Source organism: Streptomyces sp. MS06 (assembly GCF_047200655.1).
Lineage (GTDB): Bacteria > Actinomycetota > Actinomycetes > Streptomycetales > Streptomycetaceae > Streptomyces.
Window position 1 is genome coordinate 1 of the sequence record NZ_JBJZOJ010000011.1, and the last position, 57,671, is coordinate 57,671.

A 57,671-nucleotide genomic window follows, 5' to 3' on the forward strand; every position below is an offset into this window, starting at 1 on the left:
AGCGGGAAGGACCGCCGCTAGAGCTTGCGAAGTCCACTGAGCACCCTTTCGAGCAGTGTCACGTCTGGCTGGCCGCCGGCGCTCTCGTCGCCGCCGGGCTGATGGATGGCGACCAGTCCCGCCTCCGCCAAGTCGGCGACGAGGATCCTGGCCACGCCGAGAGGGATCGTGAGCAGCGCCGAGATCTCGGCCACCGACTTGATCTCCCGGCAGAGGTTGCAGATCCGCTGATGCTCGGGCAGTTGCCCCTGCATCTGGTGCGGAGCCGCGGTGGTGTGCACCAGCGCCTCGATGGCGAGCTGGTACCGGGGCCTGGTGCGTCCGCCCGTCATGGCGTACGGACGCACCAGAGGGTTGTTCGATGCTCCCGCGGGCGCCGGCTCGGGGGAGTGGCGCTGCGGCTGCACCGGCTGGATGCGCGGTGCCGCGGGCTGGTCGTACGGCGAAGGGCCGGGGCCCTGCGGGGCGTACGGCTGCCGGTGGCGGGGGGCGGAGGGGAAGTGGTACGGGTTCGACCGGTGGTCACCCGAACCCTGGGCAGGACCGTAGTCCCAACTGCCCGATGACGGGCCACCTGGGGGTGTTGTCACTTCTTTTCTCCTCCTCCGACTGTGCCCTGACATCCAGCAGTGTGGAAGCCGCGTCCCGAAACCTTACGACCCCGGGACACCGGAGCGCATCGGCCGTCTCTCAGTTGAGAAGGCTCCCTTGGAGCTCCGCACGAAGATCCGGTGTCAGGACCGAGCCGGCGCGGTCCACCAGAAGCGCCATCTCGTAGCCGATGAGACCGATGTCCGCCTCCGGATGTGCGAGAACGGCGAGGGACGAACCGTCGGAGATGGACATGATGAAGAGGAATCCCCTCTCCATCTCCACAACCGTCTGGTTCACGCTGCCGCCCTCGAAGATCCGCGAGGCGCCCGCGGTCAGCGAGGTCAGTCCGGAGGCGACGGCCGCCAACTGGTCGGCGCGATCACGCGGGAAGCCTTCGGACATCGCCAGAAGGAGTCCGTCGGCGGAGACCACCACCGTGTGGGACACCCCCGGGGTGTTGTCCACGAAGTTGGTGATCAACCAGTTCAGGTTCTGTGCCGCCTGGCTCATCGGGCTCACACTAACGCTCCTGGTTGTAGGTGCTGTCAGGACCGAAGCCCTGGACGTTCGATTCACTGCCTGCGTTGCGGCCTCGTTGGACGCCGCGCCGCAGGTTGCTCAGCCTGCCCCGGACGTCCTCCGGGGCGCGGGAGACCTGTGGGCCTCCCTGGGGGGTGGTTTCGGCGGCACCCTGGACCAGGTTGGCCTTGGGTACCCGCCGAGGCAGACCGGAGGCGGTGACCCCGCCTGCCTTGGGCTTGCGGAGCTGCGAGGCCTGCTGCCAGCGCTCGTCGTTCGCCGAGTGCCAGCTGCCGTCCCCGCCGCTGGGCGACGGGGAGGAGGCCGGCGACTCCCGGTCCACGGGCCGAGCGCCGTTGGCTCCGCTCGCGGTGGATCCGCGGCGGGGAAGCCCGGCGTCGGTCATCTCGTGGACGGCGGGGTCGGCCGGTCCCGGACGGTCGAAGCCTACGCGGTCCGACTCGCTTGCGTCACCGGCCTGCGCAGATTCCGCTTCCCGGGCTTGTGGAGCGTACTGGTCCGGGTAGCCGTTCTGGTAGCCGTCCTGCTGCGGCCAGTCGTCCTGGTGGGGGCGGCGCTCCAGGCCGGGGTAGCTCTCGGCGGAGGCGGAGTGCCCCGGAGCGGGCCCGTCCGCCGCCGGCTCCGGATAGGAAGCCTCCGGGTAGCCGTTGCCGTTCGGGTAGCCGCCGTTCTGCGACGGACCGCCGTCCTGCGGCAGGTACGGCTCCCCGTACGACGGCTGCGGTGCGCCCTCGTACGCGGAACGCAGCCGGTCGTCGTAGGCCTCCTGCTGCTGGTCGCCGTAGCCGGTCTGCTGGTCGCCGTACCCGGTCTGCCGGTCGTCGTAGCCGGTCTGCTGGTCGCCGTAGCCGGTCTGCCCGCCGTCGGGGTCGGCCTGCTGCTCGAAGGCCCCGGCCGGCGGATCCTGCGGGGCGCCACCACCGTCGGCGAACCCGGCGTACTCGTCGTACCCGCCGCCGAAGTCGTCGGTGTACGCGGGCTGCTCGGGCGCCGGGGGACCGTCCTGCGGGTCGTGGGCCTGGGCTTCCAGGGCCGCCCGGCGCTCTCCGCGCATCAGGGAGCGGCCGACCGGGTCCAGCTCGCGGATGTCGTCGGGGACGTCGGCGTAGCGGCTGTCGTCGAAGCCGAGTTCGGCCGCCGTGCGCAGCGGCTGCTGCCCGCCGAAGTCCTCGCCGGCGATGTCCTGCTCCGGGATGATCTGCGAGACGGTGAACTCGTCGCGCTGCAGCGCCGGCTCGCCACCGCCACCGTGGGTGATCGCGTCGGGCAGCATGACCAGCGAGGTGGTGCCGGCCTGCTCGCCGGAGGGGCGCAGCTGCACCCGGATGCCGTGCCGGTCGGACAGCCGGCCGACCACGAAGAGGCCCATGCGCTGGGAGATCGCGGCGTCGACGGTCGGCGGGTTGGCCAGCTTGTGGTTGATGTCGGCGAAGTCCTCGGCGATCAGGCCGATGCCCTTGTCGTGGATCTCGACCATGACGCGGCCGTCGGGCAGCCGGGTGGCGGTGACGCGGACCTTGGTCTGCGGGGAGGAGAACGTGGTGGCGTTCTCCAGCAGCTCGGCCAGCAGGTGCACCAGGTCGGTCACGGCGCGGCCGTGGATGTCGCACTCGGGGACGCCGGACAGCTCGATGCGTTCGTACTGCTCCACCTCGGAGGAGGCGGCGCGCAGCACGTCGACCAGCGGCACGGGCTGGTCCCAGCGGCGGCCGGGCTCCTCGCCGGCCAGGACGAGCAGGTTCTCGCCGTTGCGGCGCATACGGGTGGCCAGGTGGTCCAGCTTGAAGAGGTTCTCCAGCTGGTCCGGGTCCGCCTCGTTGTTCTCCAGGTCGGTGATGAGGGTGAGCTGGCCCTCGATGAGCGACTGGTTGCGGCGCGAGAGGTTGGTGAAGATCGCGTTGATGTTGCCCCGCAGCAGGGCCTGCTCGGCGGCGAGGCGGACCGCTTCGCGGTGCACCTGGTCGAAGGCCCGGGCCACCTCGCCGATCTCGTCGGTGGTGGTGATCGGGATCGGCGTCACCTGGGTGTCGACCCGCCCGGGGTCGGTACGGGAGAGCTGGTCGACGAGCATCGGCAGGCGCTGCTCGGCGATGCCGAAGGCGGCGTTGCGCAGCTGGCGCATCGAGCGGCTCATCTGCTGGGCCACCGCGCCGGCCAGGATGAAGGCCAGCAGCAGTGCGACGACCACCGCGGCACCGGTGACGACGGCGTCCCGCTTGGCGCTGTCGGCGACGTCCTGGGCCTCGGTCACGGCCTGGTCGACGAGGTCGGTCTCCAGCTGGCGGTAGCCCGCCACCTTCGCGGTGGAGGCGGCCAGCCAGGTCTTCGGCGTCACGCCCTTGCCGGCCAGTTCGTCCGTGGTGAAGGCGCCCGAGGCGATGCCCTGGAGCATCTTGTCTGCGGCCGGGATGGCGGTGTAGGCGCCGCCCTGGGTGGAGGAGGTCTGGCCGGCGTCCACGGCCGTGCCGGAGTCCCCGATGGCCTTGCGCTGCTGGGCCATGATCTGGTTGAGGCGGTCGACGTCGGCCTGCGTGCCGGACGAGACGAACTCGTTGACGGAGATGCCCTCGAGGTACCGGTACGTGGCCAGGGAGACCCGCTGCTGCTGGAGCACGGTGGCCTTGTCGCTGGGGCGGATCAGCAGATGCGTGCCGATGGAGCGCTCCAGCGAGGTGGCCGCCTTGGCCAGTGAGACGGCGTAGACGGTGCGGCCGTAGCTGGTGACGTTGCCGGTCCCGAGGCTCAGCTCGTTCGCGAACTCCATCAGGGAGTGCTGGACGGAGACGTAGCCCTCCTCCGTCTTCACCGGGTCCATGGCCGGGGTGTAGGCGGCCTTGCGCAGGGCGTCCAGCTTGGACTCGTTGGAACGGAACAGCTTCAGCCGGCGGTCCAGGTTGCCGGTGTGCGGCATGTCCGCGGCCGCCGCGTCGAACACCTGCTTGGCGTTGTCGGTGTCCTCGCGCAGCTTCTTGACCTGGTCCGTCACGCCCTTGCCCTGGAGCAGGTCGGGGGCGGACAGGTCGCGTTCGTCGAGGAGGGCCTGGCCGTAGTCCTCGGCGGCGCGGACGAGGAGCGCGACGTGCTTGGCGTCCTCGGCCTCCTGCCAGGTGTCGATCGAGCTCTTCACCTGGAAGCCGCCCATGACGAGGCCGACCAGCACGGGTATGAGCAGGATCGCGTTCAGCCGGGTGGGCACCCGCCAGTTGCGCGGGGAGAGACGGCTGCCGGGAGAGGTGACCGGATCGGGGCCGGACGCAGGGGCGGGCGCCGCTCCGCGCGGCGGCGGGGTGAAGTTGCCCCGCGCCGCCGGCTCGGGACGTTTCTGGCTTCGCCTCACTCGACCAACAACCTCTCGGCGGTCGGCACCTACGTCGTGCCGCAGTTTCTCAGAGCCCGGCCGGTCGTGTCGGCCGACGGTGCGTCGACCGGGAATACGTTGCGTACCAGCGGGCAGTTCAGGCATTCCAGCACGTCCACCTGCGGTCTTCCAAACAGTGGGATGCGACGGTCCGACGTGATGTAAGCCCCAGATAAAACGGTCATAAAGAGCGAGCCCCGCCAAAAGGCGGGGCATTCGTACGCGCAGCGGCACTGATCGACCGCGACGCGTTGCCGATCTCCGCGATTCCTCTGCCGAACTGTTATGAACACCGGAGCCGACCGTGTCAAAGGCCACAGCCGGCTCCGGTGCCGATACGGCAACTGCCCTGGTGGACGTACGACTTGGATGCTACTTCAGCCGTGCCATGAGGGCGTGTTCCACCAGGGTGATCAGGGCCGACTTGGCGTCCGCGCGGTGGCGGGCGTCGGTGGTGATGATCGGAGTGTCGGGCCCTATCTGGAGGGCTTCGCGGACCTCGTCGGGGTTGTAGGGCTGCTGTCCGTCGAAGCCGTTGAGGGCGATGACGAAGGGCAGGCCGCTGTTCTCGAAGTAGTCGACGGCGGGGAAGCAGTCGGCCAGGCGGCGGGTGTCGACGAGGACGACGGCGCCGATGGCGCCGCGTACCAGGTCGTCCCACATGAACCAGAAGCGGTCCTGGCCGGGGGTGCCGAAGAGGTAGAGGATGAGGTCCTGGTCGAGGGTGATGCGTCCGAAGTCCATGGCCACCGTGGTGGTGGTCTTGTCCCCGGTGTGGGTGAGGTCGTCGATGCCCGCTGATGCGGATGTCATGACGGCCTCTGTGCGCAGCGGGTTGATCTCCGAGACGGCGCCGACGAACGTCGTCTTGCCCACGCCGAAGCCGCCCGCCACCACGATCTTCGCGGAGGTGGTGGCCCGTCCCGCTTCAGAGCTTGCGAAGTCCACTGAGCACCCTTTCGAGCAGTGTCACGTCCGGAGCACCCGTCGCCTCGTCGCCACCCGGCTGGTGGACCGCGACGAGACCGGCCTCGGCGAGGTCGGCAACGAGGATCCTGGCCACCCCGAGCGGCATGGCCAGCAGTGCGGACACCTCCGCGACCGACTTGACCTCCCGGCACAGATGGCAGATGCGCTGGTGCTCGGGCAGCAGCCCCATGAGCGCCGCCGGATCTGCCGTGGTGCTGATGAGCGCCTCGATGGCGAGCTGGTAGCGCGGCCTGGTCCGGCCGCCGGTCATCGCGTATGGCCTGACCAGCGGCTGGTCGCCCTCTTCCTCGTACGACTCGGCGTACGGATCATGGGCGTTGGGCGGGGTCATGAATCCTCCGGGCGGGACAGCAGGTCGAGCGAGTCGCGGTTGCCGTCTGACGGGGGCCGGTGGGGGGATCGTGGCGGCCGGACGGTGTGGTGGTGAGACGGGTGGATCCTGAGTGGTCAGTGCAGGAGACTTCCCTGGAGTTCGGCGCGCAGATCGGGCGTGAGGACCGCGCCCGCACGGTCGACCAGGAGGGCCATCTCGTAACCGACGAGACCGATGTCGCATTCGGGATGGGCGAGTACGGCGAGGGACGAGCCGTCCGAGATGGACATCAGGAAGAGGAATCCCCGCTCCATCTCGACGACCGTCTGCGCCACATCGCCGCCCTCGAAGATCCGGGAGGCACCCGCGGTCAGCGAGGTGAGTCCCGAGGCGACCGCGGCGAGCTGATCGGCGCGGTCGCGGGGGAAACCCTCTGACATCGCCAGCAGCAGGCCGTCGGCCGACACGACGACCGTGTGGGACACCCCGGGGGTGTTGTCCACGAAGTTCGTGATCAACCAGTTGAGGTTCTGTGCCGCCTGGCTCATCTGGCTCAACTATCGCTCCTGCTGGTGAGTGGGGCTCGGGTGGTTGCCGGTCGCCGGGCCGGTACCGGCCGAGCGACCCTGCGCGATACCCCGACGGAGATTGGTCAGCCGCCCGCGCACGTCGTCAGGCGCACGCGAGACCTGCGGACCGGTTTGGTGCTGCTGCTGCTGAGCCGTACCCGGCACGAGATTCGCCCGGGGCACGCGACGCGGGAGGCCGGAGGTGGTGACGCCGCCCGCGGCGGGCTGGCGGACGCGTTCCGCCTGCCGCACCAGATCGTCGTTGGGCGAGGTGCGCCAGGCCGCGGTCTGCGGGCCCCGCTGCTGCGGCGGCGCCGCGGGCTGCGGCGGCTGCTGCCGGGGGGCCGGCGCGGAGCCGTTGCCCTGCTGACCGGCCGCGCCGGCGGAGCCGCCGCCCCGGAACCAGTTGGTCTCCAGCGTGTCGTACAGCGGGGTGCGGCCGTCCGCCGGGCCGGTCGCCGGAGGCAGGGCCTCCGCCTCGGGCCTCGGCGCGCGCTGCTGCCCGGGCTGGGGGTACCCGTAACCGCTCTGGGGCTGCTGGGACGGCTGCTGCGGGTAGCCGTACCCGTTCTGCGGCTGCTGCGTGGACGGCTGCGGGTAGCCGTACCCGTTCTGGGGCTGCTGGGACGGCTGCTGCGGGTAGCCGTACCCGCCGGTCTGCGGCTGCGGGCGCTCGAACTGGCCGGTGCCCCCGGACCCGTCCGGGCGGCCGGGCAGCGAGTGACGTCCCGTGGGGGACTCCTCGTAGCCCGGTGCCCTGAACTCGCCGGTAGTGCCGGAATCCTGGGCCTGCGGGGCGGCGAACTGGCCGGTGGACGACGGCCCGTCCGGGCCGCCGCTCGGGCCGGCCGGCGCCCCGAAGACGTCCGAGCGCATGAACTGGTCGTCGCCGGGACGGCCGTTCTGCCGGGGTGCCTCGGCGCCCGGGCGGGGGAACTCGCCCGTGCCGCCGGGCACCTGCCGCTCGTCGAACCGCGGGATCTCGGCCGTGGAACCGGGGCCCTGTCCCGCGTCGATGCGGGGCATCCGGGAGGTGGCGGTGACGTCCGGCTCGTCGTGGCCGCGCGGAGCGTCCAGCGAGGCACGCGGCACCGGCGGCTGGGCGGCCTCGCCGCCCCAGCCGGGCGTCCGCTGCGGCTCGGCGCCGGGCAGCTCGGGACGCTGCCCGGCACGCGGCGGGAGCTGCGGCCTGCGGCCGCGGCGGCCCTGCTCGGCGCCGGAGTCGTCCTGCGGGCGCTGACCGGGGGCCGTCCCCCGCCCGGCGCCGAAGGCGTCCTGCTCGGGCGCCGGGGCACCCCCGGACTGGAGGCCCTGCGGCGGCGCGGCCGGCGACTGGCCGAACGGGGCGCCCGCCCCGGCGGTCGGCCGGCCCTGCTGGGGAGCGGCGGGCGACTGCGGACCGGGGGCGCCGCCGGGCGCACCCGGGCGTCCGCCGTCCCGGCCGGGAAGTGCGGCCCGCGGACCCTGACCGGCACCGAGCCGGCCCGCGCCGGACGGTCCGGCGCCGACGGCGCCGTGCTGCTGCCCGGACTGGGCCTGGCGGCGGGCCGCGGCCGCGCCGGCGGCCGCCTGCGCGGCCGCCGGTCCACCGGCGTTGCCTGCGCCCTGGCCGCCCTTGCCCTGCGGCTTCTTGCCGCCCTGGGCGACGTCGACGGGCAGCATGACCAGCGCGGTCGTGCCGCCGGAGTCGGACGGGCGGAGCTGGATGCGGATGCCGTGGCGCTGCGACAGCCGGCCGACCACGAACAGGCCCATGCGCCGGGAGACGGAGACGTCCACGGTGGGCGGCGACGCCAGCCGCTCGTTGATCGCCGCCAGGTCCTCCGGGGAGAGCCCGATGCCGGTGTCGTGGATCTCGATCAGCACCCGGCCGTCGGGCAGCGCGTGACCGGTGACCTTGACCTTGGTCTGGGGGGAGGAGAACGAGGTGGCGTTCTCCAGCAGCTCGGCGAGCAGGTGCACGAGGTCGTTGACCACGCGGCCGGCCACCTCGGTGGACGGGACGGCCGCGAGTTCGATGCGCTCGTACTGCTCCACCTCGGACGCGGCGGCACGCAGCACGTCGACCAGCGGGACCGGGCGGGTCCAGCGGCGGCCGGGCTCCTCGCCGGCGAGGACGAGGAGGTTCTCGCCGTTCCGGCGCATACGGGTCGCGAGGTGGTCGAGCTTGAACAGCGAGGAGAGCTGGTCCGGGTCGGCCTCGCGGGACTCCAGCTCGGAGATCAGCGAGAGCTGGCGCTGGATCAGGCCCTGGGAGCGGCGCGAGAGGTTGGTGAACATCGCGTTGACGTTGCCCCGCAGCAGGGCCTGCTCGGCGGCGAGGCGGACCGCCTCGCGGTGCACGTCGTCGAAGGCCGCGGCCACTCGGCCGATCTCGTCCCGGGAGTGCACGCCGACCGACTCCACGGAGGTGTCGACGTCCTGCGGGTCGGCCTCGGAGAGCTGCTTGACCAGCTCGGGCAGGCGGTCCTGGGCGACCCTGGTCGCGGTGTCCTCCAGCCGGCGCAGCGAGCGGATCATGGAGCGGGCCACCACGAAGGCGCCGACCAGCGAGACACCGAGGACGAGCAGGATGAGCGCACCGGAGATGATCGCCTCGCGCTCCGACTCGGCACGCAGCGTGCGCGCCTTCTGCTCCATCTCCTCCAGCAGGCGGTGCTCGATGTTCTTCATCTGCTGGATCTTGACCGAGCTGTCGTCGACCCAGTCGCGGTAGGAGCGCTTCTCCAGGCCCTTCAGGCCCTCCGACCGGCCCAGCGCGCGACCTGCGTAGAGGTCGGTCGCCTCGATCGTCGGGTTGCCCTCCTCGATGGGCTTCAGCAGTTCCTCGGCGTTGCTGGTGCCGTAGATGCTGCGGAAACTGTTCAGTTCCGACTTCTGGCTCTCCAGCGCCGACTCGGCGTAGGCCCGGTCGTTGGAGGACAGGTTGCCGTAGGTCGTGTTGTTGGCGGGCAGCGCCGAGGCGAGGACGGCGCGCTGCATGGAGGCGTACTCCTTGGCCGCGGAGAACGCCGCCAGCGCGCGGGTGCGCTGGATCATCTCGGGGTTGCTGGTCGCCTGGGCCATGTCCTGCGAGAGGTCCAGCAGGTGGGTGATGAGGCGGTGGTAGGCCTCGACCGTCTGCGTGGCGTTGCCCTGGTCCGCGTCCGCGAACGCCTGCTGCCGGATCTTGCTGAGGGTGTTCAGGTCGCGTGCGATGCCGACGACGCTGTCGCGCACGCCCTGCAGGTTGTTGTCCTCGACCTGCTCGGAGGCGGTGAGGAAGTTCTCCTTGGCGCGGTCGGTGCGGTCCCGGTAGCCCTTGACGGTGTAGTCGGAGGCGCTGCCGTGGTGGGCCAACGGGCCGGCGGACTGGTCGCGCTCCTCCTGGAGCGCGGCGGCCAGTTCGGTGGCCTGCGTGGTCATGTCGGTGAGCAGCTTCATGTTGTCGAGCTGCTTCATGTCCTCCATGGAGCCGCTGATGCGCAGCGCGCCGAGGGTGGTCGCGGCGACCACGGGCAGCGCCAGCAGCGACACCAGGCGCGTGGAGATACGCCAGTTGCGCAGGGCTATTCGGGGGCCGGGGCCGGTGGCACCCTTGGACCTGACGACGGGCGCGGCGGGCCCGGACGGGGGGCCCGAGGCCGACCCGGTCGCACCGGGGCGCTCGCCGCCCTCTCCGACCTGAGCCGGGCCCTGGTTCTGGGCGTGCTGGGGCGAGGAACCGCGGTCGGTCCCGCCGTGCGGCTCCGGCTCGGCCGAAGCGCTGCCATCCCTCTTGAAACGTCCCTGCACTAGCGTCGCAACCTCTGAACCAGGCGCCCCTCCGGGTGAACGGCGGGACACGGTGTCGGCGTTGTGGGGAGCGCCCTGAATGCGCCCCCCGGGTGGTCTTCGTCGACCGGCGCTGTCTCCCCCCTTCCGCCGCCACTCGGCGCTGTGCTGCGCCCGGCGCGCCGGCCAGATCCTGCGGCGGTCCGTGGCATTCCAGCACAGTGCAGGATCTCCAACAAGGTTCGTGGGCCAGGCTGTGACCTCCGTGACACCATGTGAGTGACGAGTTACCAGGCGTGGAAAGTGATTGCCCGTAAAGCGGACATAAAGGAGCGAGGCGTGAACCCGCGTCCGGTGTCCCAGTCGCCATGATCAGGAGCGGAATGGTCGCTTCAGGTGTCCGGTGTCCGTTTCGTCGGACTGGCGGGCGCGGCGGAATCGACCGCTTTGTCCCGCCGGTCGTGAGCAAAGTCACACCGCAGCCATGTGACCTTCACGTCTGCGGAGGGAATTCGCACGCCTAACCTGGCACTTTACAAAAAGCAATAGTCTGGTAACCGCGCGCATCGGGTAGCTTGATCCCCTCCCCAGGCACTCTGGGGAGCGCACCCGCGCCCCGAGACGACAGGGTTCCCGCCACCGTGAAGACGACGACGATGTTCCACCGGATCGCCAACCCGCGCCGCACGACGCTGGCCCACCTGGCGGACGCCGCCGAACTGCAGACGCCGCAGCAGCCGGAGCACTCCTCCGAACTCCCCGCGCAGACCGCCAACCCCCGGCGCACCGTCCTGATGGAGCTGCCGGTCGCGGCCGGCGCGCAGTAGCCCGGCCGCGAGGCCCCGCGCCCCCGAGGGCGCCCGTGTCGAACGGGCGCCCTCCGTGCGTCCGGCGCGCCCCTTCGGCGGTGCGACGCCGCGCGCAAGGCCGGCGGCCCGCCCGCGCTAGCCTGGACCGTCAGACTCCCGCCAGCTCAGCACTCAGTTAAGGGGCGCAAGGATCCCGTGCGCATCGCCAGGTTCTCCATCGACGGGAACGTCGCCTTCGGCGCGGTCGAAGGCGACAAGCCGGACGAACTAGTCCTCAACATCATCAAGGGCATCCCGTTCGCGGACCACGAACTCTCCGGCACCCGCGTGCCGCTGAACCAGGTCCGGCTGCTGCCGCCGGTGCTCCCCAACAAGGTCGTGGCCTTCGGCCGCAACTACGCCGAACACGCCAGGGAGATGGGCGACGAGGTGCCCGAGGCCCCGTTCGCCTTCTTCAAGCCCTCCACCTCGGTCATCGGGCCCGGGGACGAGATCCAGTACCCGGCGTTCTCTGAGGAACTGCACCACGAGGCCGAGCTGGCCGTAGTCATCGGCCGCATGTGCCGCGAGGTCCCCCGCGAGCGCGTGCAGGACGTCGTCCTCGGCTTCACCTGCGCCAACGACGTCACCGCGCGCGACGTCCAGCGACGCGAGAAGCAGTGGGCCAGGGCCAAGGGCTTCGACACCTCCTGCCCGCTCGGCCCCTGGGTGGAGACGGACCTGGACCTGCGCGCGGCCTCGGACCTGACGATCCAGCTCACCGTCAACGGCGAACAGCGCCAGCTGGGCCGCACCAGCGACATGGTCCACTCGATCGAGGACCTGATCGTCAACGTCTCCGAGGCGATGACGCTGCTCCCCGGCGACGTCGTCCTCACCGGCACCCCGGCAGGGGTCGGCCCCCTGCACGTCGGCGACGAGGTCGCCGTCACCATCGAAGGCATCGGCACTCTCACCAACAAGGTTGTCAAGCGTGGCTAGCGCACCCGCCTCCCCCGTACGCGTCCGTTTCTGCCCGTCGCCCACCGGTAACCCCCACGTGGGCCTGGTCCGCACGGCCCTGTTCAACTGGGCGTACGCCCGCCACCACGGCGGCACGTTCGTGTTCCGCATCGAGGACACCGACGCGGCCCGCGACTCCGAGGAGTCCTACCGCCAGCTGCTCGACTCGATGCGCTGGCTCGGCTTCGACTGGGACGAGGGCCCCGAGATCGGCGGCCCGCACGCGCCGTACCGCCAGTCCCAGCGGATGGACCTCTACAAGGACGTTGCCGACAAGCTCCTGGACGCCGGCCGCGCCTACCACTGCTACTGCTCCCAGGAGGAGCTGGACGGCCGCCGCGAGGCCGCCCGGGCGGCCGGCCGGCCCTCGGGCTACGACGGCCACTGCCGCGACCTGGGCACCGAGCAGGTCGAGCGGTACAAGGCGCAGGGCCGCACCCCGATCGTCCGCTTCCGCATGCCCGACAAGACGATCACGTTCAACGACCTGGTCCGCGGCGAGCTGTCGTTCACCCCGGAGAACGTCCCCGACTACGGGATCGTGCGGGCCAACGGCGCTCCCCTCTACACGCTGGTCAACCCGGTCGACGACGCCCTGATGGAGATCACCCACGTCCTGCGCGGCGAGGACCTGCTCTCCTCCACCCCCCGGCAGATCGCCCTGTACGAGGCGCTCATCGAGCTGGGCGTCGCCCACCGCGTCCCCGACTTCGGCCACCTCCCCTATGTCATGGGGGAGGGCAACAAGAAGCTCTCCAAGCGCGATCCGCAGGCGTCGCTGAACCTGTACCGCGAGCGCGGCTTCCTCCCCGAGGGCCTGCTCAACTACCTCTCCCTGCTGGGCTGGTCGCTCTCCGCCGAGCAGGACGTCTTCTCCGCGCGGGAGATGGTCGCGGCCTTCGAGATCGGGGACGTCAACCCCAACCCCGCCCGCTTCGACCTGAAGAAGTGCGAGGCGATCAACGCCGACCACATCCGCCTGCTCGAGGTGAAGGACTTCACCGAGCGCTGCCGCCCCTGGCTGGCCGCCCCGTTCGCCCCCTGGGCATCGGAGGACTTCGACGAGGCCAGGTGGCAGGCGATCGCCCCGCACGCCCAGACCCGCCTGAAGGTCCTTTCGGAGATCACCGACAACGTCGACTTCCTGTTCCTGCCGCAGCCGGTCCACGACGAGGCGAGCTGGGCGAAGGCGATGAAGGAGGGCAGCGACGCGCTCCTGCGCACGGCGAGGGAGAAGCTGGAGTCGGCCGACTGGGACTCCCCGGAGTCCCTGAAGGAGGCCGTGCTGGCGGCGGGCGAGACCCACGGGCTGAAGCTCGGCAAGGCCCAGGCGCCGGTCCGGGTCGCCGTCACCGGCCGCACCGTGGGCCTCCCCCTCTTCGAGTCCCTGCAGGTGCTGGGCAAGGACGCCTCGCTGTCCCGCGTCGACGCGGCCCTGGCGAAGCTGACCGAGGGCTGAGCGGAACCCGGGAGCCCGGAGGGGGCGGCGGCCGACGGGCTGCCGCCCCCTCCGAGCGTCCGCCCCCTCCTTTCCCGCTGTCCGCCGTCCACCGGACACGCGGCCGGGAGCGGGGCTACCGTCGAGCCATGAGCATCCGAGCCGTGGTCTGGGACGTGGACGACACCCTCTTCGACTACACCACCGCGGACCGCGAGGGCATGCGGGCCCATCTGTCGGCCGAGGGCCTGCTGGGGGGCGGCGAGACCGTGCAGGCGGCCCTCGGCCGCTGGCGGGAGGTGACCCACCGGCAGTGGGCCCGCTTCTCGGCGGGGGAGACGAGCTTCGAGGGGCAGCGCAGGGACCGCGTCCGGGTCTTCCTCGGCCGGGAGCTGACCGACGCGGAGGCCGACGACTGGTTCCGCCGCTACCTCCGCCACTACGAGACGGCCTGGTCCCTCTTCCCGGACGTGCTGCCCGCCCTCGACGCGCTCGCCGCGAGCCACCGGCACGCCGTGCTCTCCAACTCCAGCCTGCACGTGCAGGACCCCAAACTGCGCGCCCTCGGGGTCCACGGCCGCTTCGAGACCATCCTCTGCGCCGCCGAGCTCGGCGTCTCCAAGCCCGAGGCCCGCGCCTTCCACGCGGCCTGCGAAGCACTGCGGCTCGCGCCGCACCAGGTGGCGTACGTCGGCGACCACCCGGAGATCGACGGCCGGGGTGCCGCCGAGGCCGGAATGCTCTCGGTGTGGATCGACCGTGACGGGGTCCACACACCCGGTGACGGGCCCGGTGGGCCGCGCCGGATCGCCTCCCTCGCCGAACTCCCCGCGATCGTCGGCGCGGATACCCGTTTTGGAGCCCCGTCCACCTTCGGGTAATGTTCTTCCTGCGCCGCGGGGAGCGGGCCGAAAGGCCGGAGCCCCGGAGCGCGGGAGAGAGCGAGAACCCTGCACGGGTTTGCGTTCCGATGGCCTATGGTGTAATTGGCAGCACGACTGATTCTGGTTCAGTTAGTCTTGGTTCGAGTCCAGGTAGGCCAGCTCGCAGAGCTCATCTGCACCGCGGATCACATCCGCAAGCCCCCGTTGTGTAGCGGCCTAGCACGCTGCCCTCTCAAGGCAGTAGCGCCGGTTCGAATCCGGTCGGGGGTACGGATCCCGGGAGTTCTCCGGAACTGCACGTGATCAGGGCCCCCGTTGTGTAGCGGCCTAGCACGCCGCCCTCTCAAGGCGGTAGCGCCGGTTCGAATCCGGTCGGGGGTACTGAAGGTGAAGGGCGTCCGCAGCGCGCGGAGGCCCGAGCCACCTTGGTCTATGGTGTAATTGGCAGCACGACTGATTCTGGTTCAGTTAGTCTTGGTTCGAGTCCAGGTAGACCAGCTGATCTGCGGAAACGCATGATCGAGGCCCCCGTTGTGTAGCGGCCTAGCACGCCGCCCTCTCAAGGCGGTAGCGCCGGTTCGAATCCGGTCGGGGGTACAGCGAGTGGAGGCCCTCCGGGAAACCGGGGGGCCTTCGTCGTGTGCACACCCCTCCCGCGAAGCCGCGTCCGCCCCGCGCCGTCCCCGGGCCGACTCCCGCGGCCCGCGGCGGACCCGCACCACGGCAGCGGCCCGCGGCGCCACGACGGCAGCGGCCCGCGGCGCCACGGTCGCCCCAGGCCCGGTGGGGAGAGACCGGGAAGGGCCCGCCGCGGCGTTGAGGCCGGCCCTCCCCGGTGACGTACTCCGGTCCCGGGCTCCTCAGCCCGAGCGGCGCAGCGCCTCGGACAGACGACCGGCGGCGTCGATGACCGCCTGGGCGTGCATGCGCCCGGGATGGCGGGTGAGGCGCTCGATGGGTCCCGAGACCGAGACGGCGGCCACCACGCGGTTCGAGGGCCCGCGGACCGGCGCGGAGACGGAGGCGACCCCCGGCTCGCGCTCGCCGATCGACTGCGCCCAGCCCCGGCGCCGCACACCCGACAGGGCGGTCGCCGTGAAGCGGGCGCCCTGCAGGCCGCGGTGCAGGCGCTCCGGCTCCTCCCAGGCCATCAGGATCTGCGCCGAGGAGCCGGCCTTCATCGTGAGTGTCGAGCCCACCGGGACGGTGTCCCGCAGCCCGGAGAGGCGCTCGGCCGCGGCGACGCAGATGCGCATGTCGCCCTGGCGCCGGTAGAGCTGCGCGCTCTCGCCGGTCATGTCGCGGAGGTGGGTGAGCACCGGTCCGGCGGTCGCGAGCAGGCGGTCCTCACCCGCCGCGGCGGCCAGTTCCGCCAGCCGCGGGCCGAGGATGAACCGCCCCTGCATGTCGCGTGCCACCATGCGGTGGTGTTCCAGCGCCACGGCCAGGCGGTGGGCCGTGGGTCGTGCCAGTCCGGTGGCCGAGACCAGGCCCGCGAGGGTGGCCGGACCGGACTCCAGAGCGCTCAGGACGACGGCCGCCTTGTCCAGAACGCCGACGCCGCTACTGTTGTCCATGCAACGATACTCGCGTCTCACTCTGTGAAACGCAAGTTCAATTTTCGGTGGAACCCGCCACTCTGGATGTCACGAAGGCACAGCGGCCCGCGGATCAACGGGCCTGGTGGCGACTGCCCGGACGCAGGTGCGAGGGCAACGCCTCCTCAAGATCTCTAGTTGGGCCGGAGGACGTTCGCCGGCCGGAGGGAAAGCGATGGGTAGGACACTCGCGGAGAAGGTCTGGGACGACCACGTCGTCCGGCGCGCCGAGGGCGAGCCCGACCTCCTCTTCATCGATCTGCACCTGCTGCACGAGGTGACCAGCCCGCAGGCCTTCGACGGCCTCCGCAAGAGCGGCCGGACCGTGCGGCGCCTGGACCTGACGATCGCCACCGAGGACCACAACACCCCGACCCTCGACATCGACAAGCCCATCGCCGACCCGGTCTCCCGGGCCCAGCTCGAGACGCTGCGCAAGAACTGCGCCGAGTTCGGGGTGCGGCTGCACCCCCTCGGCGACGTCGAGCAGGGCGTCGTGCACGTGGTCGGCCCGCAGCTGGGCCTGACCCAGCCCGGTACCACCGTGGTCTGCGGCGACTCGCACACCTCCACGCACGGCGCCTTCGGCGCGCTGGCGTTCGGTATCGGCACCTCGCAGGTCGAACACGTGCTGGCCACCCAGACGCTGCCGATGGCCCGCCCCAGGACCATGGCGATCACGGTCGACGGCGAGCTGCCCGCGGGCGTCACCGCCAAGGACCTGATCCTCGCGATCATCGCCCGGATCGGCACCGGCGGCGGCCAGGGCTACGTCCTGGAGTACCGCGGCGAGGCCATCGAGAAGCTCTCGATGGAGGCCCGCATGACCATCTGCAACATGTCGATCGAGGCCGGTGCCCGCGCCGGCATGATCGCCCCCGACGAGACCACGTTCGCCTACCTCCAGGGCCGCCCGCACGCCCCGCAGGGCGCGGACTGGGACGCCGCGGTCGCGTACTGGAGGACGCTGCGCACCGACGACGACGCCGAGTTCGACGCCGAGGTGGTCATCGACGCCGCAGAGCTGTCCCCGTTCGTCACCTGGGGCACCAACCCCGGCCAGGGTGCCCCGCTTTCGGCGTCCGTCCCCGATCCGGCCTCGTACGAGGACGCTTCGGAGCGCCTGGCCGCCGACAAGGCCCTGGAGTACATGGGACTGGAGGCCGGCCAGCCGCTGCGCTCCATCGACGTGGACACCGTCTTCGTGGGCTCCTGCACCAACGGCCGCATCGAGGACCTGCGCGCCGCCGCCGGGATCCTGCAGGGCCGCAAAGTCGCCGACGGCGTACGGATGCTGGTCGTGCCCGGGTCCGCGCGGGTGGGCCTCCAGGCCGTCTCCGAGGGGCTGGACGTCGTCTTCAAGGAGGCCGGCGCCGAGTGGCGGCACGCCGGCTGCTCGATGTGCCTGGGCATGAACCCCGACCAGCTCGCGCCGGGTGAGCGCTCGGCGTCCACCTCCAACCGCAACTTCGAGGGCCGCCAGGGCAAGGGCGGACGCACCCACCTGGTGTCGCCGCAGGTCGCGGCCGCGACCGCGGTACTGGGCCACCTGGCCTCCCCGGCCGACCTGAACGACGAGAACGCCGCCCGCACGCCCGCTGGAGTCTGATCAGTCATGGAAGCATTCACCACCCACACCGGCCGGGCCGTCCCGCTGCGCCGCAGCAACGTCGACACCGACCAGATCATCCCCGCCCACTGGCTCAAGAAGGTCACCCGGGACGGCTTCGAGGACGGGCTGTTCGAGGCCTGGCGCAAGGACTCCGAGTTCGTGCTCAACCGACCCGAGCGGCAGGGCGCCACGGTGCTGGTCGCCGGCCCCGACTTCGGCACCGGCTCCTCCCGCGAGCACGCCGTGTGGGCCCTGCAGAACTACGGCTTCAAGACCGTGATCTCCTCCCGCTTCGCCGACATCTTCCGCGGCAACTCGCTGAAGAACGGCCTGCTCACGGTGGTTCTGGAGCAGGACGCCGTGGAAGCGCTGTGGGCGCTCACGGAGCAGGACCACGAGGTCGAGATCACCGTCGACCTGCACCGCCGCGAGGTGCGGGCCGAGGGCGTCACCGCCGCCTTCGAACTGGACGAGAACGCCCGCTGGCGGCTGCTGAACGGCTTGGACGACATCTCCATCACGCTTCAGAACGAGGCCGACATCGCGGCGTACGAGGCCGAGCGGCCGTCGCACAAGCCGCGGACCGTCCAGGTCTGAACCAAGTGGCCGCCCGCCTCTGAACGGGGCGAGTTTCGGCCACCGCAGCACACCCCTGTACCCCCGATCGGCCCGATCGGGGGTACAGCCGTGTCTGCACCCGAACGGCCCCCCCCGCACCTCGGACGGGCGCCTCAACTCCCTTGGTTGGGTCGGTTGTTGTCCGGGTACACGGGATGCCGGCGCGCGGCCCGGCCGGACGCGCGGAAGGCGCGAGGAGGCGGCAGTTGCCCCCTGGGCGGGCGACAACTCGCCCCAGATGGCACAATCTGTGCATGGAACACGACGGCCAACTCGAGCTGTATGCGGCAGTCGCGGACCACCTCAAACAAGCGCACGCACGAGTGCGCGCACTGCAAGTCCCGGAGGGCGTACGGATGGCGCTGACCCGGAAGCTGCTGGTCATTACGGCCGCGGCCAAGCACGATCTCGCCGGAGCGGCAAGGCGTCTGGAGGCGTTCACGGCGGACCTCGACGCCGGGCGGCTGCCCGAAGAGGACCGCTGAGCACATCAAGGCAGCCGAGTCCGTTGCGGCGCACGGGTGATAAGCCCGTTTCGTGTTTGATTTGCGGTATATATCTGCCTAACGTGCGAAAAAGCCTGAACAGTTTCGTTCCGGCGATGTCTCCGAAGGGGAAGACGTGAACAAGGCGCAGCTCGTAGAAGCGATTGCCGACAAGTTGGGCGGCCGCCAGCAGGCCGCCGACGCTGTCGACGCGGTCCTGGACGCCATCGTCCGCGCGGTCGTGGGGGGAGAGCGGGTCTCGGTCACCGGTTTCGGTTCGTTCGAGAAGGTCGACCGCCCGGCCCGCTACGCCCGCAACCCCCAGACGGGCGAGCGGGTTCGGGTGAAGAAGACCTCCGTTCCGCGCTTCCGCGCAGGCCAGGGCTTCAAGGACCTGGTCAGCGGCTCGAAGAAGCTTCCGAAGAACGACATCGCGGTCAAGAAGGCCCCCAAGGGCAGCCTGACCGGAGGCGCCTCCGCGACGGTCAAGAAGGCGGCCGCGAAGAAGGCCGCAACCAAGAAGGCCGCGGCCAAGAAGACGGCCGCCGCCAAGAAGGCCGCGGCGAAGAAGGCGACGCCGGCGAAGAAGACCGCCGCCGCCAAGAAGGCCGCGGCGAAGAAGGCGCCCGCCAAGAAGGCCGGCACCGCCGCCGCCAAGAAGACGGCCGCCGCCAAGAAGGCCGGCGCCGCCAAGAAGACGACGGCGAAGAAGGCCCCGGCGAAGAAGGCGACCGCCAAGAAGGCCCCCGCCAAGAAGTCCTCCGCCCGCAAGACCACCGCCAAGAAGGCCGCCGCCCGCAAGTAGCGGTGCACAGGCGACCCACGCGCCGGGCCGGACTCCCCTCGGAGGCCGGCCCGCGGCGCGTCCGCCCCGCACGCACCGGCGCCGACCGGCGGCCGCCCGGTCCTCACGTACTCACAGGGTCTGCAGCGTCACCAGCGTGATCCGCAGCGCGCCACCCGCGCCCTCGGTCTCGATCCGCACCCGCTGCCCCGGCCTGAGCAGCCGCAGCCCGCCCGCGTCGAACGCGGGCGCGTCGAAGGCCACCGCGGTGCCGTCGTCGAGCAGCACCTGCCCGCTGCGGGTCCCGGGGTCGTACGTGTACGCGGTCGCCTGCATGAACGCAGCCTACTGCCCGCCCGCCGCCGGCGCGGCGCCGGGAACCGCCCGGCAGGCCGCCGCCGTCCGGGGGCCCACCCCCAGCGCCAGCGCCGCCCGCAGATCCTCGCCGGTGTCCACGTCCCGGCGCACCGAATCCACCCCCGCCACCCGCACCTCCACCGCCCCCGAGGCGCGATGCCGGGCCCGCGACCGCGGGCCGAAAGCGGGCGACAATTCCCGGCACGGGCCGGCCGCCAGCAACGTCGTGCCGATCCCCGCCGCATCCGGAAGAAAAGCCCGCGGGAATTCTGCCGCCGCGTCCAGAACACGGGTCAGTTCCGGCGGACGCAATGCGGGCAGATCCGCGTTCAGTGCCGCCAGCGCGCACCCGGGCCGGGCCGCGCGCACCGCCGCCGCCCCGTGCGCCAGAGCCGCGTTGAGCCCGTCCGGCGGCTCGTCGGGCACGATCAGCGCGCCCAGCGCCGACAGCTCGCGCCCCGCCCGCGCGTCGTGGGTGACGACCGCCACATCGCGGACCGCGGGGGACGACAGCGCCGCCGACACCGTGTCCAGCGCGAAGGCGAGCACGAGACCGGGGCGCACCCCGTCGGGTACCGCGCCCGCGAGTCTGCTCTTGGCCCGCGCCAAGGGCTTCAGGGGGATCACCAAGGTCCACCGCACCTGCGTACCGCCCCTCTCTCGTCGCGATCATTGTCCCCCGGGCCCGTCGCCGCCCCCGCGCCGGCCGCGGCCGGAAGCCCGGTGGACGGGCGGTGGCGGCGCAGGTGCGGGCGTACGGTGTTCTCGACAGACCGGCGGCCCGGGGCGACACTTGTGCGGCCCCCGGCCCGGGAGGCAGCCCTAGAGGAAGGTGTTCGCGTGCCCCGCCGCAGAATCGGCTTCTGGTACCGCTTCGCCGCGGTGATCTGCAAACCGCCGCTGGTGGCGCTGATCAAGCGCGACTGGCGCGGAATGGAGCACATTCCGGCCGAGGGTGGATTTATCACCGCGGTGAACCACAATTCGCACGTCGACCCCTTCGCCTACGCCCATTTCCAGTACAACACCGGACGGGTCCCGCGTTTCCTGGCGAAGAGCGGGCTTTTCAGGAAGGGCCTCGTGGGCGCCGCGATGCGCGGCACCGGCCAGATCCCCGTATACCGCGAGTCCACGGACGCGCTGAGCGCCTTCCGCGCCGCGATCGACGCCGTCGAACGCGGCGAGTGCGTCGCCTTCTACCCCGAGGGCACCCTGACCCGCGACCCCGACGGCTGGCCCATGACCGGCAAGACCGGCGCGGCCCGCGTCGCCCTGCAGACCAAGTGCCCGGTCATCCCGGTCGCCCAGTGGGGCTGCAACGAACTGCTGCCGCCGTACGCGAAGAAGCCGCGGCTGCTCCCGCGCAAGACCCACCGCGTGCTGGCCGGCCCGCCCGTGGACCTGTCCCGCTTCTACGGCAGGGAGATGACCGCGGAGGTCCTCCGCGAGGCCACCGAGACCATCATGGCCGCCGTCACCCGCCAGCTCGAGGAGATCCGCGGCGAGAAGGCGCCCGACACGCCGTACGATCCGCGCCGCGAGCGTATCGAGCAGCGGCGCCGCACCCGGGCGCAGAAGGGCAGCGGCGGTTCCCGGGAGGAACTCCCCGGACAGCGGGCGGAAGGGCAGAGCAAGTGAGCAACCCGGTCAAGGCGGCCGTGCTCAGTGCGGGTTCGTGGGGCACGGCCTTCGGCATGGTGCTCGCCGACGCCGGCTGCGAGGTCACACTGTGGGCCCGCCGCCCCGAGGTCGTGGAAGCGGTCAACACCACCCGGACCAATCCGGACTACCTGCCGGGCGTGGAGCTGCCGGAACGCGTCCGCGCCACCACCGATCCCGCCGAGGCGACCGCGGACGCCGACTTCACCGTGCTGTCCGTGCCCTCGCAGACACTGCGCGCCAACCTCGCCCGGTGGACGCCGCTGCTGGCCCCCGGCACCGTGCTGGTCTCCCTGATGAAGGGCGTCGAGCTGGGCACCACCATGCGGATGAGCGAGGTCATCGAGGACGTCGCCAAGGTCGGCCCGGAACGCGTCGCCGTCGTCACCGGCCCCAACCTGGCCCGCGAGATCGCCGCCCGCATGCCGGCCGCGGCGGTGGTGGCGTGCACCGACGAAGCGGTCGCGCAGCGCCTGCAGTCGGCATGCCACACCGCGTACTTCCGGCCGTACACCAACACCGACGTCGTCGGCTGCGAACTGGGCGGCGCCGTCAAGAACGTCATCGGCCTCGCCGTCGGCATCGCGGACGGCATGGGCCTCGGCGACAACGCCAAGGGCTCCCTCATCACCCGCGGTCTCGCCGAGACCACCCGGCTCGGCCTGGCGATGGGCGCGGAACCGCTCACCTTCTCCGGACTCGCCGGACTGGGCGACCTGGTGGCGACCTGCTCCTCGCCGCTGTCCCGCAACCACACCTTCGGCACCAACCTCGGCAGGGGCATGACCCTTCAGGAGACGATCGCGGTCACCCGGCAGACCGCCGAGGGCGTCAAGTCCTGCGAGTCGGTACTGGACCTGGCCCGCCGGCACGGCGTAGACATGCCCATCACCGAGACGGTCGTCGGCATCGTCCACGAGGGCAAACCTCCGGTGGTCGCCCTGAAGGAGCTGATGTCGCGCAGCGCGAAGCCGGAACGACGTTGAGCGACGCCCCCCGTTCGGCCCGGGGCGGACGCTGTCTCCCGGCACCACCACCCGGTACTCTCAACGCGATATGAGCACCGAGAACCTCCCCCAGAGCCCTGAGCAGCAGCCCCGCAAACCGCGCGTGGCCGTGGTGTTCGGCGGACGCAGCTCCGAACACGGGATCTCCGTCGTCACCGCGGGCGCCGTCCTCAAGGCCATCGACCGGACGAGGTACGACGTCCTGCCGATCGGTATCAGCAGGGACGGCCGCTGGGCGCTCACCGCCGACGACCCGGAGCGGATGGCGATCAGCGAGCGCCGTACGCCCGACGTCGCGGAACTCGCCGAGTCGCGCGAGGGCGCCGTGGTGCTCCCGGTCGACCCCGCCAGCCGCGAGGTCGTCTACAGCGAGCCGGGCTCGGTCCCCAAGGCCCTGGGCGAGGTCGACGTCGTCTTCCCGGTGCTGCACGGCCCCTACGGCGAGGACGGCACCCTCCAGGGGCTGCTGGAGCTGTCCGGGGTGCCCTACGTGGGCTCGGGCGTCCTGGCCTCGGCCGTCGGCCAGGACAAGGAGTACATGAAGCGGGTCTTCGACTCCTTCGGCCTCAAGGTCGGCCCGTACCTGGTGGTCCGCCCGCGCGAGTGGGAGCGGGAGCGGCCCGCCGCCCGCCGCCGGATCGCGGAGTTCGCCGGGGAGCACGGCTGGCCGCTGTTCGTGAAGCCCGCCCGCGCCGGCTCCTCGATCGGCATCACCAAGGTCGACGACCCCTCCGGACTCGACGAGGCGATCGAGGAGGCCCGCCGCCACGACCCGAAGATCCTCGTGGAGGCGGCGCTGCGGGGACGCGAGATCGAGTGCGGTGTCCTGGAGTTCGAGGACGGCCCGCGCGCCTCCGTACCGGCCGAGATCCCGCCGCCGGACACCCACGCGTACTACGACTTCGAGGCCAAGTACATCGACTCCACCCCGGGGCTGGTGCCCGCCCCGCTGACCGAGGAGGAGACCTCCCGGGTGCGCCGCCTCGCCGTGGACGCCTTCGAGGCGGCGTCCTGCGAGGGCCTGGTCCGCGCGGACTTCTTCCTCACCGAGGACGGCGAGTTCGTCATCAACGAGATCAACACCATGCCGGGCTTCACGCCGATCTCGATGTACCCGCAGATGTGGCAGGCGAGCGGGATCGCCTACGGCGAGCTGGTGGACCGGCTGATCCAGGCGGCCCTGCGCCGGTCCACGGGCCTGCGGTAGCCGCCCGGTCCGCGGAGCGGCCGGGGAGGCCGGCGCCCGGTGCGGGAACCGCCGCCCGGGCGCCGTCGTCTGCTGAGGAGCAGCCTTTCGCGGCGGCCCGGGCCGCGACGCGCAACGGCCGGCGACCGCGGAGGCGGTCACCGGCCGGTACGGACGGTCGGCAAGGGGTGGACGGGGTGTAGGGGGAAACGGCGGGGGACTGCAGGGGGATGACGGGACGGGGGCTACAGATGAACGACCGGACAGGTCAGCGTGCGGGTGATGCCGTCCACCTGCTGGACTTTGGCAACCACCATGCGTCCCAGATCGTCGACCGTGTCGGCCTGGGCGCGCACGATGACATCGTACGGACCCGTCACGTCCTCGGCCTGGACGACTCCAGGGATCTTGCTGATCGTCTCGGCGACGGTCGACGCTTTGCCGACCTCCGTCTGGATCAGGATGTACGCCTGTACCACGGAACCTCCAGGGCGGCCACGAGGATCATGTGGGGAAAAGGAACGCCACGGTATCGCGTCACCGCTCGCCGCGGGGAGACCCGGGGGAACCGCGAGGCGCGCGCCGGGGTGCGGGCACGGCCGAAGTGGGCGGTCGGGGCGACCATATCGAGGACACTGGTCGGGTGCGACCGGGAACGTTCGGGGACAGACCGGGAACGTTCAGGGACAGAAGGGGAGAGAGGGCAATGAAGGGCACTGTTGGTGAGCTCGGGGAGTTCGGGCTCATCAGGGAGCTCACCTCCCGTCTCACCACCACCCCGGCGGTCCGGGTCGGCCCGGGCGACGACGCCGCGGTGGTGGCCGCACCCGACCGCAGGGTGGTGGCCAGCACCGACATCCTGGTGGAGGGCCGCCACTTCAGGCGCGACTGGTCCACGGCGTACGACGTGGGACGCAAGGCGGCCGCGCAGAACCTCGCGGACATCGCGGCCATGGGCGCCGTGCCGACCGCGCTCCTGCTCGGCCTGGTCGTACCGGCCGAACTGCCGGTGACCTGGCCGACCGAGCTGATGGACGGACTGCGCGACGAGTGCCAGGTCGCGGGCGCCTGCGTGGTCGGCGGGGACGTGGTTCGCGGCGACACGATCACGGTGTCGATCACCGCGCTCGGCGACCTGCGCAACCAGGAGCCGGTGACCCGGGCCGGCGCGCAGCCCGGCGACCTGGTCGCGGTGACCGGCTGGCTCGGCTGGTCCGCCGCCGGGTACGCGGTGCTCGCGCGCGGCTTCCGCTCACCGCGCGCCTTCGTCGAGGCCCACCGCCGCCCCGAACCGCCGTACCACGCCGGCCCGGCCGCCGCCGCGCTGGGGGCCACCGCGATGTGCGACGTCAGCGACGGGCTGATCGCCGACCTCGGGCACATCGCCGAGGCCAGCAAGGTGCGCATCGACATCCGCTCCGGCGCCATCGACATCCCGACCCAGATGAACGACATCGGCCAGGCCGTGGGCGTCGACCCGCTGCAGTGGGTGCTGACCGGAGGCGAGGACCACGCGATCGTCGCCACCTTCCCGCCCGACGCCAAGCTGCCCGCCCGCTGGAAGGTCGTCGGCGAGGTGCTCAACCCCTCGGCGCTGCCGCAGGTGACGGTCGACGGGGCGCCGTGGACCAGGAAGGGCGGCTGGGACCACTTCACGGACATCGAGTCGTGAACCGCCCCCGGGTGCTCACCGTCGCCGGCTCCGACTCCGGGGGCGGCGCCGGGATCCAGGCCGACCTCAAGACCATGCTCGCCCACGGCGTGCACGGCATGAGCGTGATCACCGCGGTCACCGCGCAGAACTCGCTCGGCGTCCAGGGCGCCTGGGAGCTCCCGGCGGCGGCGGTGCGGGCGCAGTACCGCAGCGTCGTCGACGACATCGGCGTCCAGGCCGTCAAGACCGGCATGCTGTCCTCCGCCGAACTGGTGGAGACGGTCGCCGAACTGGTCGCCGGCACCGCCGCGCCCGCGGTGATCGACCCGGTGGGCGTCTCCAAGCACGGGGATCCGCTGCTCGCCGCCGCCGCGCTGGACTCCGTACGCACGCGGCTGCTGCCGGTCGCGACGGTCGCCACCCCCAACCTCGACGAGGTGGCGCAACTGACCGGGGTGCGCGTGGAGTCGGAGCCGCAGCTGCGTGACGCCGCGGCCGCGGTCCTCACCTACGGGCCGCGCTGGGTGCTGATCAAGGGCGGTCACCTCGCGGGCGACGCGGTGGACCTGCTCACCGACGGCACCGAGGAGCACTGGCTGCGCGCCCCGCGCCGCGACAACCGCCACACCCACGGCACCGGCTGCACCCTCGCGTCCGCCGTCGCCTGCGGTCTGGCGAGCGGCCGGTCGGTGCCGGAGGCGGTGCGGGCTGCCAAGGAGTACGTCACCGGCGCCATCGAGGCGGGGTTCGCGCTGGGCGCCGGGATCGGGCCCGTGGACCACGGATGGAACCTCGGCCGCGGCACCTCGCGGGGCTGACCCGCGGCCGTGCGGCGCTGACTCCCGCGGCCGCGCAGGGCTGACCCGCGGCCGCTCGCTGCCCCGTCGCCGGCGGCCGACGGCCGCCGCGTACCGTGCACCCTGCCCGTCGCCGGAGCGCGGTGCCGTCCGCACCGCGCCCGGACCCGGCCCGGGACCGGGCACAGCGAAAAGCCGGCCCACCCCGAGGTGGACCGGCTTCGTGCAGCGAACCAGACAGTGGCCGCGCGCTCGACTGCGGTAGCGTCAGCGCGAGACCTTGCCCGCCTTGATGCACGAGGTGCAAGCGTTGACGCGCTTCGGCGTCCCGCCGACCACGGTACGCACACGCTGGATGTTCGGGTTCCAGCGGCGGGGCGTACGGCGGTGCGAGTGCGAGATGTTGTTGCCGAAGCCCGGCCCCTTGCCGCAGACGTCGCAGTTGGCAGCCACGGGTCACTCCAAAGACTTCAGATGCGCTTACGGTCGATCCCGGCATGCCGGGAAACAGATCTTGGATGCGAGACCGCTTCGAGATCCGAGTGGCGTTGCCAGGTGTGGAAGCCCGATCGGATCGGGCAACCGGAGCAGCATACAACGGCTGCGCCCGGATACCGAAACTACCATGGCAGCTCAGGGGGCTGCCCCAGGCCCGCCACCGGCGGGGCCCGCTGCACGGTCTACGCTGCGTCCCACGTCCGGCGACCCCGGAGCCCGCCCGCCGGGCCCGGGCCGCGCCGCGCGGTGCCCCCGCCGGAGCAGCGGCGCGTACTCCCCGGTGCGGGGCGTCCGCGAGACGGCCCGGCACGGAGCGCGAGCGCCCCGCGCGACCCGGTCGGGCGTGCGGGGGACAGACGACAACGCGGCGGACGCGCGTGCCGGCCCGCGTCCGCGGCACGATCGGCCGGACAGGTCAGAGGAGGCGCAGGTGCCGCAGGTGCCGCAGACGTTCTTCGACGCACTCGCGGTGCGCACCTGGTGCGGCCTCGCGCTGGACGCGCTCGGCCGGGCACGCGAGGAGATCGACGCGATCAACGTGTACCCGGTCGCCGACGGGGACACCGGGACGAACCTCTACCTCACCCTGGAGTCGGCGTCGGCCGCGGTGGAAGCCGTGTTCACGGGCCACGAGGCGCGGTTCGCCACCGGACCCGAGGCGGGTGCCGGCACCGGCCCCGGCGACGACGCACCCCCCGCACTGGCCGACGCCCTGCACGCCATGGCGCACGGAGCGCTCATCGGCGCCCGCGGAAACTCCGGGACGATCCTCGCCCAACTGCTGCGCGGCATGGCCCGGGTGCTCGCCGGCGACGGCGGCCCGCCGCACACCGACGGGCCCGGGCTGCGACTCGCCCTGCGGAGTGCGGCAGACTCCGCCCGCCGGGCCGTCGCCCATCCCGTCGAGGGCACGGTGCTGACCGTCGCCTCGGCCGCCGCCGACGCCGCCGACCGGGCCGAGGGCGACTGCGGGGCGGTCGCGCGGGCCGCCTACGAGGGGGCGCGCACCGCGCTGGCCGCCACCACCGGACAACTGGCCGCGCTGGCTCGCGCGGGCGTCGTGGACGCGGGCGGGCGCGGACTGCTCGCGGTGCTCGCGGCACTGGTGGAGACGTTCACGGGCCAGACCCCGCCGCCCGTCCCGGTGGCGGCGCCCGCCGTGCCGCAGACCGGCCCCGGCGCGGAAGCGGACCGTCCGGACCGGTGGACGCCGGGCGCGCCCGCGGGCGACGCGTCCCCCGACTGCCCCGACGACGCGGCCACCGCGGACGCCGGCCCGGCGTTCGAGGTGATCTACCTCCTGGAGTCCGACGACGAGGCCGTCGTCCGCCTGCGCGGCCGGCTCGACGCCCTCGGTGAGTCGCTCGTCGTCGTCGGCGGCGACGGCCTGTGGAACGTCCACGTCCACGTGGACGACGCGGGCGCCGCCGTGGAGGCGGGGGTGGAGGCCGGGCGGCCGCACCGGATCCGGATCACCCACTTCGGCGCCGGCGACGCGCACACCGCCCGCGGCGCTCGGCCCGCGCACGAGCGGGCCGAGCGGGCCGTCGTCGCGGTGGTTCCCGGCGAGGGCCTGGCGGAACTGTGCACCGGGGCGGGAGCCACCACCGTGCTCGCCCGCCCCGGGGAGCCGCCCGCGAGCGGGGAACTCGTGGAGGCCGTACGGCGGGCCCACGCCCGCGAGGTCGTGCTGCTGCCCAACGACGCCGAACTGCGCCACGTGGCGGCGGCCGCCGCCGAGCAGGCCCGCGCGGAGGGCGTCCGGGTCGCCCTGATCCCGACGCGTTCGGCCGTCCAGGGCCTCGCCGCGCTCGCCGTGCACCAGCCCGAGCGCCGCTTCGACGAGGACGTCGTCGCCATGACCTCGGCGGCGGGGGCGACCCGGCACGCCGAGGTCACCGTCGCCGAGCGGCAGTCCTGGACGATGGCCGGCATCTGCCAGGCCGGCGACGTCCTCGGGCTCATCGAAGGCGACGTGGCCGTCATCGGCGCGGACGTCACCGCGATCGCCGAGACCGTCCTGGACCGGATGCTGGCGGCGGGCGGCGAACTGGTCACCCTGGTCCTCGGCGACGGCGCCCCCGAGGACATCGCCGAGCACCTCGAAGCACGCGTGCGCGAGACGTACCTGGCCGTCGACACCGTCGCCTACCGGGGAGGCCGGCAGGGCGCCCTGCTGCTCATCGGCGTGGAATGAGCCGGTCGCGCCCGGGCCGGTGCCTGCACCGCGGGTCCGCGCCCGGCGTACGGGTCGGCCCGGCGCACGGGTCGACCCGGAGCCGGCGGCGCGCCCCGCGTCCGCCGGCGGCCGGACCGCGGCAGCGGAGCGCCGGACACCGGCACCCGGCCTGCCCGAACCGGCCCCGCGCACCGGCCCCGTGCGGCCGGTGCCCGTCCCGGGTTTCCCTCGGTGTCCCGGCTGCCCGGGCGACGGGTGACGCGCGTTGTCGGTGGCGTGGTGTGCAATGGATCTCGTGCCCGCACTGGAAGAACCCCTGAAGAAGGTGCTCGGCCCCGCCACCGCGAAGGTGATGGCCGAGCACCTCGGCCTGCACACCGTCGGCGATCTGCTCCACCACTACCCGCGCAGATACGAGGAGCGGGGCCAGCTCACCCGGCTGTCCGACCTCCCCATGGAGGAGCACGTCACGGTCGTCGCCCAGGTCGCCGACGCCCGGCTGCACTCCTTCGCCTCGGCCAGGGCGCCCCGCGGCAAGGGCCAGCGCCTGGAGGTGACCATCACCGACGGCAGCGGCCGGCTGCAACTGGTCTTCTTCGGCAACGGCGTGCACAAACCCCACAAGGAACTCCTGCCGGGCACCCGGGCGATGTTCGCCGGCAAGGTCTCCGTGTTCAACCGGCGCCTCCAACTGGCCCACCCGGCGTACGAACTGCTGCACGCCGACACGGACGACCCGGTGGAGGACTGGGCCGGGGCGCTGATCCCCCTGTACCCGGCCACCGCCAAGCTCGAGTCCTGGAAGATCGGCAAGGCCGTCCAGACGGTGCTGCCCAGCGCCGGGGAGGCCGTCGACCCGCTTCCCGAACCGCTCCGCGCGGGCCGCGGGCTGGTCTCCCTGCCGGAGGCCCTGCAGAAGATCCACCGCCCGCAGACCAAAGCCGACATCGCCTCCGCGCGCGACCGGCTGAAGTGGGACGAGGCCTTCGTGCTGCAGGTCGCCCTGGCCCGGCGCCGGCATGCCGACGCCCAGCTTCCCGCGGTCCCGCGCAGACCGGGGCCGGACGGCCTGCTCGGCGCCTTCGACGACCGCCTCCCGTTCACCCTCACCGACGGCCAGCAGCGGGTCTCCCGGGAGATCTTCGAGGACCTGGCGACCGAGCACCCGATGCACCGGCTGCTGCAGGGCGAGGTCGGCAGCGGCAAGACGCTCGTCGCGCTGCGCGCCATGCTCGCCGTCGTGGACGCCGGGGGCCAGGCCGCGATGCTGGCCCCCACCGAGGTGCTCGCCCAGCAGCACCACCGGTCGGTCGTGGAGATGATGGGGGAGCTGGCCGAGGGGGGCATGCTCGGGGGCGCCGAGCACGCCACGAAGGTCGTCCTGCTGACCGGGTCCATGGGCGCGGCCGCCCGGCGCCGGGTACTGCTGGACCTCGCCACCGGCGAGGCCGGCATCGTGATCGGGACGCACGCGCTGATCGAGGACAAGGTGCAGTTCCACGACCTCGGGCTGGTCGTGGTCGACGAGCAGCACCGCTTCGGCGTCGAGCAGCGCGACGCCCTGCGCGGCAAGGGCAAGCAGCCCCCGCACCTGCTCGTCATGACCGCCACACCCATCCCGCGGACCGTCGCCATGACCGTCTTCGGCGATCTGGAGACCTCCGTCCTCGACCAGCTGCCGGCCGGCCGCTCGCCGATCGCCAGCCACGTGGTCCCGGCAGCCGACAAGCCCCACTTCCTGGCCCGGGCCTGGGAACGGGTGCGCGAGGAGGTCGACGGCGGCCACCAGGCCTACGTCGTCTGCCCGCGGATCGGCGACGAGGAGGAGGACGGGAAGAAGGCGAGGTCCGCCGAGGACGAGGCGGAGCGGCGCCCGCCGCTCGCCGTGCTCGACGTGGCCGCCCGGCTCGCCGAGGGCCCGCTGCACGGCCTGCGGGTCGAGGTGCTGCACGGCAGGATGGCGCCCGAGGACAAGGACGCCGTGATGCGAAGGTTCGCCGCCGGCGAGACCGCCGTCCTGGTCGCCACGACCGTCATCGAGGTCGGCGTGAACGTGCCCAACGCCACCGCCATGGTGATCATGGACGCGGACCGCTTCGGCGTCTCCCAGCTGCACCAGCTGCGCGGCCGGGTCGGCCGCGGCTCCGCTCCCGGCCTGTGCCTGCTGGTCACCGAGATGCCGGAGGCCAGCGCGGCCCGGCAGCGCCTGGGAGCCGTCGCCGCCACCCGGGACGGCTTCGAGCTGTCCCGTCTCGACCTGGAGCAGCGCCGCGAGGGCGACGTCCTCGGGCAGGCCCAGTCCGGTGCCCGCTCCAGCCTCCGCGTCCTCACCGTCGTCGACGACGAGGAGATCATCGCCGAGGCGCGAAAGGAGGCCACCGCGGTGGTCGCCGCCGACCCGGAGCTGGAACGGCTTCCGGGGCTGCGCACGGCGCTGGACGCCCTGCTGGACGAGGAGCGGGAGCGGTACCTGGAGAAAGGCTGAAAGACTGGAGGCGCGCGACGGCCGACGCCCGCCCCGCCGCGACGCCCGGCACGCCCGCTCGCCGCACCGGCCCGAACCCCGAGTACGCGCCCCGTACGAGGACGTCCGGCCGGCCCGCCGAGACGACGCACCGGACGCCGCTGCGGCGACGCTCCCCGCCTGCCGCCGCCGCACCGGGCCGCACCCGGCCCGCCACCGACCGCGACACCACCGAGGACTGAGATGACCCGCGTGATCGCCGGCGCCGCCGGCGGGCGCCGACTCGCCGTTCCGCCGGGGACCGGCACCCGCCCCACCTCCGACCGGGCGCGCGAGGGCCTGTTCTCCACCTGGCGGTCGCTGCTGGGCGGCCCGCTGGACGGCGAACGCGTCCTCGACCTGTACGCCGGATCCGGTGCCGTCGGCCTGGAGGCGCTGTCCCGCGGCGCGGCCCACGCCCTGCTGGTGGAGGCCGACGCCCGGGCCGTCCGCACGCTCCGGGCGAACGCGAGGACGCTCGGCCTGCCCGGCGCCGAGGTCCGGGCGGGCAAAGCGGAGCAGATCGTCCGCTCCTCGCCCCCGGACGGGCCGTACGGCCTGGTCTTCCTGGACCCGCCCTACGCGGTCCCGGACGACGATCTTCGGGAGATCCTGCTCACACTCCGCGCGGAGGGCTGGCTCGCCGGGGAAGCCCTCGTCACCGTGGAGCGCAGCACCAGAGGCGGGGAATTCCGGTGGCCCGAGGGCTTCGACGCGATCCGGGCCCGTCGCTACGGCGAGGGAACGTTTTGGTACGGTCGCGCCGCCTCTACGTGCGAAGACGCACGATGACCGGACCGGAGAGCGAGGGGACACCAGTGCGCCGCGCCGTCTGCCCCGGGTCGTTCGACCCGATCACCAACGGACATCTCGACATCATCTCCCGGGCCTCCCGGCTCTACGACGAGGTCTACGTCGCGGTGATGATCAACAAGTCCAAGAAGGGCCTGTTCGAGATCGAGGAGCGGATCGACCTGATCCGCGAGGTCACCGCCGAGTACGCGAACGTCAGGGTCGAGGCCTTCCACGGCCTCCTCGTCGACTTCTGCAAGGAACGCGACATCCCCGCCATCGTCAAGGGCCTGCGAGCGGTGAGCGACTTCGACTACGAGCTCCAGATGGCCCAGATGAACAACGGCCTCACCGGAGTCGAGACCCTCTTCGTGCCGACCAACCCGACCTACAGCTTCCTGTCGTCCTCCCTGGTCAAGGAGGTCGCGGCGTGGGGCGGCGACGTCTCCCACCTGGTGCCGGAGCAGGTCCTTCGGGTGCTCACCGAGCGCCTGCGGAAGGACTGACCGCCCGCCCCCTCCCGCTGACGTCCCGTCACCCGGTGTCGGGCGGCCGCCCCGGGGCCGTACAGTCGTCCCGTCCGTCTCCAACACATCGGCAGAGAGTGGCGAGCACACGGTGGACGTGCAGAAGAAGCTCGACGAGATCGTCGCCGCGGTCTCCAGCGCCCGGTCGATGCCCATGTCGGCGTCGTGCGTGCTCAACCGCGCCGAACTGCTCGCGATGCTGGAAGAGGTGCGCGCGGCGCTGCCCGGCTCCCTCGCCCAGGCGCAGGAGCTGATCGGCGGCCGGGAGCAGATGGTCGAGCAGGCCCGGCAGGAGGCCGAGCAGATCATCCGCGGCGCGCACGCCGAACGCGGCTCGCTGATCTCCGACACCGAGATCGCCCGCCGCTCCCAGTCCGAGGCCGACCGCATCCTCGCCGAGGCCCGAGGGGAGGCCGAGGAGGTCCGCGCGGAGGCCGACGACTACGTCGACTCCAAGCTCGCCAACTTCGAGGTCGTCCTCACCAAGACCCTCGGCTCCGTCGGCCGCGGCCGCGAGAAGCTCCTCGGCACCGGCCCCGGCCTGGACGAGCAGGGCTACGAGGACGAGGACGCCCCCGAGCGCAGCCAGGACCCGCAGGTCCTGCGCGCCGACGCCGACGCCTATGTCGACGCCAAGCTCGGCGCCTTCGAGGCCGTCCTCGCCAAGACCCTGGAGGCGGTCGGCCGCGGCCGCCAGAAGCTGCACGGCCGGATCGCCACCGACGACCTGGGCGCCCTGGCCGACGACACCACCACCGTCCAGCACTCCAGCGACGCCGACTACCTCGCCGACCTGGCCGCCCTCGCCGAACAGGACGTCCCCGCCGAGCAGCGGGCGCAGCCCGCGTACGCCCAGGACACCGGCTACGCCCCGGCGGCCGGCGCCCCGGTCCCGCAGCAGCCGGATCCCTACGCCGGATACCAGCAGCAGTACGCCCAGCAGGACGCCTACGGCTACCAGCAGGCGGACCCCTACGCCCACGGCTCCGGCTACGCTCCCGCGGACGGCGGCGCCTACCAGGACTACGACGCCCAGCAGGTCGCGTACGACCCGCAGCAGGCCGCGTACGACCCGCAGCAGGTCCAGCAGGTCCAGCAGGTCCAGCAGGTCCAGCAGGGTCAGCAGGGCTATGCGCTCGACGAGACCAGCCTCTTCGACACCGGCATGATCAGCGCGGAGCAGCTCCAGGCCTACGAGCAGGGCCGCGGCCTGTAGGAAGCGGCCGGATTGGGTCATCCGGGGAAGGTCCAGTATCCTGGCTGTTCGGTCGCACCAACGTCCGCGATCACAGCTGCCCGGGAACACCCGTCAGCGCTCCCCGCTCGACGCATCGAAAGCAGGAACGGCCCTGAGCTCCCACCTCGACCACCGCAACCCCCTCGTGTTCGACACGCACGAGCTGGGTCGGCGTCCTGGTGCGCTCCAGCGCCTGACCCGGACGATCGACGCGCCCCGGGATCTGGGGATCCAGGACGTGATCGGGGTGCCGCAGGGCTCCCCGGTGGAGCTCGACCTCCGCCTCGAGTCGGTCATGGAAGGGGTGCTCGTCACGGGCACCGCCCGTGCACGGGCCGAGGGGGAGTGCGTAAGGTGTCTGGAGCCGCTTCAGCTCGACGTCGAAGCGGAGTTCCAGGAGTTGTTCTCGTACCCCGACGCCGATGACCGGGGCCGCGTGATCGCGGACGCCGGCGACGACGCCGAGGACGACGAGGGCCGGCTCCTCCTCGAGGACGGAATGTTCGACCTCGAACCTCTGCTGCGCGATGCGGTGGTGCTCGCACTGCCGATGCAGCCGGTGTGCCGGGAAGACTGCCCGGGTCTGTGCTCCCAGTGCGGGGCGCGGCTCGCGGACGACCCGGACCACCACCACGACGCCGCCGACATCCGTTGGGCGGCTTTGCAGGGACTCGCCGATTCACTCGAAGCCGGCGATAAGGACGAGATGAGCGGCGACGCGCCTCGATCAGCACGCGCCGCCGAGAAGCAGGAGAAGTAGCCGTGGCTGTTCCGAAGCGGAAGATGTCGCGCAGCAACACGCGCCACCGCCGGTCGCAGTGGAAGGCTGCGGTCCCCACTCTGGTCGCGTGCGAGCGCTGCCACGAGCCCAAGCAGCAGCACATCGCGTGCCCCTCGTGCGGCACCTACAACAAGCGTCAGGTCCTCGAGGTCTGATCGGCTGGTGAGAGGCACTGTGGCCACGCCGAAGAACAAGTCCTCCCGTGCCAACGGGAGCGCGCAGGCGGACAACCAGGCCTCGTCCCACACGCTTCTGGAAGGGCGGCTCGGCTACCACGTCGAGTCCGCCCTTCTGGTGCGCGCGCTGACCCACCGCTCCTACGCGTACGAGAACGGCGGTCTGCCGACCAACGAGCGGCTGGAGTTCCTCGGGGACTCCGTGCTCGGCCTGGTGGTCACGGACACGCTGTACCGGACCCACCCCGACCTGCCCGAAGGCCAACTGGCCAAGCTGCGGGCCGCGGTGGTCAACTCGCGTGCGCTGGCGGAGGTCGGTCGCGGCCTCGACCTGGGTTCCTTCATCCGGCTCGGCCGCGGTGAAGAGGGCACGGGCGGCCGGGACAAGGCGTCCATCCTCGCCGACACCCTGGAAGCGGTGATCGGCGCGGTCTACCTCGACCGGGGGCTCGACGTGGCGTCCGAACTGGTTCACCGCCTGTTCGACCCGCTGATCGAGAAGTCCTCCAACCTCGGAGCCGGTCTGGACTGGAAGACGTCCCTGCAGGAACTCACCGCCACCGAAGGACTCGGCGTGCCCGAGTACCTGGTCACCGAGACCGGGCCGGACCACGAGAAGACCTTCACTGCTGCCGCCCGCGTCGGAGGCGTCTCGTACGGCACCGGCACCGGCCGCAGCAAGAAGGAGGCGGAGCAGCAGGCCGCGGAGTCCGCCTGGCGGGCCATCCGCGCCGCGGCGGACGAGCGCGCCAAGGCCGCCGCCGGCGAGGGGAACGCGGACGCCCCCTCGGCCTCCTCAGCCTGAAGAGACAGCACCGCACAGCGCAGCAGCGGCGTCCGAGCGCCCGCCCCGGGCCGTTACCGGGGCGGGCGCTCGGTTCGTCCACCGTCCCTCACGGGGAGATCATGCCCGAGTTGCCCGAGGTCGAGGTCGTACGGCGGGGCCTGGAGCGGTGGGTCGCCCACCGCACCGTCGCCGACGCCCTGGTACTGCACCCGCGTGCCGTGCGCCGCCACCCGGCCGGCGCCGACGACTTCGCCCACCGCCTCAAGGGCCGCCGTTTCGGCTCTCCCGGACGCCGCGGCAAGTACCTGTGGCTGCCGCTGGAGGACTCCGGACAGTCGGTCCTGGCCCACCTCGGCATGAGCGGGCAGTTGCTGGTCCAGCCGCACGAGGCGCCCGCCGAGCGGCACCTGCGGATCCGCATCCGTTTCGCCGACACGCTCGGCACCGAACTGCGCTTCGTCGACCAGCGGACCTTCGGCGGCCTGTCGCTGCACGAGAACACCCCGGAAGGGCTGCCGGACGCCATCGCGCACATCGCCCGCGATCCCCTCGACCCGCTCTTCGACGAGGAGGCCTTCCACCGGGCGTTGCGCCGCAAGCGCACCACGATCAAGCGGGCCCTGCTGGACCAGTCGCTGATCAGCGGCGTCGGCAACATCTACGCGGACGAGGCCCTGTGGCGCGCCCGCCTGCACTACGACCGCCCGACGGCCGGCCTCACACGTCCCCGCACCCGGGAACTCCTCGGCCACGTCCGGGACGTGATGAACGCGGCCCTCTCCGTCGGCGGGACGAGTTTCGACAGCCTCTACGTCAACGTCAACGGGGAGTCGGGCTACTTCGACCGCTCCCTGGACGCCTACGGGCGCGAGGGCCTGCCGTGCCGGCGGTGCGGTACGCCGATGCGGCGGCGGCCCTGGATGAACCGGTCCAGCTACTACTGCCCGCGGTGTCAGCGGGCGCCGCGGCCGCCGTCGTAGCCGTCCCGGGCGGCCAGTACCTCGTCCATGCTGCCCTCCACGAAGTGGATCAGGGACAGCAGCCGCCGGGCCACCTCGCGGCCGAGCGGCGTGAGTTCGTAGTCCACCCGGGGAGGGTTGGTGGGCTGGGCCTCGCGGTGCACCAGGCCGTCACGCTCCAGCGCGTGCAGGCTCTGGGAGAGCATCTTCTCGCTCACGCCGTCGACGCGCCGGCGCAACTCGTTGAACCGCAGCGGCCCCTCGTGCAGCGCGCCGAGGGTGAGTGCCCCCCAGCGGCCCGTGACGTGCTCCAGCGTCCCGCGGGAGGGGCAGGACTTGGCGAACACGTTGTAGGGGAGGTCCTGCTCCTCGCTGCGCGTCGGCGTGCCGGTCATGGCGCAAGCCTACGTGAAGACAGCGCTCACTAGAAGATTGCGCTTTCCAAAAGTTAGTGCTTTCATTTTGCAAGTGCCGGTGAGCTGCTCTGTCCCACCGGCTTCTCCTGCCATCCCCTTTCCCCTCCCCGAGGAGTGCGCCACCGTGACCACGCCCGCCATCACCGCACCCGTCATCTCCGTCGCCTACCACTCCGGCCACGGCCACACCGCCGTACTCGCCCGGGCCGTCGGTGCCGGCGCCGCGGAGGAGGGTGCCCGGGTCCACCTCGTCGACGTCGACGCGATCACCGACGAGCAGTGGGCGCTGCTCGACGGCTCGGACGCGATCGTGTTCGGCTCGCCGACCTACATGGGCACCGCGTCCGGTGCCTTCCACGCCTTCGCCGAGGCCAGCTCCCGGCGGTGGTTCGGCCAGGACTGGAAGGACAAGCTGGCGGCCGGCTTCACCAACTCCGGCTCCAAGAGCGGCGACAAGCTCCACACGCTGCAGTTCTTCCAGATCCTCGCCGCACAGCACGGCATGCACTGGGTCAACCTCGGCCTGCACCCCGGCTGGAACAGCAGCGCCGGTTCCGAGAACGACCTCAACCGCCTCGGCTTCTTCGCCGGCGCGGCGGCCCAGAGCAACGTCGACGAGGGACCCGAGGCCGTCCACAAGGCCGACACGGCCACCGCCGAGCACCTCGGCCGCCGTGTCGCGCAGACCGCGAGGGTCCTTGCCCGGGGGCGCGCGGCGGCCTGACCGTCGGGGCCGCCCGGCGCCGGCGCTGCCGGAACCTCAGGACCGACCGCGCGCCACCGGAGCGCCGGGTGCCTCAGTAGCCGAAGTCCTGGGTCCACCAGGGGCCGCCGGGGCCGAAGTGCACGCCGACGCCCAGGGTGTGGAAGTCGCAGTTCAGGATGTTGGCACGGTGACCGGGGCTGTTCATCCAGGCTTCCATCACGGCCGCCGCATCGGCCTGGCCGCGGGCGATGTTCTCGCCGCCCAGCCCGGTGATGCTGGCCTTCGCGGCCCGGTCCCACGGGGTCGCGCCGTCCGGGTCGGTGTGGTCGAAGAAGCCGCGGGCGGCCATGTCGTCGCTGAACGCCCGGGCCAGCCCGGTCAGCGCGCTGTTCGCGGACAGTGCGCTGCAACCGACTTTCGCGCGCTCCTCGTTCACGAGCTTGAGCACCTCCGCCTCGGCCTGGGCCTGGGCGGACAGCGCAGCCGGTGCGGTGGCCCGCGCCGATGCGGTGGCCCGCTCCGGCGCGGCGGGAGTGGTCGGCTGGGCGGACGGCTTCGCGGCCGAAGGCGTCGGCTGCGGCTTCCCGCTGGGTGCGGCCGTCTCCGTCGGCTTCTCCGACGGTTGCGCCGACGGGGTCTGCGTGGGTGCCGCCGAGGGGGCCGTCGCGGACCGGGAGGCCGACGGCTGCACCGACGGCCGGCTGTCCCTGCTGGTGGAGGTCTGGTCCTGGGCACGGCCGTCGACGGCGCCGGAGGCGCCGCCCTGCTCGGAGGGCGAGTTGGAGGGCGTGCCGGCGGCCTGCACGCTGTCCCCGCCGGAGCTGTGGTCGCCGCCCAGCCGGTAGTTCTCCAGGCCGGGCACCACTCCGGAGGCGACCGCGACCGTGCCCAGGGCCACCGCCGCCGAGACGCCGAGCAGTCCGGAGCGGACCGGGACAGCGGCCTTCTTCACGCGGCGCCGGTGCCCCGCCCGCTGTGCGCCCGCGTCGGGGGTGAAGCCTGGCGAGTCGAAGCGGTCCGAGGCGAGGACGGCCGTGTCACCGGCGTTCGAGGCCCCCGTCGCGAAGAGGTACTCCTCGCTCCTGGCGCGGGCCTCGGCGTAGGCCTCGGGCTGGAGATAGGGGGCGATCCCCATCGTGGCGCGCCCGCTCCCGTACGGGTTCCGGGGAGCGCGGCCGTCGGCGGAGGCGCCGTACGGGTCCTGCTCGAAGCCGCTTCGGGAACCCTCGTGGGAGACGTCCGGGCGTCCGCCCCCCGGGACAGGGTCCGTGGCGGCGCGGCCGGCGGCAGAGCGTCGGTGGCGTCCCATGTCCTGGCCTTCCTCGTCCTTGCGCCGGACCCGGGCCTCTCCCGGGTCCCGTGTGGTCGACCCGGGAGTTGCCCCCCGCCCGGGGATCGACCAAACCCACTCGATCGAGTGAGTTTCATATGAGATTCATTAGGCCGGGACGGTACCGCATGGCGGCGGGGGAGAGAGTGCCCAGTGAGACTTTCGCCCGCTAGGTTGCCCTCATGAGCGAGGATGTTCGGCTGGTCGCCTGGGTGCGCGGACGCGTCCAGGGTGTGGGTTTCCGCTGGTTCACGCGCGCCAAGGCGCTGGAGATCGGCGGCCTGAGTGGTTTTGCTCTCAATCTCGACGACGGACGGGTCCAGGTGGTCGCCGAGGGCCCCCGCGAGGGCTGCCGGGTCCTCCTCGACTGGCTGCAGGGCGGCGACACGCCCGGACGCGTAGCCGGCGTCACCGAGATCTGGGACACACCCCGCGGCGGCTACGACGGCTTCGCCATCCGGTGACCGGACCCCGCCCGGCGGTCCCGCGGCGGGCCGCCGGACGGGGCCGCGGAGCGTGTACCGGCAGAAATAAGCAGGTCGTTGCCGAGAACCGCTTGCGGCGGCGGACTCGGCACGCAAGGATGATCGCCACGCCCCCAGGGCCCCGCAGAAGCAGCGGTGCGGCCGATCCGCCGCCGAGCGCCCGGGGTCACCCGCCGATACGGGGCGTGATCGTGTTGACCGTCAAACTTTTTGGTGAGACGCTGAAAGCCCCGCGCACCTTAGCTGTTTGGCATGGCTGAACGGCAGTACAACTCCAGGCCTGCCAAGCATCGCGGGTGCGAATCCCTCACGACCCACACCGCTTCGGTCGGTCACTCATTGTGGAGGACCATCCATCATGGCAAAGGCGCTTCTCGGTTACGTCGGCGGCTCCGACCCGCGACTCCTCGCCGAGATGCGACGGCTCCAGCAGCGCGTCCAGGACCTGGAATCCGAGCTCGTACGGATCCAGGCCGAGAACGAGGCGCTGACGGCTGCCGCTTCTCACGACAGGATCATGGAGAGCATCGACGCGAACCAGGCGGAGCCTGCGCTCACCTGATCGCTGCACTGCTCCAGGACAGCACAAGCAGCGGTCGGGCTGCCCGTACACCGCTCAGTTGTCAGAGTTGCAAGGGACGCTTCGGCGTCCCTTCTTTCTTGGCTTTTCTTCCCCCGCGCATCCTTTCACCCTCTTCAACGTTTGGTTTGCCCTGCGCGTTCACCCGTGAAACCGCCGCTTCATGGAGTGCGGCACCGCCGGGAGGTAGAGTCCGGCGGCGTGCACCTCAAGGCCCTGACCCTCCGCGGGTTCAAGTCGTTCGCCTCCGCGACCACACTCCGGTTCGAACCGGGCATCACCTGCGTGGTCGGCCCGAACGGCTCAGGCAAGTCCAATGTGGTGGACGCGCTCAGCTGGGTCATGGGTGAGCAGGGCGCCAAGTCGCTGCGCGGCGGCAAGATGGAGGACGTCATCTTCGCCGGCACCACCGGCCGCCCGCCCCTGGGCCGCGCCGAGGTGTCCCTGACCATCGACAACTCCGACGGCGCCCTGCCCATCGAGTACGCCGAGGTCACCATCACGCGGATCATGTTCCGCAACGGCGGCAGCGAGTACCAGATCAACGGCGACACCTGCCGGCTGCTGGACATCCAGGAGCTCCTCTCCGACTCCGGTATCGGCCGCGAGATGCACGTCATCGTCGGCCAGGGCCAGCTGGACTCCGTCCTGCACGCCGACCCGACGGGCCGCCGCGCCTTCATCGAGGAGGCCGCGGGCGTCCTGAAACACCGCAGGCGCAAGGAGAAGGCCCTGCGCAAGCTGGACGCGATGCAGGCCAACCTGGCCCGTGTGCAGGACCTCACCGACGAGCTGCGGCGCCAGCTCAAGCCGCTGGGCCGCCAGGCCGCGGTCGCGCGCCGGGCCGCCGTCATCCAGGCCGACCTGCGTGATGCGCGGCTGCGCCTGCTCGCCGACGATCTGGTGAGGCTGCGCGAGGCGCTGGACGCCGAGGTCGCCGACGAGGCCGCGCTGAAGGCCCGCAAGGAGGCCGCCGAGCATGCGCTGGGCGAGGCACTCCGGCGCGAGTCGCTGCTGGAGGACGAGGTGCGTCGGCTCGCTCCCCGCCTCCGCGGCGCCCAGCAGACCTGGTACGAGCTGTCCCAGCTCGCCGAGCGCGTCCGCGGCACGGTCTCGCTGGCGGACGCCCGGGTGAAGAGCGCCGCCTCCGCACCCCCGGAGGAGCGGCGCGGCCGCGATCCGGAGGATCTGGAGCACGAGGCCGCCCGCGTCCGCGAGCAGGAGGCGGAACTCGAGGCCGCCCTGGAAGCCGCCCGGCGCGCTCTGGAGGACACCGTCGACCACCGGGCCGAACTGGAGCGCGAACTCGCCGCCGAGGAGCGCCGGCTCAAGGACCTCGCCCGCGCCATCGCCGACCGCCGCGAGGGCCTCGCACGGCTCAACGGCCAGGTCAACGCCGCGCGTTCGCGTGCCGCCTCCGCACAGGAGGAGATCGACCGGCTGGCCGCCGCCCGCGACGAGGCCCGGCATCGCGCCGTCGCCGCCCAGGAGGAGTACGAGGCCCTGCAGGCCGAGGTCGACGACCTCGACGCCGGCGACACCGAACTCGCGGAACGTCACGAGGAGGCGAAGCAGCGGCTCGCCGAGGCGGAGCGCGCGCTCACCGCGGCACGCGAGGCGGTCACCACCGCCGAACGCGGACGCGCCGCCACCCGGGCCCGACACGACGCACTGGCGACGGGGCTGCGCCGGAAGGACGGCAGCGGTGCACTGCTCGGTGCCCGGGACCGGCTGACCGGACTCCTGGGGCCGGCGGCGGAGCTGCTGACCGTCACCCCGGGCCACGAGATCCCGCTCGCCGCGGCCTTCGGAGCCGCCGCCGACGCGCTCGCGGTCACCAGCCCGACCGCGGCCGCCGACGCCATCCGCCTGCTGCGCAAGCAGGACGCGGGCCGCGCCGCGCTGCTGCTGGCGGACGCACCGGAGGACCCGGATGTGTCGGGGGACCCGGATGCGTCGGAGGGCCGGGGCGTACCGGAGGGCCGATGCGTATCGGATGCCCCGGGCCCACCGGATGACCCGGGCGGGTCGGAGGGGCCGGGTGCACCTGAGGGGTCGGCCACGGCGCAGCATCCGGTCGCGGCGGGGGACCCGGCCCCCGGCGGTCCGGGCGGTCCGGGCGGCCGCGCCGCGCAGGGGTCCGGCGCCGAGCCCCCGGGAGGCCCGGGAAACCTCCTCTTCGCCGCCGATCTGGTCCGCGGCCCCGCCGAGCTGATGCCCGCCGTGCGGCGGCTGCTGGGACGGATCGTCCTCGTCGGCACCCTGGAGGACGCGGAGGAACTGGTCTACGCGCGGCCCCGGCTGACCGCCGTCACCGCGGAGGGCGATCTGCTCGGCGCCCACTTCGCACACGGCGGATCCGCGGGAGCTCCCAGCCTGCTGGAGGTGCAGGCCTCCGTGGACGAGGCCGCCGCCGAGCTGGCGGAGCTCGAGGTGCGGTGCGGGGAACTGGCCGGGGCCCAGCGCGCGGCCGCCGCGCGGCGCGAGGAGTGCACCGCGGCCGTAGAGGAGCTGGGGGAGCGGCGCCGGTCCGCGGACCGGGAGAAGTCCGCCGTGGCCCAGCAACTCGGCCGGCTCTCCGGCCAGGCGCGGGGCGCGGCGGGCGAGGCCGAGCGGTCGTCCGCCGCCGCCGCACGGGCCCAGGAGGCGCTCGACAAGGCGCGGGAGGAGGTCGAGGAACTCGCCGAGCGGCTCGCGGTCGCCGAGGAGCTGCCTATCGAGGAGGAACCCGACACCTCCCTGCGCGACCGGCTCGCCGCCGACGGCGCCAACGCCCGGCAGACGGAGATGGAGGCGCGCCTTCAGGTCCGTACCCACGAGGAGCGGGTCAAGGGGCTGGCCGGCCGTGCCGACTCGCTCGACCGGGCGGCGCGCGCGGAGCGCGAGGCGCGTGCGCGGGCCGAGCAGCGGCGCGCCCGGTTGCGACACGAGGCCGCCGTCGCCGAGGCGGTCGGCTCCGGCGCCCGGCAGCTCCTCGCCCACGTCGAGGTGTCCGTCGCCCGTGCCGAGCAGGAGCGCGCCGCGGCCGAGTCCGCGAAGGCCCGCCGGGAGCAGGAGCTGGCCGTGGCCCGCGCCGAGGGCCGCGACCTCAAGGGCGAGCTGGACAAGCTGACGGACTCCGTGCACCGGGGCGAGGTGCTCGGCGCGGAGAAGCGGATGCGGATCGAGCAGTTGGAGACCAGGGCGCTGGAGGAGCTGGGGGTGGAGCCCGAAGGGCTGGTCGCCGAGTACGGCCCCCGGGAGCTCGTGCCGCCGTCCCCGCCCGCCGAGGGCGAGGAGCTGCCGGAGGATCCGCAGCACCCGCGGAACCTGCCCCGGCCGTTCGTACGGGCCGAGCAGGAGAAGCGGCTGAAGGCGGCCGAACGGGCGTATCAGCAGCTCGGCAAGGTGAATCCGCTGGCGCTGGAGGAGTTCGCGGCGCTGGAGGAACGCCACCAGTTCCTCAGCGAGCAGTTGGAGGACCTGAAGAAGACCCGCGCCGACCTGCTTCAGGTGGTGAAGGAGGTCGACGAGCGTGTCGAGCGGGTGTTCACCGAGGCCTACCGGGACACGGCGCGGGAGTTCGAGGGCGTCTTCGGCCGCCTCTTCCCGGGGGGCGAAGGCCGTCTGGTGCTGACCGACCCCGGCAACATGCTCACCACGGGTGTGGACGTCGAGGCCCGTCCGCCGGGGAAGAAGGTCAAGCGGCTCAGCCTGCTCTCCGGCGGTGAGCGGTCGCTGACCGCCGTCGCGCTGCTGGTGTCGATCTTCAAGGCCAGGCCGAGCCCGTTCTACGTCATGGACGAGGTGGAGGCGGCGCTGGACGACACCAACCTCCAGCGGCTCATCCGGATCATGCAGGAGCTCCAGGAGGCCTCGCAGCTCATCGTGATCACGCACCAGAAGCGCACGATGGAGGTCGCCGACGCGCTCTACGGGGTGTCGATGCAGGGCGACGGTGTGTCGAAGGTCATCTCCCAGCGCCTGCGCTGACGCCGAGACGGTTTCCCCCGGTGTCACCTGCACGACCTTGTATTCTCTTCAACTTGTGAACGCACGATGCTCTCGGGTGAGCGCAGGCGTAAGACCGGGTGCCTCTTGACTTCGAAACTTGAAGGCATAGTCTCTGCAACGTTGCTTTTACCTTCAGGTGTGAGTGGCGATCATCCATGCGCCACTTGTAGTGCGAGGGCAGACCCCCACCCGGCAGCGCTGCCGGGTGGCCCGAGGAGAACACGTGACCAGCACAACGCAGGCCCCCCGACCGGGAGCCCGGACGACCCACCCCGATCACCTCGGGCACGTCATCTTCATCGCGGCGGCGGCCGCGATGGGCGGCTTCCTGTTCGGCTACGACAGCTCCGTCATCAACGGCGCCGTCGAAGCCATCCGTGACCGCTACGACATCGGGTCCGCGGCCCTCGCCCAGGTCATCGCGATCGCCCTGGTCGGCTGCGCCATCGGCGCCGCCACCGCCGGACGCATAGCCGACCGCATCGGCCGCATCCGCTGCATGCAGATCGCCGCCACACTGTTCACGATCAGCGCCGTCGGTTCCGCGCTGCCCTTCGCGCTGTGGGACCTCGCGTTCTGGCGGATCGTCGGCGGCTTCGCCATCGGTATGGCCTCCGTCATCGGCCCGGCCTACATCGCCGAGGTCGCCCCGCCCGCCTACCGCGGCCGGCTGGGCTCCTTCCAGCAGGCGGCGATCGTCGTCGGCATCGCGATCTCGCAGCTCGTCAACTGGGGCCTGCTGAACGCCGCCGGCGGCAAGCAGCGCGGCCAGCTGATGGGGCTGGAGGCCTGGCAGGTCATGCTGGGCGTCATGGTGGTCCCGGCCGTCCTGTACGGCCTGCTGTCCTTCGCCATCCCCGAGTCCCCCCGCTTCCTGCTCTCCGTCGGCAAGCGTGCGCGCGCCCGGGACATCCTGGCCGAGGTCGAGGGCAAGGACATCGACCTGGACGCCCGTGTCGACGAGATCGAGCACGCCATGAAGAGCGAGCACCGCTCCACCTTCAGGGACCTGCTCGGCGGCTCCTTCTTCTTCAAGCCCATCGTCTGGGTCGGGATCGGCCTCTCGGTCTTCCAGCAGTTCGTCGGCATCAACGTCGCGTTCTACTACTCCTCGACGCTGTGGCAGTCGGTCGGCATCGACCCGACGGACTCCTTCTTCTACTCCTTCACGACGTCGATCATCAACATCGTCGGCACCGTGATCGCGATGATCTTCGTGGACCGCATCGGCCGCCGTCCGCTCGCCATCATCGGCTCCGTCGGCATGGTGGCCGGCCTCGCGCTGGAGGCCTGGGCGTTCTCCTTCGACCTGGTCGACGGCCAGCTGCCGAGCACCCAGGCCTGGACCGCGCTGATCGCCGCCCACGTCTTCGTCCTCTTCTTCGCCCTGTCCTGGGGCGTGGTCGTCTGGGTCATGCTCGGCGAGATGTTCCCCAACCGGATCCGCGCCGCGGCCCTCGGCGTCGCCGCCTCCGCGCAGTGGATCGCCAACTGGGCCATCACCGCGAGCTTCCCGTCGCTGGCCGACTGGAACCTCTCCGCCACCTACGTGATCTACACGGTCTTCGCCGCGCTCTCCGTCCCGTTCGTGCTGAAGTTCGTGAAGGAGACGAAGGGCAAGACCCTGGAGGAGATGGGCTGAGCCGCCCGGCCCGGCCCCGGTCCCCCCGAGGGGACCGGCCCCGTTCCCGAGGAGACGGGCCAAGTCCCCGCTGCCCCTCTCCTCGTACCGACCGCCGCCCCCGGCTCGGCCGCTGCCCGAGCCGGGGGCGGCGGTCCTCGTGTGGTCACCGGCCAGGTACGACCGCGGCGCCGCACCCCGTCCTCCCGTGGGCGGACGTCAGCCCCTCGCGCCTGCCGGGACGGGCCGCGGGTGCCGCCGCGGCCGGGTCCGCCCCGGCGGGGCCCGGTGTCGACCGCTCGGCCCGGAACCGGCCGAGTGGGCGCTTCTCCCCCCGCCTTCCGAGGGTCGCGCCCGGCTTCCCGGCGGGACCGGGATGGATACTGGAGCCGTTATGGAAACCATCATCCTTGCTGTAGTCATCGCCGTGGTCGTGCTCGGTGCGCTCGGCGGGCTCCTGATCGGCAGCCGGCGGAAGAAGTCGCTGCCCCCGCCGCCCCCCGCCGCCCCCGACATCACCGCCCCTCCGGCCGAGCCGCACGTCGGCGACGAGGCCGAGACACCGCGGGAGGAGCCGCGGCGCACGATAGAGGAGGTGGACCTTCCCGGGGGTTCGGCCCCCGTCGTCGTCGAGGAACCGACGACCGAGGACCTCGTCGCCGCTCCGGAGATCGAGATCCCGGAGCCGACGGCCGGCCGCCTGGTCCGCCTGCGCTCCCGCCTGTCCCGCTCCCAGAACGCGCTCGGCAAGGGGCTGCTCAGCCTCCTGTCCCGCGAGCACCTGGACGAGGACACCTGGGAGGAGATCGAGGACACGCTGCTCACCGCCGATGTCGGCGTGCAGCCCACCCAGGAGCTGGTGGAACGGCTGCGGGAACGGGTGAAGGTGCTCGGCACCCGCACCCCCGAGGAACTGCGCGGTCTGCTGCGCGAGGAGCTGCTCACCCTGGTCGGCACCGACCTGGACCGCACGGTGCGGACCGAGCCGGAGACCAGCAAGCCGGGCACCGTGATGGTCGTCGGCGTCAACGGCACCGGCAAGACCACCACCACCGGCAAACTCGCCCGCGTCCTGGTCGCCGACGGCCGCACCGTCGTGCTGGGCGCCGCGGACACCTTCCGGGCCGCGGCCGCCGACCAGCTGCAGACCTGGGGCGAGCGCGTCGGTGCGTACACGGTGCGCGGTCCGGAGGGCGGCGACCCCGCCTCCGTCGCCTTCGACGCGGTCAAGGAGGGCAAGGAGATGGGCTCCGACGTGGTGCTCATCGACACCGCGGGGCGGCTGCACACCAAGACCGGGCTCATGGACGAGCTGGGCAAGGTCAAGAGGGTCGTGGAGAAGCAGGCCCCGCTGGACGAGGTGCTCCTCGTGCTCGACGCCACCACCGGCCAGAACGGCCTCGTCCAGGCCCGGGTGTTCGCCGAGGTCGTGGACATCACCGGCATCGTGCTCACCAAGCTCGACGGCACCGCCAAGGGCGGCATCGTCGTCGCCGTCCAGCGCGAGCTGGGCGTGCCGGTCAAGCTGGTCGGGCTCGGCGAGGGCGCGGACGACCTCGCTCCGTTCGAGCCCGAGGCGTTCGTCGACGCCCTGCTCGGCGACCAGTAGTGCCGTCCGGCGGAACACGCCGCGGGCGCGGGGACCGGCACGCCCGTCCGCGGCGGCCTCGCCGGCCGCCGACACGCCGCGCCGCCACCGGCGGCCTCCGCCGCCCACCGGCCGGACACACCGAGGCGCCCGCCCCCGACCCCGTCGGGCACGGGCGCCTCGCCGCGTCCGCCCCCACGCTCCGTGCGCGACCGGTCCGACGTTCAGCCCACTGCCGGCACCGCCCGCACTGCCCGCACCGCCCGCACAGCGTGCGCCGAGTACGGGGCTGCGTGCGTGAGCGGTCGGAGGCCCCGCACGCTGCGTGCGGGGCCGGTGCGCGGCGGGACCGACGTGCCGCCCGCGCTGCCCGCGCCGCGTCCGCGGAGGGTCTAACGCTCGGTGCGCGACCGGTGGGCGAGGTACGCGAGGGTCCCCAGGAGCAGCCGCGCGGCCGGGGGCTCGCTCGCCGCGTCCAGCTCCGGCGGCCGCAGCCAGCGCACCGGGCCCCGGCCGCCCCGGTCCGAGGGGGGTGCCGTGACGTGGGTCCCGGGTCCCAAGCCGCGCAGGTCCAGGCCCGGGTCGTCCCAACCCATCCGGTACAGCAGCCGCGGCAGCTCGGCCGCTGCGCCCGGCGCGACGAAGAACTGCGCGCGGCCCTCGGGCGTCGCGGTCACCGGGCCCAACGGGAGGCCCATCCGCTCCAGCCGGGCCAGCGCGCGGCGCCCCGCCTGCTCGGCGACCTCGATGACGTCGAAGGCGCGTCCGACCGGCAGCAGCACCGAGGCGCCCGGGTGTTTCGCCCAGGCCTCGGTGACCGCGTCCAGGGTGGCCCCGGCCGGGACCTCCGGCGCGAAGTCCAGCGGATGTGCGCCGGGTGCCGGGCAGTCCGGGCGGCCGCAGGAGCAGGCGCCCCCGGTGGCTCGGGCGCCCGGGACCACGTCCCAGCCCCACAGGCCCGTGAACTCCGCCACGGCGGTGCACTCGGACGAGCGGCCGCGGCGGCGTGAGACGGACCGGATGTCGCGGATGCTCCGACTGCTGCCGATCGTGAAGCCCATGCCCCCTCCAACGGGTCCGGCGCACCGATGGTTACGAGAAGCGCCCGAAGTGTGACTTTGGGTGACTCTCGCTGTTGCCCTGAAGGCGCTCGGAGGCGTTCCCGGTGGCGCGTCCGGCCGCGTGCGCCCCCGTGTGCACCGCTCCGCTCACTCACGGCCGTCCTGTGTCAAGTGAATCGTGTGCAGGTCATCGTGAGTTCATTCGAAGGGGTGGCGAATGGTGGCGTTTCCGGAATCGCCATGGCTGGAGCGGTGATCGTAGGATTACTTTGAGTACACGGAGTGCGGGGTGCGTGCGCTCGTGGGTATGCCGGAGGCAAGTCGGTATTCCGTTCGAAGGGTGAGAACCGCCGGACGGCGAGCCCGAGGGACCGGCATTCTGATAGGGCTTGGCGCACGCGGTGACGAGTGGTGTCGAGGGATGGGGGCGTTCCAGTGAGCGGCAACGGCGGTAGCGGGACGAGCGCGGAGAAGCGCCCCAACGAGCTGCTCCGGTCGTGGTTCGTGCGCAGCGGCTGGTCGAAGGGCGAACTCGCCCGCCAGGTCAACCGCCGGGCCCGCCAGTTGGGGGCCAACCACATCTCCACCGACACCTCGCGCGTGCGCCGCTGGCTGGACGGAGAGAACCCCCGGGAGCCCATCCCCAGGATCCTCTCCGAACTCTTCTCCGAGCGGTTCGGCTGCGTGGTCTCCGTCGAGGACCTCGGCCTGCGCACCGCCCGTCCCTCGCCGTCCGCGGCCGGCATCGACCTCCCCTGGACGGGCCCGCAGACGGTGGCACTGCTCAGCGAGTTCTCGCGCAGCGACCTGATGCTGGCGCGGCGTGGCTTCCTGGGCGGCTCGCTGGCCCTCTCCGCCGGCCCCGCCCTCATCGAGCCCCTGCAGCGCTGGCTGGTGCCCGCGCCTCCCGGTCCCCGCCACGATCCCGAGCCGTCCTCCGCCCGGATCCGCGGCCGGCTCTCCGGGCCCGAGCTGGACCTGCTGGAGTCCACCACCGAGATGTTCCGGCGCTGGGACGCGCAATGCGGCGGCGGCCTGCGACGCAAGGCCGTCGTGGGTCAGCTGCACGAGGTCACCGACCTGCTCCAGGAGTCCCACCCCGAGCCCACCGCCCGCAGGCTGTTCAAGGTCGCCGCCGAGCTGGCCGAGCTGGCCGGCTGGATGTCGTACGACGTCGGGCTGCAGCCCACCGCCCAGAAGTACTTCGTGCTCGCCCTGCACGCCGCCAAGGAAGCCGGCGACAAGCCCCTCGGCTCCTACGTGCTGTCCAGCATGAGCCGCCAGATGATCCACCTCGGGCGGCCCGAGGACGCTCTGGAGCTGATCCACCTCGCCCAGTACGGAAGCCGGGACTGCGCGAGCCCCCGCACCCAGTCCATGCTGTATGCGATGGAGGCCCGCGCCTACGCCAACATGGGCCAGCCGGGCAGGTGCAAGCGGGCGGTCAGGATGGCCGAGGACACCTTCACCGACGCCGAGGACTGGGACGAGCCCGAGGCCGACTGGATCCGCTTCTTCACCGAGGCCGAACTGCACGGCGAGAACTCGCACTCCTTCCGCGACCTCGCCTACGTGGCCGGCCGCAGCCCCGCCTACGCCTCGGAGGCCGAGCCGCTGATGAGGCGGGCCGTCGAACTGTTCGCCGAGGACGGTGAGCACCAGCGCTCCTACGCACTCAACCTGATCGGCCTGGCCTCCGTGCACCTGCTGCGGCGCGAACCCGAGCAGAGCGCCGGATACGCCGACCGGGCCATGCGGATCGCCAAGAAGGTCCGCTCCGAGCGCGTCAACACCCGCATCCGCAAGACCGTGGACACCGCCGTACGCGACTTCGGCGACCTCGCCGAGGTCGTCGACCTCACGGACAAGCTGGCGGTGGAGCTGCCCGAGACCGCCGAGGCGGTCTGACCGCGCAGAACACCGCGCAGAACACCCCGCAGACCCCGGCCGCGGCCGGCCTTCCCGAACCGCCCGACTCGGCTCCCCCATGCCAGGTCAGTCGGAAGGCCGCCGCGGCCGGTTCCTTTCCCTCCCGGAAGGTTGCGCCACGATAACGATCCCTCCCGCGAACATCAGCGAGTTCATCGAGGCGTAACGCACGCTCTGCCTTCGTCACGGCCGCGAAACAACGCGGGGCGCCGACCGAAACGGTGCTGCGCCAATCTCGTGCGGCATAACCGGCTCACCGGCCCACCCCTCACGGCGCTGAGGCATCCCCCCGCACGGGGCCGTACCAACGACGAGGAGATACCGGCATTGAACGGCACAGATACCGGATTCGTATTGATCAGTGCAGCGCTCGTCATGGTGATGACGCCTGGGCTGGCCCTGTTCTACGGCGGCATGGTCCGCTCCAAGAGCGTCCTCAACATGCTGATGATGTCCTTCATCTCGCTGGGCATCGTCAGCATCCTGTGGGTGCTCTACGGTCACTCGCTCGCCTTCAGCGGTGACACCGGCGGCTTCATCGGCAACTTCGACATGATCGGGTTGAAGGGCGTCACCGGCGACAGCACCGTGGAGGCCTTCACCGGCAACAAGATCTCCACCTTCGCCTTCTCGCTCTTCCAGATGCTGTTCGCCGTCATCACCGCGGCCCTGATCAGCGGTGGCCTCGCCGACCGCGTCAAGTTCAGCTCCTGGATGATCTTCATCGCCCTCTGGGTCACCGCGGTGTACTTCCCGGTCGCCCACTGGGTCTGGGGCGGCGGCTGGCTCGCCCAGCTCGACCCGGCCGTGATCGACTTCGCCGGCGGTACGGCGGTCCACATCAACGCCGGTGTCGCCGGACTCGCAGCGGTCCTGGTGGTCGGCAAGCGCGTCGGCTTCAAGAAGGACCCGATGCGGCCGCACAACCTGCCGCTGGTCCTGATCGGCACCGCGCTGCTGTGGTTCGGCTGGTTCGGCTTCAACGCCGGCTCCGAGCTCGGCGTCGACGGCACCGCCGCCCGCATGGCCATCAACACCCAGATCGCCACCGCCGCCGCCATGATCGGCTGGCTCGCCTACGAGCGCATCCGCCACGGCGCGTTCACCACCCTCGGCGCCTGCTCCGGTGCCGTCGCGGGCCTCGTCGCCATCACCCCCTCCGGCGGCAACGTCAACGTCTTCGGCGCCCTCCTCATCGGCGTCGTGGCCGGCGTCCTGTGCTCCTGGGCCGTCAGCCTCAAGTACAAGCTGGGCTACGACGACTCCCTCGACGTGGTCGGCGTCCACCTCGTCGGCGGCGTCATCGGCACCCTGCTCGTCGGCCTCCTCGCCATCGACGGGGCCGGAGGCCTGAAGCAGTTCGGCTCCCAGGCCATCGGCGCCTTCTCGGTCATGGGCTACACCTTCGTCGTCACCTACATCATCGCCTTCGCCCTGCAGAAGACGATCGGCTTCCGGGCCACCGAGGACGACGAGGTCACCGGCCTCGACCAGACCGCGCACGCCGAGACCGCCTACGACTTCAGCTCCGCGGCCGGCTCCCACATCGCCACCACGGCGCCCACCCAGGCCGGCCCCGCCGCCGAGAGCAAGAAGGTCGAGGCATGAAGCTCATCACCGCAGTGGTCAAGCCGCACCGGCTCGACGAGATCAAGGAGGCCCTCCAGGCCTTCGGCGTCCACGGCCTGACGGTCACCGAGGCGAGCGGTTACGGTCGTCAGAGAGGCCACACCGAGGTCTACCGCGGCGCCGAGTACACCGTCGACCTGGTGCCCAAGATCCGCATCGAGGTGCTGGCCGAGGACGACGACGCCGACCAGCTGATCGACGTCGTCGTGAAGGCGGCCCGCACCGGCAAGATCGGTGACGGCAAGGTGTGGGCCCTCCCGGTCGAGACGGCCGTACGGGTCCGGACCGGCGAGCGCGGCCCCGACGCGCTCTGACAGGCAAGAGAACAGGAGTCGCCGGGTGACGAGTACGGATGTGCGCGAAGAAGCAGAGGACTCCCGACCCGGCGGCTACGCGGCGGCCCGGCTGCACCTCCTCACCGGGGGGGAGCAGTCCGGGCCGCCGCGCCGCGCGGCCCTGTCCGAACTGACCGACCAGTGGCTCGCCGGCCTCTTCGGCGGCGCCGACGCCCCGAGCGGGGCCTCCCTCGTCGCCGTCGGCGGGTACGGGCGCGGCGAGCTCTCCCCACGCAGCGACCTCGACCTGCTGCTGCTGCACGACGGCAGCGACCCCAAAGCGGTGGCCGCCCTGGCCGACCGCCTCTGGTACCCCGTCTGGGACCTCGGCCTCGCCCTCGACCACTCCGTGCGCACCCCCGCGGAGGCCCGCAGAACGGCCGGCGAGGACCTGAAGGTCCAGCTCGGCCTGCTGGACGCCCGTCACCTCGCGGGCGACCCCCAGCTGACCGCCCAACTGCGCTCCACCGTCCTCGCCGACTGGCGCAACCAGGCCCCCAAACGCCTGCCCGAACTGCGCGAACTGTGCAGCGACCGCGCAGAACGCCAGGGCGAGCTGCAGTACCTGCTCGAACCGGACCTGAAAGAGGCGCGCGGCGGTCTGCGCGACGCCACCGCCCTGCGCGCGGTAGCCGCCTCCTGGCTCGCGGACGCCCCCCGCGAGGGACTCACCGACGCGCGCCGCCGCCTCCTCGACGTCCGCGACGCCCTCCACCTGACCACCGGCCGCGCCACCGACCGCCTCGCCCTCCAGGAACAGGACCAGGTGGCGGCCGAACTGGGCCTGCTGGACGCCGACACCCTGCTGCGCGAGGTCTACGAGTCCGCGCGGGTGATCTCCTACGCCAGCGACGTCACCTGGCGCGAGGTGGGGCGCGTCCTGCGCTCGCGCGCCGTACGTCCCCGGCTGCGCAGACTGGCCGGTAGGGCGGTCGGCGGCAGCGCCGCCGCCGAGCGGTCCCCGCTGGCCGAGGGCGTGGTCGAGCAGGACGGCGAGGTGGTCCTCGCCCGCGCCGCCCGGCCCGAACGCGACCCCGTCCTGCCGCTGCGCGCCGCGGCGGCCGCCGCCCAGGCCGGGCTGCCGCTCTCACTGCACGCCGTACGGCGCCTGGCGGCCACCGCGCGCCCCCTGCCCACGCCCTGGCCGGCCGAGGCCCGCGAACAGCTCGTCACCCTGCTCGGGTCCGGCCGCCCGACGGTAGAGGTGTGGGAGGCGCTGGAGGCCGAGGGCCTGATCACCCGCCTGCTGCCGGACTGGGAACGGGTGCGGTGCCGCCCGCAGCGCAACGCCGTCCACGTCTGGACCGTCGACCGACACCTCATCGAGACGGCGGTCTCCGCGTCCGACTTCACCCGCCGGGTCAGCCGCCCCGACCTGCTACTGGTCGCCGCCCTGCTGCACGACATCGGCAAGGGCTGGCCCGGCGACCACTCCGTCGCCGGCGAGATCATCGCCAAGGACGTGGCGGTCCGCATCGGCTTCGACGACGCGGACGCGGCCGTCCTCGCCGCCCTCGTACGCCACCACCTGCTGCTCGTCGAGACCGCGACCCGGCGCGACCTGGACGACCCGGCCACCGTCCGCCTGGTCGCCGACGCGGTCGGTACCCAGAGCACCCTCCGCCTGCTGCACGCGCTGACCGAGGCCGACGCCCTGGCCACCGGCCCCGCCGCCTGGTCCTCCTGGCGCGGGTCCCTCGTCGCCGACCTGGTGCGCAGGGTGTCGGCCGTCCTCGCCGGCGACACCCCCGACGAGCCGGAGACCGCGGTGGTCACCGCGGAGCAGGAGCGGCTCGCGCTGGAGGCGGTCGCCACCGGCGGGCCGGTTCTCGCGCTGCGCGCCCAGGCCGAGCCGCCCACCGCGCAGGACCCGGCCGACGCACCGGAGCCGCTCGGTGTGGAGCTCCTCATCGCCGTCCCCGACCAGCCCGGGGTCCTGCCCGCCGTCGCCGGTGTCCTCGCCATGCACCGGCTGACCGTGCGCACCGCCGAACTGCGCTCCCTCGACCTGCCCGACGGCGTCGACGGCTCGGTGCTCCTGCTGGACTGGCGGGTCGCCGCGGAGTACGGCTCCCTGCCGCAGGCGGCGCGACTGCGTGCGGACCTCGTCCGGGCGCTGGACGGCACCCTGGACATCGCCGGACGGCTGGCCGAGCGGGACGCGGCCTATCCGCGCCGCAGGGGCTGGGTGGCGCCCGCTGCCCGGGTGACGGTGGCACCCGCTGCCTCGCACCACGCCACGGTGATCGAGGTGCGGGCCCAGGACGCTCCGGGGCTGCTGTTCCGGATCGGCCGGGCGCTGGAGGACGCGCGGGTGCGGGTGCGCAGCGCGCACGCGTCGACCCTGGGCGCCAACGCCGTCGACGCCTTCTACGTCACCGGGGATCAGCGTGCACCGCTGCCCGCGGAGGAGGCCTCGGCCGTGGCACGCAAGCTGGAGGAGACGCTGCGGGGGTGACGGTGACCCGACCCGGCGGCCTCCGCGGCCGGGATACCCCGGGTGGGTGGGTTCGGCGGGCGTGCGCGGTCGGGATGCGCCCGGGCGATCCTGCGGGCCTCCGAGGGGGTCGGGATGCGCCGGGGGCGATCTGCGGGCCTCCGAGGGGGTCGGGATGCGCGGGAGCGATCCTGCGGGCCTCCGGGGGTCGGGATGCGCCGGGGGCGATCTGCGGGCCTCCGAGGGTCGGGATGCGCCGGGGCGATCCGGCGGGTTCCCGGGGGTGGGACGGACGACCGGGGCGATTCTGCGGGGCCGTGCGGTCGGGATGCCCTGTGCCGAGGCCGCCGGAACCGCGCGGAGCACCGTCCCCGCCGGAGTACCGCACCGCGCGGGGGCGGTTTGCCCGCGGGGCCGGATACCCTGGAGGGCAGCCCAAAACGACCCCGACTCCGAGGACCGACGCCACCGTGTTCGATACCCTCTCCGACCGCCTCAGCGCGACTTTCAAAAACCTCCGCGGCAAGGGCAGGTTGTCCGAGGCGGACATCGACGCCACGGCGCGCGAGATCCGCATCGCGCTCCTCGAAGCGGACGTCGCCCTGCCCGTCGTCCGCACGTTCATCAAGAACGTCAAGGAAAGGGCGCTCGGGGCCGAGATCTCCAAGGCCCTCAACCCGGCCCAGCAGTTCATCAAGATCGTCAACGATGAGCTGGTCCAGATCCTCGGCGGCGAGACCCGCCGCCTGCGCTTCGCCAAGCAGCCGCCGACCGTGATCATGCTGGCCGGTCTCCAGGGTGCGGGCAAGACCACCCTCGCCGGAAAGCTCGGCACCTGGCTCAAGGGCCAGGGCCACTCCCCGCTGCTGGTCGCCTGCGACCTGCAGCGGCCCAACGCGGTCAACCAGCTCAGCGTCGTCGCCGAGCGCGCCGGTGTCGCCGTGTACGCGCCGGAGCCCGGCAACGGCGTCGGCGACCCGGTCAAGGTCGCCAAGGACTCCGTCGAACACGCCCGGTCGAAGGTCCACGACATCGTGATCGTGGACACCGCCGGCCGGCTCGGCATCGACCAGGAGCTCATGCAGCAGGCGGCCGACATCCGGGACGCGATCAGCCCGGACGAGATCCTGTTCGTCGTCGACGCGATGATCGGCCAGGACGCCGTCAACACCGCCGAGGCCTTCCGCGACGGCGTCGGCTTCGACGGCGTGGTGCTCTCCAAGCTCGACGGCGACGCCCGCGGCGGTGCGGCACTGTCGATCCGCCAGATCACCGGCAAGCCGATCATGTTCGCGTCGAACGGTGAGAAGCTCGACGACTTCGACGCCTTCCACCCCGACCGGATGGCCTCCCGCATCCTCGACATGGGCGACCTGCTCACCCTGATCGAGCAGGCGGAGAAGACGTTCAGCCAGGAAGAGGCCCAGAAGATGGCCTCGAAGCTGGCGTCGAAGAAGGGCCAGGACTTCACCCTGGACGACTTCCTGTCCCAGATGGAGCAGGTCAGGAAGATGGGCAGCATCAGCAAGCTGCTCGGCATGCTCCCTGGCATGGGCCAGGTCAAGGACCAGATCAACAATCTCGACGAGCGTGACGTCGACCGCACCGCCGCGATCATCAAGTCGATGACCCCGGGGGAGCGCCAGGACCCGACGATCATCAACGGCTCGCGCCGCGCCCGTATCGCACGCGGTTCCGGCGTCGACGTCAGCGCGGTGAAGAACCTCGTCGAGCGGTTCTTCGAGGCGCGCAAGATGATGTCGCGCATGGCCCAGGGCGGCGGCATGCCCGGCATGCCAGGGATGCCCGGCATGGGTGGCGGACCCGGCCGGCAGAAGAAGCAGCCGAAGAAGGCCAAGGGCAAGCAGCGCTCCGGCAACCCGATGAAGCGCAAGCAGCAGGAGCAGGAGGAGGCGGCCCGGCGCGCGGCCGCCGCGGGCGGCGGCAACGCCCTCGGGCTGCCGCAGCAGGGCGGTCAGGACTTCGAGCTGCCGGACGAGTTCAAGAAGTTCATGGGCTGAGATACCGCCGGCCCGCGCACCGTCGTCGCCGAGGGCGCCTCTCACCCCGAGGGGCGCCCTCGCCGCGTGCGGAGGTCAGGGAGTACGGGCTATCAGATAGCGGAAGACGTTCGGCATCCACACCGTGCCGTCCCGGCGGCGGTGCGGGTGCAGGGCCTCGGTGAGTTCCTTCTCCACCTGCGCCTGGTCCGTGGCGGCTATCGCCGCGTCGAACACCCCCGTGGACAGCAGCCCGCGTACCGCGCTGCCGGGGTCCGCGTAGCCGAACGGGCACGACACCCGTCCGGAGCCGTCCGGCAGCAGCCCGGAGCGCTGGGCGACCTGCTCCAGGTCGTCGCGGAGCGCGGGACGCCAGCTGCCCGAGCTGCGCAGCGGATCGGCCAGCCGGGCCGCCACCCGCAGCACGGACGAGGTGGCGCACCGCTCCGGCGGCCCCCAGGCGGCCAGCACGACCGCAGCCCCGCGCTCGGCGAGCGGCACCGCCCCGGCGAGCAGGTCCTCCAGTCCCTCGGAGTCGCCCGCCAGGCAGCCGATCGGCTCGAACGCGGTCACCAGGTCGAATCCGCGAGGCGTGCCCTCGGCCGCCGGCGTCCGCCGCGTGAGCTGATCGGGGGGTGCGTCCACGAGCCGGGCGTCCGTCCCGTCCGCCGCCTCCCCGCCCTGCGGCAGCAGCCGCTCCCGGGCGAGGGCGAGCCGTTCGGGGGAGTGGCACTCCAGGCCGGTGACCTCCGCGCCCCGGGTGGCCGCCATCAGCAGGGCCAGCCCCGATCCGCAGCCCAGGCCCAGCAGGCGGGTGCCCGGACCGACGTCCAGTCGCTCGTAGACGGCCTCGTAGAGCGGAACGAGCATCCGTTCCTGGATCTCGGACCAGTCACGCGCGCGGGCACACAGATCCACGCGGGGCACCGGGCCCGCGTGAGGGAGGTTCTGCCGCACGAGCGTAGGTGTCATAGGTAAGCGCCCCAATCCGCCGAGAGTTAACCGCTGTGCTGAGTCCGCCCCCCGTGCAGTGCGCGAGCATGCCCCCGTATGCCAGGTAACTCCGCCTCCGGGCGGGCGTCCAGTGGAAAGCGGCACCGGCTTGCCGGTCGGCG

At 72.4% G+C, this 57,671-nt stretch carries 49 protein-coding genes and 5 tRNA genes; 38 read left to right on the forward strand and 16 right to left on the reverse strand.

The window, feature by feature from the left end; translation table 11 throughout:
- Positions 1-17: 17 nt before the first annotated feature.
- From ACL02U_RS07575 to ACL02U_RS07605, 7 genes are all read right to left on the reverse strand, one after another.
- Positions 18-590 (reverse strand): DUF742 domain-containing protein, encoded by a 573-nt coding sequence (locus ACL02U_RS07575; protein WP_412789891.1) that lies wholly within the window; start codon positions 588-590, stop codon positions 18-20.
- 100 nt (positions 591-690) lie between these two features.
- Positions 691-1,104 carry a roadblock/LC7 domain-containing protein gene (locus ACL02U_RS07580; protein WP_039658182.1) on the reverse strand — a complete coding sequence of 138 codons (414 nt, stop codon included), beginning with the start codon at positions 1,102-1,104 and terminating at the stop codon, positions 691-693.
- A gap of 10 nt (positions 1,105-1,114) precedes the next feature.
- The gene (locus ACL02U_RS07585) at positions 1,115-4,471 is read right to left on the reverse strand and encodes a nitrate- and nitrite sensing domain-containing protein (RefSeq protein ID WP_412789892.1); all 3,357 of its coding nucleotides are present in this window, start codon (positions 4,469-4,471) and stop codon (positions 1,115-1,117) included.
- Positions 4,472-4,864: 393 nt separating this feature from the next.
- On the reverse strand, positions 4,865-5,440 hold the full coding sequence (locus ACL02U_RS07590; protein WP_412789893.1) for a GTP-binding protein: 576 nt from the start codon (positions 5,438-5,440) through the stop codon (positions 4,865-4,867).
- Positions 5,421-5,813, reverse strand: a complete 393-nt coding sequence (locus ACL02U_RS07595) for a DUF742 domain-containing protein (protein WP_412789894.1) — start codon at positions 5,811-5,813, stop codon at positions 5,421-5,423. The genes ACL02U_RS07590 and ACL02U_RS07595 overlap by 20 nt, the downstream gene beginning before the upstream one ends.
- Before the next feature lie 116 nt (positions 5,814-5,929).
- Positions 5,930-6,343 (reverse strand): roadblock/LC7 domain-containing protein, encoded by a 414-nt coding sequence (locus ACL02U_RS07600; RefSeq protein WP_121890767.1) that lies wholly within the window; start codon positions 6,341-6,343, stop codon positions 5,930-5,932.
- A gap of 9 nt (positions 6,344-6,352) precedes the next feature.
- On the reverse strand, positions 6,353-10,138 hold the full coding sequence (locus tag ACL02U_RS07605; RefSeq protein WP_412789895.1) for a nitrate- and nitrite sensing domain-containing protein: 3,786 nt from the start codon (positions 10,136-10,138) through the stop codon (positions 6,353-6,355).
- Positions 10,139-10,758: 620 nt separating this feature from the next.
- Here ACL02U_RS07605 and ACL02U_RS07610 point away from each other — a divergent pair.
- From ACL02U_RS07610 to ACL02U_RS07650, 9 genes are all read left to right on the forward strand, one after another.
- A complete protein-coding gene (locus tag ACL02U_RS07610; protein WP_412789896.1) occupies positions 10,759-10,944 on the forward strand; it encodes a hypothetical protein in 186 nt (61 codons plus the stop codon).
- A 177-nt stretch (positions 10,945-11,121) separates the two neighbouring features.
- Positions 11,122-11,907 carry a fumarylacetoacetate hydrolase family protein gene (locus tag ACL02U_RS07615; protein ID WP_412789897.1) on the forward strand — a complete coding sequence of 262 codons (786 nt, stop codon included), beginning with the start codon at positions 11,122-11,124 and terminating at the stop codon, positions 11,905-11,907.
- Positions 11,900-13,387, forward strand: coding sequence for a glutamate--tRNA ligase (gene gltX / locus ACL02U_RS07620; protein WP_412789898.1), 1,488 nt, complete (start codon positions 11,900-11,902; stop codon positions 13,385-13,387). Before ACL02U_RS07615 ends, gltX begins: the two co-directional genes overlap by 8 nt.
- A 128-nt stretch (positions 13,388-13,515) precedes the next feature.
- Positions 13,516-14,247, forward strand: coding sequence for an HAD family hydrolase (locus ACL02U_RS07625; RefSeq protein ID WP_412789899.1), 732 nt, complete (start codon positions 13,516-13,518; stop codon positions 14,245-14,247).
- A 90-nt stretch (positions 14,248-14,337) separates the two neighbouring features.
- Positions 14,338-14,409 (forward strand) — tRNA-Gln (locus tag ACL02U_RS07630).
- 38 nt (positions 14,410-14,447) lie between these two features.
- Positions 14,448-14,520 (forward strand) — tRNA-Glu (locus tag ACL02U_RS07635).
- Between the two features lie 38 nt (positions 14,521-14,558).
- Positions 14,559-14,631: transfer RNA gene (locus tag ACL02U_RS07640), tRNA-Glu, on the forward strand.
- A 45-nt stretch (positions 14,632-14,676) separates the two neighbouring features.
- Positions 14,677-14,748 (forward strand) — tRNA-Gln (locus ACL02U_RS07645).
- Positions 14,749-14,774: 26 nt separating this feature from the next.
- A tRNA-Glu gene (locus tag ACL02U_RS07650) sits at positions 14,775-14,847 on the forward strand.
- 263 nt (positions 14,848-15,110) lie between these two features.
- On the opposite strand, the gene ndgR is transcribed toward ACL02U_RS07650, so the two are convergent.
- On the reverse strand, positions 15,111-15,827 hold the full coding sequence (gene ndgR, locus ACL02U_RS07655; RefSeq protein ID WP_412789900.1) for an IclR family transcriptional regulator NdgR: 717 nt from the start codon (positions 15,825-15,827) through the stop codon (positions 15,111-15,113).
- 196 nt (positions 15,828-16,023) lie between these two features.
- On the opposite strand from ndgR, the gene leuC reads away from it, so the two are divergent.
- From leuC to ACL02U_RS07675, 4 genes are all read left to right on the forward strand, one after another.
- Complete coding sequence (gene leuC, locus ACL02U_RS07660; protein WP_412789901.1) at positions 16,024-17,457, forward strand: 3-isopropylmalate dehydratase large subunit; 1,434 nt, start codon at positions 16,024-16,026, stop codon at positions 17,455-17,457.
- 6 nt (positions 17,458-17,463) lie between these two features.
- Positions 17,464-18,057 (forward strand): 3-isopropylmalate dehydratase small subunit, encoded by a 594-nt coding sequence (gene leuD, locus ACL02U_RS07665; RefSeq protein WP_412789902.1) that lies wholly within the window; start codon positions 17,464-17,466, stop codon positions 18,055-18,057.
- Between the two features lie 275 nt (positions 18,058-18,332).
- The gene (locus tag ACL02U_RS07670) at positions 18,333-18,563 is read left to right on the forward strand and encodes a hypothetical protein (RefSeq protein ID WP_412789903.1); all 231 of its coding nucleotides are present in this window, start codon (positions 18,333-18,335) and stop codon (positions 18,561-18,563) included.
- A 136-nt stretch (positions 18,564-18,699) separates the two neighbouring features.
- Positions 18,700-19,368: an HU family DNA-binding protein gene (locus tag ACL02U_RS07675; protein WP_412789904.1), complete on the forward strand. Its 669-nt coding sequence runs from the start codon at positions 18,700-18,702 to the stop codon at positions 19,366-19,368.
- 111 nt (positions 19,369-19,479) lie between these two features.
- On the opposite strand, the gene ACL02U_RS07680 is transcribed toward ACL02U_RS07675, so the two are convergent.
- On the reverse strand, positions 19,480-19,683 hold the full coding sequence (locus ACL02U_RS07680; RefSeq protein WP_412789905.1) for a hypothetical protein: 204 nt from the start codon (positions 19,681-19,683) through the stop codon (positions 19,480-19,482).
- Positions 19,684-19,692: 9 nt separating this feature from the next.
- Positions 19,693-20,346 carry a 2-phospho-L-lactate guanylyltransferase gene (gene cofC, locus ACL02U_RS07685; protein WP_412789906.1) on the reverse strand — a complete coding sequence of 218 codons (654 nt, stop codon included), beginning with the start codon at positions 20,344-20,346 and terminating at the stop codon, positions 19,693-19,695.
- 198 nt (positions 20,347-20,544) lie between these two features.
- On the opposite strand from cofC, the gene ACL02U_RS07690 reads away from it, so the two are divergent.
- The 3 genes from ACL02U_RS07690 (at position 20,545) to ACL02U_RS07700 (ending at position 23,577) form a co-directional block, all read left to right on the forward strand.
- Positions 20,545-21,342 (forward strand): lysophospholipid acyltransferase family protein, encoded by a 798-nt coding sequence (locus ACL02U_RS07690; RefSeq protein ID WP_412789907.1) that lies wholly within the window; start codon positions 20,545-20,547, stop codon positions 21,340-21,342.
- Positions 21,339-22,349, forward strand: coding sequence for an NAD(P)H-dependent glycerol-3-phosphate dehydrogenase (locus tag ACL02U_RS07695; protein ID WP_412789908.1), 1,011 nt, complete (start codon positions 21,339-21,341; stop codon positions 22,347-22,349). Before ACL02U_RS07690 ends, ACL02U_RS07695 begins: the two co-directional genes overlap by 4 nt.
- Before the next feature lie 70 nt (positions 22,350-22,419).
- Positions 22,420-23,577, forward strand: coding sequence for a D-alanine--D-alanine ligase family protein (locus ACL02U_RS07700; protein ID WP_412789909.1), 1,158 nt, complete (start codon positions 22,420-22,422; stop codon positions 23,575-23,577).
- 224 nt (positions 23,578-23,801) lie between these two features.
- On the opposite strand, the gene ACL02U_RS07705 is transcribed toward ACL02U_RS07700, so the two are convergent.
- Positions 23,802-24,035, reverse strand: coding sequence for an Lrp/AsnC family transcriptional regulator (locus ACL02U_RS07705; RefSeq protein ID WP_037677600.1), 234 nt, complete (start codon positions 24,033-24,035; stop codon positions 23,802-23,804).
- A gap of 227 nt (positions 24,036-24,262) precedes the next feature.
- On the opposite strand from ACL02U_RS07705, the gene ACL02U_RS07710 reads away from it, so the two are divergent.
- On the forward strand, positions 24,263-25,228 hold the full coding sequence (locus ACL02U_RS07710; protein WP_412789910.1) for a thiamine-phosphate kinase: 966 nt from the start codon (positions 24,263-24,265) through the stop codon (positions 25,226-25,228).
- Entirely contained in the window at positions 25,225-26,028 is an 804-nt protein-coding gene (thiD, locus tag ACL02U_RS07715) for a bifunctional hydroxymethylpyrimidine kinase/phosphomethylpyrimidine kinase (RefSeq protein ID WP_412789911.1), read from the forward strand. Before ACL02U_RS07710 ends, thiD begins: the two co-directional genes overlap by 4 nt.
- Before the next feature lie 246 nt (positions 26,029-26,274).
- Here thiD and rpmB read toward each other — a convergent pair whose 3' ends face one another.
- The gene (gene rpmB, locus ACL02U_RS07720) at positions 26,275-26,460 is read right to left on the reverse strand and encodes a 50S ribosomal protein L28 (protein ID WP_004924906.1); all 186 of its coding nucleotides are present in this window, start codon (positions 26,458-26,460) and stop codon (positions 26,275-26,277) included.
- A 475-nt stretch (positions 26,461-26,935) separates the two neighbouring features.
- On the opposite strand from rpmB, the gene ACL02U_RS07725 reads away from it, so the two are divergent.
- The 9 genes from ACL02U_RS07725 (at position 26,936) to mutM (ending at position 36,467) form a co-directional block, all read left to right on the forward strand.
- Entirely contained in the window at positions 26,936-28,702 is a 1,767-nt protein-coding gene (locus ACL02U_RS07725) for a DAK2 domain-containing protein (RefSeq protein WP_412789912.1), read from the forward strand.
- A gap of 268 nt (positions 28,703-28,970) precedes the next feature.
- Positions 28,971-31,169 (forward strand): ATP-dependent DNA helicase RecG, encoded by a 2,199-nt coding sequence (gene recG, locus ACL02U_RS07730; protein WP_412789913.1) that lies wholly within the window; start codon positions 28,971-28,973, stop codon positions 31,167-31,169.
- Between the two features lie 222 nt (positions 31,170-31,391).
- Positions 31,392-31,979 carry a 16S rRNA (guanine(966)-N(2))-methyltransferase RsmD gene (gene rsmD / locus ACL02U_RS07735; RefSeq protein WP_412789914.1) on the forward strand — a complete coding sequence of 196 codons (588 nt, stop codon included), beginning with the start codon at positions 31,392-31,394 and terminating at the stop codon, positions 31,977-31,979.
- Between the two features lie 26 nt (positions 31,980-32,005).
- Positions 32,006-32,485, forward strand: coding sequence for a pantetheine-phosphate adenylyltransferase (gene coaD, locus ACL02U_RS07740; RefSeq protein ID WP_412790006.1), 480 nt, complete (start codon positions 32,006-32,008; stop codon positions 32,483-32,485).
- 112 nt (positions 32,486-32,597) lie between these two features.
- Positions 32,598-33,722: a cell division initiation protein gene (locus tag ACL02U_RS07745; protein WP_412789915.1), complete on the forward strand. Its 1,125-nt coding sequence runs from the start codon at positions 32,598-32,600 to the stop codon at positions 33,720-33,722.
- A gap of 133 nt (positions 33,723-33,855) precedes the next feature.
- The gene (locus ACL02U_RS07750) at positions 33,856-34,503 is read left to right on the forward strand and encodes a YceD family protein (RefSeq protein ID WP_412790007.1); all 648 of its coding nucleotides are present in this window, start codon (positions 33,856-33,858) and stop codon (positions 34,501-34,503) included.
- A 2-nt stretch (positions 34,504-34,505) separates the two neighbouring features.
- Positions 34,506-34,679 carry a 50S ribosomal protein L32 gene (gene rpmF / locus ACL02U_RS07755; RefSeq protein ID WP_003951102.1) on the forward strand — a complete coding sequence of 58 codons (174 nt, stop codon included), beginning with the start codon at positions 34,506-34,508 and terminating at the stop codon, positions 34,677-34,679.
- A gap of 7 nt (positions 34,680-34,686) precedes the next feature.
- The gene (gene rnc, locus ACL02U_RS07760) at positions 34,687-35,505 is read left to right on the forward strand and encodes a ribonuclease III (RefSeq protein WP_412789916.1); all 819 of its coding nucleotides are present in this window, start codon (positions 34,687-34,689) and stop codon (positions 35,503-35,505) included.
- Between the two features lie 101 nt (positions 35,506-35,606).
- Positions 35,607-36,467, forward strand: coding sequence for a bifunctional DNA-formamidopyrimidine glycosylase/DNA-(apurinic or apyrimidinic site) lyase (mutM, locus tag ACL02U_RS07765; RefSeq protein WP_412789917.1), 861 nt, complete (start codon positions 35,607-35,609; stop codon positions 36,465-36,467).
- On the opposite strand, the gene ACL02U_RS07770 is transcribed toward mutM, so the two are convergent.
- Positions 36,440-36,841, reverse strand: coding sequence for a winged helix-turn-helix transcriptional regulator (locus ACL02U_RS07770; RefSeq protein WP_412789918.1), 402 nt, complete (start codon positions 36,839-36,841; stop codon positions 36,440-36,442). The genes mutM and ACL02U_RS07770 overlap by 28 nt on opposite strands.
- Positions 36,842-37,001: 160 nt before the next feature.
- On the opposite strand from ACL02U_RS07770, the gene ACL02U_RS07775 reads away from it, so the two are divergent.
- On the forward strand, positions 37,002-37,586 hold the full coding sequence (locus tag ACL02U_RS07775; RefSeq protein ID WP_412790008.1) for a flavodoxin family protein: 585 nt from the start codon (positions 37,002-37,004) through the stop codon (positions 37,584-37,586).
- Positions 37,587-37,659: 73 nt separating this feature from the next.
- On the opposite strand, the gene ACL02U_RS07780 is transcribed toward ACL02U_RS07775, so the two are convergent.
- The gene (locus ACL02U_RS07780) at positions 37,660-38,877 is read right to left on the reverse strand and encodes a CAP domain-containing protein (RefSeq protein ID WP_412789919.1); all 1,218 of its coding nucleotides are present in this window, start codon (positions 38,875-38,877) and stop codon (positions 37,660-37,662) included.
- A gap of 203 nt (positions 38,878-39,080) precedes the next feature.
- On the opposite strand from ACL02U_RS07780, the gene ACL02U_RS07785 reads away from it, so the two are divergent.
- From ACL02U_RS07785 to ftsY, 5 genes are all read left to right on the forward strand, one after another.
- Positions 39,081-39,362: an acylphosphatase gene (locus ACL02U_RS07785; protein ID WP_412789920.1), complete on the forward strand. Its 282-nt coding sequence runs from the start codon at positions 39,081-39,083 to the stop codon at positions 39,360-39,362.
- A 379-nt stretch (positions 39,363-39,741) separates the two neighbouring features.
- Entirely contained in the window at positions 39,742-39,945 is a 204-nt protein-coding gene (locus ACL02U_RS07790; protein ID WP_412789921.1) for a hypothetical protein, read from the forward strand.
- Positions 39,946-40,164: 219 nt separating this feature from the next.
- On the forward strand, positions 40,165-43,935 hold the full coding sequence (locus ACL02U_RS07795; protein WP_412789922.1) for an AAA family ATPase: 3,771 nt from the start codon (positions 40,165-40,167) through the stop codon (positions 43,933-43,935).
- A gap of 244 nt (positions 43,936-44,179) precedes the next feature.
- A complete protein-coding gene (locus tag ACL02U_RS07800; protein ID WP_412789923.1) occupies positions 44,180-45,598 on the forward strand; it encodes a sugar porter family MFS transporter in 1,419 nt (472 codons plus the stop codon).
- A 373-nt stretch (positions 45,599-45,971) separates the two neighbouring features.
- Positions 45,972-47,186: a signal recognition particle-docking protein FtsY gene (gene ftsY / locus ACL02U_RS07805; protein ID WP_412789924.1), complete on the forward strand. Its 1,215-nt coding sequence runs from the start codon at positions 45,972-45,974 to the stop codon at positions 47,184-47,186.
- A 371-nt stretch (positions 47,187-47,557) separates the two neighbouring features.
- Here ftsY and ACL02U_RS07810 read toward each other — a convergent pair whose 3' ends face one another.
- Entirely contained in the window at positions 47,558-48,226 is a 669-nt protein-coding gene (locus tag ACL02U_RS07810) for a bifunctional DNA primase/polymerase (RefSeq protein WP_412789925.1), read from the reverse strand.
- Positions 48,227-48,661: 435 nt separating this feature from the next.
- On the opposite strand from ACL02U_RS07810, the gene ACL02U_RS07815 reads away from it, so the two are divergent.
- The 5 genes from ACL02U_RS07815 (at position 48,662) to ffh (ending at position 56,577) form a co-directional block, all read left to right on the forward strand.
- Positions 48,662-50,134: a hypothetical protein gene (locus tag ACL02U_RS07815; RefSeq protein WP_412789926.1), complete on the forward strand. Its 1,473-nt coding sequence runs from the start codon at positions 48,662-48,664 to the stop codon at positions 50,132-50,134.
- Positions 50,135-50,482: 348 nt separating this feature from the next.
- Entirely contained in the window at positions 50,483-51,763 is a 1,281-nt protein-coding gene (locus tag ACL02U_RS07820) for an ammonium transporter (protein ID WP_412789927.1), read from the forward strand.
- A complete protein-coding gene (locus tag ACL02U_RS07825; RefSeq protein WP_412789928.1) occupies positions 51,760-52,098 on the forward strand; it encodes a P-II family nitrogen regulator in 339 nt (112 codons plus the stop codon). The genes ACL02U_RS07820 and ACL02U_RS07825 overlap by 4 nt, the downstream gene beginning before the upstream one ends.
- Before the next feature lie 25 nt (positions 52,099-52,123).
- The gene (locus ACL02U_RS07830) at positions 52,124-54,577 is read left to right on the forward strand and encodes a [protein-PII] uridylyltransferase (protein WP_412789929.1); all 2,454 of its coding nucleotides are present in this window, start codon (positions 52,124-52,126) and stop codon (positions 54,575-54,577) included.
- Between the two features lie 449 nt (positions 54,578-55,026).
- Positions 55,027-56,577 (forward strand): signal recognition particle protein, encoded by a 1,551-nt coding sequence (gene ffh / locus ACL02U_RS07835; protein ID WP_412789930.1) that lies wholly within the window; start codon positions 55,027-55,029, stop codon positions 56,575-56,577.
- Positions 56,578-56,652: 75 nt separating this feature from the next.
- Here the strand turns inward: ffh and ACL02U_RS07840 are convergent, their stop codons facing one another.
- Complete coding sequence (locus tag ACL02U_RS07840) at positions 56,653-57,528, reverse strand: SAM-dependent methyltransferase (RefSeq protein WP_412789931.1); 876 nt, start codon at positions 57,526-57,528, stop codon at positions 56,653-56,655.
- Positions 57,529-57,671: the final 143 nt, after the last annotated feature.

Bases quoted from the DNA above. Each gene is read 5' to 3' on its own strand.
- ACL02U_RS07595 (WP_412789894.1), bottom strand. From the start codon at position 5,813: ATGACCCCGCCCAACGCCCATGATCCGTACGCCGAGTCGTACGAGGAA.
- ACL02U_RS07780 (WP_412789919.1), bottom strand. From the start codon at position 38,877: ATGGGACGCCACCGACGCTCTGCCGCCGGCCGCGCCGCCACGGACCCT.
- ACL02U_RS07670 (WP_412789903.1), top strand. From the start codon at position 18,333: ATGGAACACGACGGCCAACTCGAGCTGTATGCGGCAGTCGCGGACCAC.
- ndgR (WP_412789900.1), bottom strand. From the start codon at position 15,827: ATGGACAACAGTAGCGGCGTCGGCGTTCTGGACAAGGCGGCCGTCGTC.
- ACL02U_RS07825 (WP_412789928.1), top strand. From the start codon at position 51,760: ATGAAGCTCATCACCGCAGTGGTCAAGCCGCACCGGCTCGACGAGATC.
- recG (WP_412789913.1), top strand. From the start codon at position 28,971: ATGGATCTCGTGCCCGCACTGGAAGAACCCCTGAAGAAGGTGCTCGGC.
- leuC (WP_412789901.1), top strand. From the start codon at position 16,024: ATGGGTAGGACACTCGCGGAGAAGGTCTGGGACGACCACGTCGTCCGG.
- ACL02U_RS07785 (WP_412789920.1), top strand. From the start codon at position 39,081: ATGAGCGAGGATGTTCGGCTGGTCGCCTGGGTGCGCGGACGCGTCCAG.
- ACL02U_RS07810 (WP_412789925.1), bottom strand. From the start codon at position 48,226: ATGGGCTTCACGATCGGCAGCAGTCGGAGCATCCGCGACATCCGGTCC.
- ftsY (WP_412789924.1), top strand. From the start codon at position 45,972: ATGGAAACCATCATCCTTGCTGTAGTCATCGCCGTGGTCGTGCTCGGT.
- ACL02U_RS07625 (WP_412789899.1), top strand. From the start codon at position 13,516: ATGAGCATCCGAGCCGTGGTCTGGGACGTGGACGACACCCTCTTCGAC.
- ACL02U_RS07790 (WP_412789921.1), top strand. From the start codon at position 39,742: ATGGCAAAGGCGCTTCTCGGTTACGTCGGCGGCTCCGACCCGCGACTC.
- mutM (WP_412789917.1), top strand. From the start codon at position 35,607: ATGCCCGAGTTGCCCGAGGTCGAGGTCGTACGGCGGGGCCTGGAGCGG.
- ACL02U_RS07710 (WP_412789910.1), top strand. From the start codon at position 24,263: ATGAAGGGCACTGTTGGTGAGCTCGGGGAGTTCGGGCTCATCAGGGAG.
- ACL02U_RS07770 (WP_412789918.1), bottom strand. From the start codon at position 36,841: ATGACCGGCACGCCGACGCGCAGCGAGGAGCAGGACCTCCCCTACAAC.
- ACL02U_RS07840 (WP_412789931.1), bottom strand. From the start codon at position 57,528: ATGACACCTACGCTCGTGCGGCAGAACCTCCCTCACGCGGGCCCGGTG.
- ACL02U_RS07680 (WP_412789905.1), bottom strand. From the start codon at position 19,683: ATGCAGGCGACCGCGTACACGTACGACCCCGGGACCCGCAGCGGGCAG.
- leuD (WP_412789902.1), top strand. From the start codon at position 17,464: ATGGAAGCATTCACCACCCACACCGGCCGGGCCGTCCCGCTGCGCCGC.
- ACL02U_RS07580 (WP_039658182.1), bottom strand. From the start codon at position 1,104: ATGAGCCAGGCGGCACAGAACCTGAACTGGTTGATCACCAACTTCGTG.
- ACL02U_RS07600 (WP_121890767.1), bottom strand. From the start codon at position 6,343: ATGAGCCAGGCGGCACAGAACCTCAACTGGTTGATCACGAACTTCGTG.
- rsmD (WP_412789914.1), top strand. From the start codon at position 31,392: ATGACCCGCGTGATCGCCGGCGCCGCCGGCGGGCGCCGACTCGCCGTT.
- ACL02U_RS07700 (WP_412789909.1), top strand. From the start codon at position 22,420: ATGAGCACCGAGAACCTCCCCCAGAGCCCTGAGCAGCAGCCCCGCAAA.